A 41391-nucleotide genomic window follows, 5' to 3' on the forward strand; every position below is an offset into this window, starting at 1 on the left:
AAGTCCGGCGGCTCCGGCTCCTATTATCACTACTTTCATTTTAATTCCTTTTTTCAACTGGTGTTTGCCTCTAAAAACTTAAACAGTTTTTCGGCATTTTCAATATAAATTCCATTTTCAAGGACTTTTCTGTCTGCCTCGGGAAGCCTTGACACAACAATATCCGTTTCAGCTACAACGGTTTTTCCATCTTTTTTATAAACAACAATTTTATCATTTAAATCTTTAACCCAGTAGCCTTCCACTTCCTTTGAATCACTTTTGTTATTCGGTGAAACATTTACAACCTTTTCCTTTAAATTGTCACCTTCCTTAGTGCCTATTTCCACTCCCACGATATAAGCAGCCAAAAATCCAATTATAAAAACCACTAAACAAAAAATATATGCTCGTTTGCTCATAATAAATCACTCCTTGCATATATTTTTTACATATTTTGTATTTTTTATACGATTTTTTATATCATATGAATTTTTTTCATAAGTTTAGCGATCATTGCCCCTTTTGGCATGGATAAAAGTTCATCCTCTGTTACTGTTTTCGTAATTACCAGCATTAGAGCATATATAACCACTGCAACCATTATAGCAATTATTGTACTTATAGCATTAATTTTAATTAAACCATTAAATAACTTATATATTCCAAAACAGCCTGCTCCCATAACTCCTGCACAAATAAAAGGCTTAACAAAGGTTTCAAACATGTTTTGTCTGTAATTTAAATACTTTTTAATTGACATGGCATTTAACACAGAAACAGTTGCTCCAAACAAAATATCACCAATAACCACCCCATAAATATTTAATTTAAACACAATTAAAAGACAAGGCAAAATAATTAAATGTAAGCCTAAAGAAATGGCTGAGTTTTTAATTGGCACCTTAAGTTTGTCTATTCCCTGAAGTATTGCATTGCTAATGGTAGACAGTGAAAATGCTATTACTGTGAAAATACTAAACACCATCATAGGTGCTGCACCGTCTCCGCTGCTTCCAAACAAGAGCTTATTAATAGGCACTCCCAACACCGACAATCCCATACCACATGGGAAGGCAATTATCATGGAGAATTTAAGTGCCATATCTATTTTATTTTTTACTACGGACTTATCCCCTGCAACATATGAACGAACCAGTGAAGGAACTATTGCAGTGGATAATGCCGATGCAATGGCAATAGGCATTGTTGTAAGGGTTCTGTAAATTCCCGTATAATTTCCATATACCGCACTTCGCTGTGCCTCAGTGCTTTCAGGCGAAATACTATACATTATATTCTGGAATATAGGATTGTCCAAAAGGTTTCCTATATTATATATTGTTGTACTTATAAGTACCGGTGTAATGGTAAAAACAATCACCTTTGTTATGGTACCGTAGCTGTCCACGGACTTGGTTATATCTTTTCTGATATTTGAATTAATGCTTCCAAAATGACGGTACAAAATAATAATCATTATAATAAGTGCAGTAACAGCACCACATAATGTACCTAAGGTACCACCGGCAGCAGAATATGAAGCCCTAAATGTTTCAGATTCATCAGCCATTTTCGACAATGAATATCCATATGCACCTAATTCATAGGCTGCAATAACACTTACAACAGCATTTACAATCTGTTCAAAAATCTGTGATACTGAGGTTGGTATCATATTTCCCATTCCCTGGAAATACCCTCTTAAAACACCTAAAACACAGGCTACCGTAAGAGTAGGTGCCAATATTCTAAGAGGAATTGCAACCTGAGGTAATTTGTATATTTTAACGGAAATCCAGTCAGCACCAAAAAACGCCAGCATTCCAAATATAACACCTATTGTGATACCGTAAATTAAAGCACCTTTAAACACCTTGTGGGCGTTTTTGTACTGCTTTTTTTCTAACTTTTCTGAAACTATTTTAGACACTGCAAGAGGCATACTCTGGGATGACAGCAAAATAAGAACATTGTATATCTCAAATGCCGTGCCGTAATATCCCATTCCGCTTTCCCCTAAAATTCTGTTAAGGGGTATTCTGTAAATAAGACCTATTACTCTTACTAATATTCCTGCAAATGCTAAAATGCTTCCCTGAATTATAAAACTGTTACTTTTTGATTTGTTACTCATTTATTTATCCTTATTCTATTTGATGACAACATTATCTGCATATTCATTCTGAACTATCTGCACCCATGTTTTTCCTGTATTTAAAACAATCTCTTTTCCTGTTTCATCAAAGTATTTTGTTTGTCCGGACATTTGCTTGTCCTTTTTCCATGTAATTTTTTCTGCTTTTCCGTTGGTAATAAACCAGCCTTTTCCTGAACCGTTTAATGTAATATTAAGACTCTTATTGTCAGGATATAATGTGGAATCCACAAATTGAATTATTATATTTGAGCAATGAAGCTGTTTATTGTTCTGGTCATCAATATGTTTTTCTCCATACTGATATCTGTAATACTGACCATTTTTAAACTTGTACCACGGCTTATTTATAACATATCCCATTTCCACGGTTTTAGCTGTTTTCTTACTGTTAAGGTCTACCTTCTCACCAAAATTTGCAAATTTAAAATGACCCTTGTAGCCTTTTTTGTATTCTTTTCTGTATTTAAGAGCTTTTATTGCGTTATTTAAATTCTTTCCTGATGTAAAAGCATTGTGAGGTGCCACTCTGTCTGTGGTACGGTAAAAATAATTTTCCGCATTAAGGGCGCCTACATTGTCTATTTTGTCACTTTTTAAAAATCCCAAAGCATACTGTGACTGACCATAATGGCTGTAAATAGCATCCCACTCTAAAGCAAAAGCACAGTAGTAAATACGACAGCTTCTAACTGAACCCATCTTTTTTAATTTATCATAATTTTGAAAAATTCCCATAATTCGGGTAATTCCACCTTCTACCGGTGCTTCATAGCAAACATCTGCATTGCTTATTCCTGAGTGTGGCATGGCGTTTATAATGTTGTTATACATTAATGCCACAGGTCTTCTTTTTGCTGTTTTATCCTTTACATATTCTCCCGTTAAAAAACTTGGAGTTTTACCTACATAAGGATCTGCCGTTGTGGTTTCAACAGTTTGTACAGTGGTCTCTTCTGTTTCTGTCACTTCTGTTTTTTCTACTTTTTTGTTAGGTATAACAAACATGGCAAGCAGTGCCACTCCGCCTACTGCCACCGTAATTATACCTGCAATAACCAAAGTTACTATTAATTTTTTATTTTTGTTCATTTTAAATCTCCCTTGTAATCCCTAAATTATTAAGAATAATATTCTGTTTGTTTTCCATATCCTCTCTCTCATCTTCCTTAATATGGTCATAACCGAATAAGTGTAGCATACTATGAGCCGTAAGAAAAGCAATTTCTCTTACTTTTGAGTGATTATACTCATAAGCCTGACTTATAACCCTGTCGTAGGATATTACAATATCTCCCAGCATTAATTCCCCTGAATCCGGATTGAAATAGTTAATATCGTCTTCAACATTGGTAAAATCAGCAGGAGAATCATAGTCAATTAACGGGAACGATAAAACATCCGTTTCTTTATCAATATCTCTTTGAGCTTTATTTATTTCCTTAATGCTGTCATTGTCCACAATGGTAACATTAACCTCACATTCAAAGGGGCATTTCACAAAGTCAATTGCTTCTTCCACTACCTTTTTTATTATTGTATTGTAATCAATATCAATATTTTTACCATATTCATTTTCTATAAAAACTGACATATCTATTTTTTACCCTTTCCTTTGTTTTCGTATTCCTCGTAAGCCTTTACAATTTTTTGTACCAGAGGATGTCTTACAACATCATTATTGTCAAGAAATGAAAATCCAATATCGTCTACATTTTTAAGTACCCTGAGGGCAACTTCAAGACCCGAAACCGTGTCCCTTGGCAAATCCTTCTGGGTTCTGTCTCCTGTTACAATTACCTTTGAGCCAAATCCAATACGGGTAAGGAACATTTTCATCTGGGCCGGAGTTGTATTTTGTGCTTCGTCTAAAATAATAAAAGCGTTATCTAAAGTACGGCCACGCATATAGGCAAGAGGTGCCACCTCAATAATTCCCTTTTCGCTATTACTGATAAAGCTTTCTGCTCCCATTATCTGATAAAGTGCATCATATAAAGGTCTTAAATAAGGATCTACTTTGCTTTGCAAATCTCCCGGTAAAAATCCAAGATTTTCTCCCGCCTCAATAGCCGGTCTTGTAAGAATAATCTTGTTTACCTCATTGTTTTTTAAGGCGTTTATTGCCATTGCCATTGCAAGATAAGTTTTACCGGTTCCTGCCGGGCCAATGCCAAACACTATCATTTTCTTTCTTATCTGGTCTACATAGGATTTTTGTCCTAATGTTTTTGGTTTAACAGGCTTTCCCATAACCGTTCTGCAAATAATATCATCATCTAATTCCAGCATTACAGACTCTTTTTCGTCAAAGCTTAAAGATAAGGCGTAGTCAACATTCTGTTCTGTTATCTCATTGCCCCGCTTTGACAGTTCCATTAATTGTTCAAATACATGACGGGCTCTCTTAGCTGCCACTTCCCCTCCAATAATTTTAAGCTGTCCGTCTCTTGAAATTATGGTAACATGTAATGTTTTTTCGATTTTCTTTATATTGTAATCAAACTGTCCGAAAACATTCTTTTCATGTTCCATTGGAATATCTATTATATTTTCTATTACGCTCATATTTTTCCCTTCATGATTTTTCTTAATCAGATTTTGTGGTTTCTTTATTATTCTCTGATTCAATCTCATTTATTTTTTCGCTTTCAATATAAGAAACCTTTCCTAAAGGTTCTAAACACTTAATCGTCCCCGAAAAAACATAATGATTTTTTTTCTTGTCTATTTTAACATTTTTTTCTAATATTTTGTACCCTTTTTGCTCTAATATGGACATTTTGTAATTGAATCTATCATATAGTTTTTTCTTAGCTTCTTCTTTTGTGTAATTTCTCTTCTCTTTTTCAAACTTTGTAACCACATATTTTTCCATCCCAAAGGGCAAATAGAAATTTCCAAATGCTTTAAAATTTCTTTCCGATTTTACAACAGTTTCATTTTTGTCATTTTCTTTTATATTCCACGTGTATCCCGCTACTAAAGGTGCATAGTAAGTCCTTTTATGCTTAATATTTTTAACAAAATATGTATCGGAAATTTTATCATTATAAGAGAGATTAGTTATTCCCACAACATCACCATCTGCATTACATAATTTTGTAAATATTTTTTCCCCGGATTCATTAAAAACATCTACAATACCGGATATCAGAACATCTCCTTTTTTTACTTTATCACCGGCTTTTACCACTCCTTTTCCTTTTCTCACTAAAATGGACTTTATGGTGCAGTCCCTGTTAGCAATCAGGTCATAAGTTTTGTCTTCTTTTGCGGAAATTTCAGTGATATAGTTTTCTTTTATATGGACAATAAGATTTGTTCCCTTTACTTCTGCGCAAACCCAGCTTATGTCATTGTATTTTCTTCTTATTTCTTTCTCTATTTCATCACTGTTTATCCGGTTCTTTCTCATTCCTTCTTTTATATCCATCTTTTTTAAAAACCTCATAATCTGAGTTGATGTATAACTGTAATTTCCCTCCACATCAATATTCCAGATAAAGTGAGAATTAATAATTAATAACAATGTAAAAACTGCCAAAATAAATGTCACTGACTTTATCACAGGCAGCCTTGTAATATATGTATATGTTCCTTTCTCTTTCATATCCAGTATCTTTATTCCCATTTTTTCAGCAATATCAAGGACTTTGTTTTTATCTTTATAATTAAATGTTATTTCCGTAATTCCATCTTTTGAATGTATATCCCTTAATTTTATTTTCCCTGTATTATTTATAAATCTGTAAATGTGATTTTCATTAATTTTTATAACTATGTAGTGGAATTTTTTTCCTTCAAAACATGAAAAAAACAAATTAACAAAAGAGAACTTCATTTACACACCCGCCTATTACCATGGTATCACTGTTATAATAACTTATGATGAGTTTTTCTCCCATAACACGGATATTATATTTTTTGCATATTACTTCAATTTCTTCTTCACTGATATTTTTAATTCTTTTATAATTTTCAACTATAACTTCCCGTCTTCCGGTAATTTGGCATAAACATTCATTATTAATTACATCCCTTGGAATATCATATTCATTATCAACGTTAAACATATATTATCCCCCCAATATATACTATGAAATCTTTATGCTGTTAGAACATAGAAAAAAAGTGCGTTGCAGTCGTGATGTAAATCACTGTCGCAACAGCACTTTTTTTATAATTAATTATATTTGCGCTTTCTAGCTGCTTCTGATTTTTTCTTACGCTTTACGCTTGGCTTTTCGTAATGTTCTCTCTTACGAATCTCCTGCTGGATACCAGCTTTAGCGCAATTTCTCTTGAATCGACGTAATGCACTGTCGATTGATTCGTTTTCTTTAACGATAACGCTTGACATTCTCTTCCTGACCTCCCTTCAGTTATAGATTCCTAAAACTGTAGGTATTTGTGCCTAAACACTTAAAATATTATACCATATTTTTCTTTACAGTCAATAGCTTTTTCACGATATTCCAGGTTAAAGCCCGAAAAGTATCTATCCAATCTGTGCTTCAAGAATTTCCTTTGCCTTAGCTAAGACTTCATCTGCACCTGCCGGGTTCTTTCCACCTGCCTGTGCCATGTTTGGACGACCACCGCCGCCACCTCCTACGAGTTTGGCAATTTCTTTTATCATATTTCCTGCATGGGCACCCTTTGATATAGCATCGTCATCTGCCATAACAATTACGTTAGCCTTGTCGCCTGTAGTTGACACTAAAACAACAACTCCGCCGCCCATCTTATCCTTAAGCTGGTCGCCAAGATTTCTTAATCCATTCATGTCAACGTCAGCAACCTTTGTTGCTAAAAGTTTAACACCCTTTACTTCAACAACCTGACTCATAACATCACCAACTGATGCGTTTGCCATTTTTGCCTTTAACTTTTCATTTTCAGAAGATAAAGCCTTAATTTCTTCATTTAATGTTTCGATTCTCTTAACCAAATTGTTTGGTTCTGTCTTAGCTACCTTTGCAGCTTCGTGAAGTTTCTTTTCCACATCTGCATAGTGCTTCATAAGACCTGTTCCTGTTAAAGCCTCAATACGTCTTACACCTGCTGAAATTCCTGATTCAGATATAATCTTAAAATATGAAATTGTGCTTGTATTTGATACATGAGTACCACCACAAAGTTCAATAGAATAGTCTCCCATAGATACTACTCTTACTTTGTCACCATACTTTTCACCAAATAATGCCATTGCTCCTGTCTTTTTGGCATCTTCAAGACTCATTTCTTCAGTAACTACATCAAGTCCATTTTCAATCTGTTCATTAACTAAGGCTTCAACCTTTTCAATTTCCTCCGGTGTCATAGCCTGAAAATGAGTAAAGTCAAATCTAAGTCTCTCAGCATCAACATATGAACCTGCCTGTTCAACATGATTTCCTAAAACAAGCTTTAATGCCTTCTGAAGTAAGTGGGTTGCACTATGATTCTTAGCTATTGCATTTCTGTTTGCACTGTCAACCTTTAAAGTTACCTTATCGCCTACCTGAATCATACCTTCACTAACATAACCTACATGTCCTACCATGGTGCCGTGAAGCTTAATTGTATCAACAACAACAAATGTTCCTTCGTTTGTTTTAATGATACCTTTGTCACCTACCTGACCACCCATTGTAGCATAGAAAGGTGTCTGTTCCACAACAATAGTACCTTTGTCGCCATCAGCTAATGCCTGTACAACTTCTTTTTCTGTTGTAAGAGCAGTAATAACTGAATCTTCAATTAATTTATCATAACCTACAAACTGTGTTGAAAGTGATGTATCAAGACTTTCGTATACTGTCTCGTCAGCACCCATGTAGTTAGTAGTTTTTCTTGCCTTTCTGGCTGTTTCTCTCTGAACTTCCATTGCCTTCTTAAAGCCGTCTTCGTCCACATCAAATCCTTTTTCCTCAAGAATTTCCTGTGTAAGGTCAAGTGGGAATCCATAAGTATCATATAACTTAAATGCATTTTCACCGGACAAAGTTTTTTCATTCTTTGCCTTCATTTCTTCTTCCATGTCGGCTAAAATGCTAAGTCCTGTATCAATAGTCTTATCAAATTTGTTTTCTTCCTCTGTAAGAACCTTGAAAATCATGCTCTTCTTTTCTTCAAGTTCAGGATAACCGTCTTTTGAGCTTTCAATAACTGTTTCTGAAAGTTTTGCCAAAAACTGTCCCTTAACTCCTAACAATCTTCCATGTCTTGCAGCACGTCTGATAAGTCTTCTTAAAACGTATCCACGTCCTTCATTTGAAGGCATAATTCCGTCTGAAATCATAAATGTTGCTGAACGGATATGGTCTGTTATAATTCTGATGGACACATCCCATTTATATTCCTTCTTGTATTCTTTCCCGGTAATTTCACAAACCTTATCTCTAAGTGCTTTAATTGTATCAACATCAAAAATTGAGTCTACATCCTGAACAACTGTTGCCAGTCTTTCAAGTCCCATTCCTGTATCAATATTTTTATTCTTTAATGTTGTATAATTTCCCTTGCCGTCATTTTCAAACTGCGTAAATACATTGTTCCAGATTTCAATAAATCTGTCACAATCGCATCCGACAGTACATCCCGGCTTTCCACATCCATATTTTTCTCCACGGTCATAGTAAATTTCAGAACATGGACCACAAGGACCTGCTCCATGCTCCCAGAAATTATCCTCTTTTCCAAACTTAAATATTCTATCCTTTGAAATTCCGATTTCTTTATTCCAAATATCAAAGGCTTCATCATCATCTAAATATACAGAAGGATATAATCTGTCAGGCTCTAAGCCAACTACCTCTGTCAGGAACTCCCATGACCAGTGAATAGCTTCTGTTTTGAAATAATCACCAAAAGAGAAGTTACCAAGCATTTCAAAAAATGTACCGTGTCTCGCAGTTTTTCCAATATTTTCAATATCACCTGTTCTTATACACTTCTGGCATGTAGCCATTCTTCTCTTTGGTGGAATCTCCTGTCCTGTAAAATAAGGCTTAAGTGGAGCCATTCCTGCATTTATAAGTAAAAGACTGTTATCGTTGTGAGGAACTAATGAATAGCTTCCTCTTACAAAATGATCCTTTGACTTAAAAAAATCCAAATACATTTTTCTAAGTTCATTTAATCCATATTTCTTCATTTTTATGCCTCCGGTTATATTAATATAATTAATCTGCTTTTATCTGGTGGAAAGCTTTCTTACCTTTTTTAATAAGTAAAACCCCATCTTCATTAAATTCTGAAGTAGTAAATGATGTTTCAATGGCATTAACCTTTTCTCCGTTGACGGAAACACCACCCTGCTGTACAAGTCTTCTCGCTTCACCTCTTGATTTTGCAAGTCCTGTATCTACTAACAGTGTAAGAATATCTTTTCCGGCATCTATTTCATCTTTTGAATATGTTGTAGTTGGAATATTACCTGAAATACCACCGTTGGCAAATATCTTTCTTGATGCATCCTGTGCCTTCTTTGCTTCTTCTTCACCATGAACTAAATTTGTAAGCTCATATGCTAGAATTTCTTTTGCCTTATTTAATTCACTTCCCTGCCACTTTTCCATTTCTTCTATTTCTTCTAACGGAACAAATGTAAGCATCTTTAAGCACTTAATAACATCTGCATCATCTACATTTCTCCAATACTGATAGAACTCATATGGTGAAGTTTTTTCAGGATCAAGCCATACTGCACCGCTAACTGTTTTACCCATCTTCTTTCCTTCTGAATTAAGAAGTAGTGTAATAGTCATGGCTGAGGCATCTTTTCCTAACTTACGTCTGATAAGTTCCGTACCACCAAGCATGTTGCTCCATTGGTCATCTCCACCGAACTGTAAATTGCAGCCGTAATCCTGATACAATCTGTAAAAGTCATAACTCTGCATAATCATATAGTTAAATTCAAGGAAAGTAAGTCCTTTTTCCATTCTCTGCTTATAACATTCTGCAGTAAGCATTCTGTTTACGCTAAAATGTGCTCCAACATCTCTTAAAACATCAATGTAATTTAAGTCCAATAACCAGTCAGCGTTATTAACCATTAATGCTTTTCCGTCAGAAAAGTCTATAAATCTGCTCATCTGCTTTTTAAAGCATTCAATATTATGATCGATAGTCTCCTTAGTCATCATTTTACGCATATCTGTTTTTCCTGAAGGATCACCAATCATGGCTGTTCCGCCACCTAACAATGCTATAGGTTTGTTTCCTGCCATCTGAAGTCTCTTCATAAGGCAAAGAGCCATAAAATGTCCAACATGCAAACTATCTGCTGTAGGGTCAAAACCTATATAGAAAACAGCCTCTCCTTTATTAATTAAATCTTTAATTAATTCCTCGTCTGTCACCTGCGCAATAAGACCACGAGCCTTTAATTCTTCGTAAGTATTCATAATCGAACAAATTCCTTTCCTCTTTTTATTATTGCTCATAAACTCAATGTATAATTTTAGCATATGGAAATAATTATTTCAAGGAAATAACTCCCGTTAATCCCTATATTAACTAATAATTTCCTGATATTTGCGAGTTTTGGCACTGATTTTTTGTATTAAAGGCTATTATAAAGTAATAAATGCGTAGAAATCAATGTATTGGTGGGAGAAAAACTGCTTTAAAAGACATTACATTATGTTCTTTTGTAGTAGCGAACCCATTTATATGGACCTGTTCCTTTATAATACTTTTTTCTACTATTAATATAATAAAAAAACTTTACTTTAAAAAAATACGCTTTTCCATTTTTAAACTTTTTCCCTGAGTGTTTAAATTCATAACTCTTTACTTTTTTCTTCCATGTGGACAATTTGATTATCCTTGAATTTGCAAATTTCAAATTAGATGAATACATTACCTCAATACCATCTATTTTATTCCAATCCTTATTGTTAAAATATAATCTTACCTTCCCTTTAGCATTTTTAACATTGATTAATCGTACTTTTATTTTTCGCCATTTTAATGTAAGTTCTGTGTTTTTCCTGATAACAGTCACCTTATTTTTTCCCTTGTACCATCCACAAAAAACATATCCGTCATTTTTAAGAAAAGGATAGGATTTAATCATTTTCTCATAATTTTTAGGTAACACTAATTCTTTTTTATTTTTTTCTATAATCTCATATTTTTTACCATTATTATAAACTACAATTTTTATGTTTCTTTGTTTTATTTTTGCGGTCGTTGCTTCTTTGTCAGGCTTCAGGGGTTGTACAATAGTACATTGTGTTTCTGTTATGATACCTGTTTCATCTACTGATATGTTTTCAGTTACATTAGAGGTTATTTCTTCTGTTAAGTATGAGGTTATCTCCTCTGATAAATCTGACGTTGTTTCACCGGATGTACTTTCATTTTTACTTTCTGTTTCTTCCTGCGATACTGTTTCTGTATAATTAGATGTGGTTTCAATTTTACCACAGCTTTCTTCACTTTCATTTCTAATTGCACCAACGCAATTTCCGTTAATTATTGTCATTACAACCCACATGCTAAAAATAACCAAAGTTATCATACATTTTTTCTTCTTCATTTCCTCTTGTGCCTCACTTTTTATTTGTTATTTCTATTAACCATTACAATGGTTATAACTGTTAAAGCAATAAAAACTATTGCTCCTAATGCTAGTCCTCCAAATATCAATATCTGCTTTATGTAACTTTCTTTTATTATTGTAATTTTTCCACCTTTAGTTATATTTCCCGCCAAATCACTACAGGAAATCTTGGCATTTAAAGGATTTTTACCAATATCACCTTCAAAAACCGAATTTGTGGATGTTGATTCATCATCATTTTTCTTCAAGTCATAAGACTTATCACCTATCAAAATTTTCACGGAATTTTCGTCCATATTATCGTCACGTATTTTTAATTTGATTTTTCCACTGGAAGTACCTTCAAACATCACTATTTCCGGTGGTGTTTTATCAATGATAATCATCTTATTTAAGCTATTGCTTTCGTTAGTTCTTGCAATTAATGTTCCATTTTGTCCTGCAATAGAAGTTGAATTAATCTGTATGTTATAATTTCCTTCATTAAAGTTGTCTTTTTTTATAACATACCTATATTCGTACCTGTATTTTGGATTATCACTCTTGTCTAATTTTTTGAAAGTATACATATTAGAATCAAGAGTTTTAGTGGATATGCTATCTATTATCACGACGCTACTTTTACTTATCTCGTTCTTGTTATATTCATATATAACTATGTCATTTAAATCCTTTATGGGATTGTCGAACAAGTCTTCCTTTTCCGCTACATATAAAGACCCATCTCTATTTACCGTAAATGCCCCTGTTACCTTTCCTTTAGATATAACATAAGGGCGTTTTCCATCTGATTTTAAAGTATTTTTCTTTGGTGAATTTCCTGCATAGTCTGTAACATATATAGACAGCGTATAGTACCCATCATCCTTCAAATCATCAATTGAATATTCAATTCTGTTTCCGTCAACCGTCGATTTTAAATCGATTTCAGATTTCTTTTTTCCATCATCTGATAGTTTATATAAACTTACTGCATGTTTTCCTATTTTTGTTTCATCTGAAAGAATTATATTAAGTGGATATGGAACCTTCTCACCATTTTTCAAGCCTTTTCCGGTGCCGTTTTCAAATCCCTTAATAACTACTTTGGGACTTTTTTTATCAATAATAACAACACATGATTTAACTGTTTCCGACTTGTTTCCTGCCTTATCTGTGGACTGGACTTCTACAATATTTTTCCCTTCACCTAATTTAATATTGCCTCTATGGGTATTGCCACTTCCACTCCATGATACGGTAGCATTTTTTCCATTTATTTTTACAGTTGTTTTACCTGAATCAAAATTCTTTTCCTTAATAGTTACCGGTATTGAAACATCGTGATTAATGTATTTTGTTTTATTATCTGTAAATTTATTGTCAATTTTTATTGTCGGTTTTGTACCATCAATTATTAAAACTTTCCTAAGCGTTAATTTATCGTTTCCGGATTCCACTGTTATAGCTCCCTCATTATCCCCTGCAATATTTAGTTCAAAATATGCAATATGTGGAATGTAATTATCAGCTAATTTTTCTTTATTCTTTGAAATTATCTGTACAGGATATACTATCTTTTCTCCCCACTTAAGAAATATCTCATTTTCTGATATTATTTTCTTCTGACTTCTATACAAGACCTTTATTAAATATTTTTTCTCCGGAACCCTTATTTCCTCTACGCTATTATCAGGTAAAATATATGGCTTTGTTTTACCATATACCTCTCCATCTATATTTACCTCCCTGTCTTTCCCACCTAAACCAACATATATCTTATTATCTGATTTTTTTATGTATGAAAACTCCTTATATATATTATAATAAGTTCCTTTATTGTAGATAATGTCTATTGCTAATGTATAACTACCTGACTGCTTCAAATTACATTTATACTTTAAAATAATTGTATTTTTGTTAATTCTATATTTTCTGATATTTGATATTTTTAAATTGTGAATTCGATTTTTTCTATCATAATAATAAAATTCAGCCACATCCACTTCTTCTAAGTTTGTTGCAGTCACTGTAATCCGCACATTTCTGTCTTCCTTATTTCTTGAATCAATTACCATTTTAGGTCTTGCTGCGCTTACCTGTGTAACATCTGAAAATACCAAGAGAAGTATACACACTACACCCAACTGCATAATTGTCTTTATAAATTTTTTAACATCTAAATGCATATTATTCCCTCCCCTTTAAATAAACTCTGATGTATTAATGTAAACAATATTTTTAACAAGTACAAAATTAGAATTAAATTTTGCATTTTTAGCCACTTCCATAGATGCTGATTTTTCCATTACTCTTCCTGTAAGCCCTGTTCTTCCCGACTTTCCTGTCTTATTTTTACCTGTCATTCCTGTTTTTCCAAGGCTTCCTGTGTCATTTAATCCACCTTCTAAAATATCCTGGCCATAATTTTTATGCTGATCGCTGCCACTTCTTTTTCTCATCTCTTCAACCTGTTTCTGTGTCAAAGTTCCATTCAGATCCTGAATAACTTCTTTAATACGAAGTTTGAAGAACAAAATAATACTTGTTATTAAAGAAATGGCTGCTAAAGTAAAAAATACATATGTTAATATTCTTAAAACGTCATTTATGTTCATATTATTTATCCTCCATTGTTTTCTTTGCTATCTGCTGATATATGTTTGAGAAGTATGTCTCAGCCTTAACCCTTTTCTCATTAATGCTTTCTTCCGATGAACTATCTACGTTCTTCTTATTAGCATCATTTTTTAAATATCCATACGCATCTATACAATATTCCTCTATCTGATTTCGTACGTCATTATCTGATATAGTAGAATACTGTGTTCTTTGTTCATACACTATGTCCCCTACTATAAGATACAGGTTAACTTTTCTCATATATGAATCTTCTTCGTCTATTGCCTTTACCATTTCATTCCAATACTTAACCAGATCTTCTTCTGTGATTGAACTTCCATTATCACTAAGCCCACTTGAAGATTTTTTAAATGCCTTAATTACCTTGCTTATTTCGCATATTCTGTTTTTAAACTGAACATTTTTCTTATCGTAATTATCTGTCACTTTTTTATATCTCAAAGCAGCTTCCTCATTACGACTTTTTATTACATTGTCATCCATTTTGCCTTCACTAAACATGTAATAATCCATATACAGATCCCCTGCTCTGAAATATATGTCATTTCTATACTCTTCGTCTAATTTTTCCACATCTGATTCATTAATAATTTTGTCAAGCTGATTAAACATTTCATTTTCAGTCTGATTATATTTCTCTTTTTCCTGTTCAGTTAATGTTCCATCATTCACCCTCTTTAAGCAATCACCTGACAAACTAAGAATATTTTCTTCAAACACGTCCAAATAGTTAGTAACCAACTCGTTTAATGATTTATTACCCGGTGCAATTCCGTATTTATCAATTGCTTCATATAATTTGTCAGGATTTCCACCATTTGATGACTCTGCACCATATACACGTATAGTGTCAGAAATGGTCTGATTCAATGTAGTTCTATATCCTATAAGTGTTCCTGTTCCTGCCAGCGCCATTATTAATGTAAATGCAGATGTCAAAATAAACTTATTAAGCTTTGACTTTTGTTTTTTTCTATATGGTTCTCCTAATTCATCTAAATGATTAAGTGCATATAACACTTCCATACATGACTGAAATCTTTCATCCGGATTTAACTGAGTACACTTTTGAATAATGTATTCCAATCCAACAGATAACTGCGGATTTACATCCCTGATAGGCAATATTTCATAGGGTGGCTCACAGGGATTTTTCCCCGTTACAAGATGGTAAAGTGTTACTCCCAGTCCGTATACATCTGTTCTGGCATCTGTCTGTCCCATTCCTCCAAACTGTTCCGGTGCAGCATATCCCTTGGTTCCAAGACTTACAGTATCCGATGAATTCTGTTCCTTATATTCTCTTGCAATACCAAAATCGTATAATTTAATATTTCCATCAGGTTTAAGCATAACATTAGCCGGCTTCATATCACGATAAATAATAGGTGGCTTCCTTGTATGCAGATAATCTAAAACTTCTGCTAATTGGATTCCCCATTCAATAACAGCTGCCTCCGGCTGTGCACCTTTCTTTTTTAATATCTTGTCAAGAGGTTCACCTTCTATGTAATCCATAACAATATAAATTGTCTGTCCGTTTTCTATAATATCCACTATTCTCGGAAGATTTGGATGGTCTAACCTTTTCATGAGATTAGCCTCCGACAAAAGACTTTGAACTACTATCTGATTTTCACTGTTTGTTCCTTTTCTCTTAATTTCCTTTACTGCCCACTGTTTATTTAACCGGTTATCCATTGCCAGATATACAACGGACATACCTCCTCTTCCTACTTCCTTTAATATTTCATACTTTCCCTCAATTACCTCTCCTATTCTCGACATATTGCTCCTCCTAAATTACCTTTAACAACATTGCAGTAATGTTATCTTTTTCTTTTCTTCCTTTGTTCAATTCTACAAGGTCTACAAGACTCTTTTTCATAATTGCTTCATTTGTCATAAGATTAGAAGCTAACAGTCCATATATTTCACTATCTGTTATTTTGTGTCTGAATCCATCACTGCATAATAAATATTCATCCCCTACAGATACCTTTCCCTCTGTAAATTCAGGTACAACAACACTTGATGCTCCAATGCACTGTAGTAAAACATTTTGTCTTGGGTCTTTTTTCCCTTCTTCCGGAGTAATAAGTCCCAATTTTGTATCCCTTTGAACAACAGTCTGATCCTCCGTCAGCTGTTCTATAGTGTCACTTAGTTTATAAACTCTGCTATCTCCCACCTGAACAATCAGGAGATTATTTTCCACCACAAGAAGTGCCGTCAGCGTAGTTCCTAATTGCAAATGATTATTTTCACCATATTCATTAATAATTTCATTTTGTTCTTTTATAATGTTTTCCCAGTCTGTTTTTACTTTTTCATTTTCATAACCGGATTCAATAATTTTAGGCAAGGAATTTTCAAACCATTCTGACATAGTTCTTATTATTGTTGCACTTGCCAATTCTCCCTTTTTCAGTCCTCCCATACCATCACACACCACTAAAAAAGCCGCCTGTCCTGATGGTGTATCAGCAATTTTCAAACATAAACTATCCTGATTTTGTTTTTTGAAAATCCCCACATCAGAATGTACTGCCGCCATAAATTTCATTTTTAATTCATTACTGCCTTCTGTTAATAATGACGTTTCATTAAATATGGAATCTTCTTTTTCATACAATAAAGTTGTTTCACAATCTTCCACATTTAAAACTTCCGTCTCACACATCTCGTTTTCTATTAGTAATGTGGTGTTTCGTTCTACGTTTTCATATTGTAAGTTGTTTTTCATTGTTTTCTCCTTTTCATTTACATATTTTATGTGTATTAATATATTGTATGTAATAATATTATAAATATATTTACTTGTCAATAAGTAATCTGTAATTAATATGATACAGTCAAAAAAAGAGCCTATTACCCATTCCAGTAATAGACTCTTTTTTATTTAGCTATTAATTTATTTACCTTTTACAATTATATTACCCCAGTCGAAATCAACTTTTATATATCCCGGAGTTACAACATTTAATATCTTTTCATAAAGATAATTATGTCCTGAATATGTAATCATTTTCTTTTGCTGATATAAAACATTTGCCACGGAATATATTGACATTGTCTTAATATCACTGTAAACATACTTACCATTATTTAACTTAGTATATACTCTAACAGATATTTTACTGCTAAGCATTCCTATACCGGAATCTCCATAAAGCATTGTCATGGTGTAACTTGTTGTGTTTGCATCATCTGAAAGCTTAAACGGATTCTTACCTTCATCTGTAGATTTAGCTACTGTTACATACTGGTTCTGACTTCCAACGACCATATCACTTTCTGATATTCTGTCTGTTAAACCATATATAAGTCCTACCTCAGATGCTTCCTTGTCATCGTCCTTAATAGAATAAATTGTTCTAAATCCCTCAAGAGTTGAACTAATCTGGTATCCGTTAATTGACAACTTCATATTTGTTGAAACAGGAGCTTCTGTAGTTGGCTGCTGAGTTGGTGCCTCTGTTGTTTCTTCGACACCCTGACCTTCTCCATCTTCAATAATAATATTATCAAAGTATGAGCTGTAATTTCCTGCATTTCCGCCATATGCTAATGCAACACCTACAATGCTCTTCCCTACAAGACTATCACTGCCAAATGTAAATGAACAATCACTCCAGCTTCCTACATTTCCTTTGGTTGAAGATGAGCCCATTGAAACTCCATTTGAAGCAAATCCTCTTGCACTTACGTAACTTCCGTCATCTAACAATAAATCAACATATGTATTTCTGCCTCCGTTATTTACTGCATACATAGAATATGAAAGCTTCATTCCCTTTTTAATTTTAATGGCAGTTTCAGAAATCTGATGAATATATGATGAATTATTTCCATTTCCGTTACCACTAAATGCTGCTAAATAATCACCTGTCTTTGCTGTATTATTCTTTACTATAGATGCATTACCACTGGCATTGCTTGATGAAAGAACCTTATTGTTCTTAAAACATGGGTCAACCGGATAATTGCCATTATACTTGGAATCAACACATGTTACATATTTACTTTCAAAACTGTTTCTATAATAAATCGGTCCGTTAGAATGTGCCACAGGGACCTTGCTTACGGTACTTCTCTGACCTTTCATCATCTTAATAGCTTCATTTACCACTCTCAGCTGGAAGTCAGATGAAAGCCAGTATCCGTCACAGCTTGCAGTTACAAAGTACTGATTTGTTGGAATATCAAAATAATCACTTGCATTCTTTGCAATGGCAGTTCCTTCATCATATTCATCAAACATAGCCACATAGAATGCATCAAGACCTCTTTGCTTTAACTTATATGCCTGATTCCAGAATGTCTGACCTGCATTTCTTGCAATCATGTTAGGCTTTCCATTTTGCCATAATGTCCATGAAAATCCTGAGAACACAACAGGATAATAATCCATATTATTATTTTTACAATATGTAATATCCGGATCTAAGTAGTTAGCGTAAATTGAATCAACACTTCCTTCATCTGCTCCTAATGCACCAACATACCATGGTGAAATCATATCTGCCTGATTATAAATATCTATATACTGGCTCTGACTTCTCCATTCTCTTGGAACACCAATTATTACATAACAACCTCTGCTATGGAAGAATCTAATGATTTCTTCGTAGTCAGCACGTCTGCTAGGTCTTGTATTTTCAGCATTGCTGAATCCAAATCCCCATACACATACAACAGGCTTTCCGTCTACTGTAGCATATGCGTTAGAGTTTAACATTTCAAGAGACTGCTCAATATTGTACACCCAGTCAAACTTCATATCCTTAACATATGAACTAATTGAAGTTGTATCGCTTGAATCAGTAATCTGGCTGCCACCACTTATGTCATACATAACATACATAAGTCTGTTGTTAGCTTCAGCAGCATTCTGAATTTTCTTAAGCTGTGTTGCTTCCTGGGTAGCTGTAATTGTTCTACCTGTAAGACCACCAACGAAACGCTGTATTGCAGCTCCGTCTATTCCATACTGATTCATCCATTTAAAGTGAGTATCAATAACATCCTTTGTATTTGAATCAAATAACTTTGTTGACTTTCCGTTTCCTAAATTAGAAAAACCTGTTTGTGCCAATGAGCTTTCGGCATATTCAGTTACATCCGGGAAATAATCTATTGAAATCTTTCCCGGTCTTGGCCAGTTAGTTCCATCAGCATCTGCATCACCATATGCATAATGCTGCCATGAATTATACTGTCCACCGGTTCCAAACCATCCCTGATATCCTGCAAAGGATTTTCCTTTGAACTCTGAATTTGCAGTTCCCCCGGTTCTCTTTCCAAGAGGTTCTGCGTCAGGGTTTACTGACTGCTTAGTTAATTTAATGCTAGAGATGGTTGTACCTGAATTTCCTCTTCCCCAAATTCTAAAGTCGCATCCTCCGTTTTGTGCTTTTTTGAATGATGCATCATCTATACATACCGTTGTTGTAACCCATGTAAGTGAATTTGACTTATTTATGGTAGCCTGCTTATAATTACTGCCTGTTGCATTATACTGAACCTGGAAAAAGTCATTTCCTTCATCATAGTATGTAACCTCCACAAACAAATCATTATCACTTTGTGTTATTGCATTATTTTCAACCTTAAAATATGCATATTTATTGTTTGGTATAAGTCTTCCTGATTTACCTTCCTTTGAAACTTTATAGGTATAAGCTTCAGCACTTGTGTTTGAATCATCAACAAATGCCAAATTCTGACCTACATAATTTCCCGATGTAAAATCTCCTGATGCTGACACATCAGTTGCTTTAACTTCTGTAGTTACTAATGTCTGTGCCATTCCCGGCATAGTAAATAACATAGCTAAAGACAAAATAATCGAAAAAATTCTTCTCATATCTTTTTCCTCCATAATTTTTTAATAAGTTAAACGTTCAACCTCTTTATTTATTAATATTAACATTTATATATTTAATAGACAAGCATGTTTTAGGAAAAAGTCACAATTATTTTGTCATTTATACGTTTTTTACAGCACAATGCATATAACTCCCCTACTTTGGTCATTAGTAATCTTCTCAATTGTTCCCTGCATTCTTGACTGGGTTTCCTCTGTTAAATTATTTATTTTCGTCATTATTCCTTCATCTACAATCTGACCTATGGATTTTCCAAAAATATTTGTTTCCCAGATATTATCTTCGCTTTCTTTGTTATTAATAAAGTCAATTAAATCCTTTGCCTGCTCCTCACTCCCTATAATAGGAGATATTTCCGTTAAAATATTTGCTTTAACAAAATGTATCGAAGGCGCAGTTGCCTTGATTTTTACCCCATATTTATTGCCACTTCTGATAAGCTCCGGATTTTCAAGAACAATTTCTTCCTTATCCGGTGTGACAATGCCGTATCCGGTATTTCTCACTTTGCTTATTGCCTCATTGACCTTAATGTAATTGCTTCTCTGGGAAGCCATCTCCCTTACCATTTTTATAAGTTGGAGCTGATTCTCAATTTTGGTTCCTGTCATGTTTGTCAGCATATCGTAATAATATTTTTCATCTATATCATAATTAAATACCAGTTTTCCATTAGAAAGTTCAACTGAAGCCATTTGTGCCCCTTTAATATACTCTCCGTCAGGCTGAAGCTTTAACTTCTTAATATCCTTTATTTTAATAATTTTTGAAAGTACATCTTTAGAGAAATTCACAATATACTTCATAAGTTCATTTTCAAAATCCATAATTTCCAGCCATTTCGGTACATTGTAAACAATCTCCGTTATAGGAAATTCAAACAAAATATTTTCCAGTATGTTATTTACATCCATTTCATTCAATCTAAGGCAGTTTATGGCCAATGTGGACACGTTATATTTTGCTGCAATTTCTGCCGTTAAAGCCTGACATTCATTAGATGTAGGGTCTAAGGAATTTACCAAAATTATAAAAGGCTTATTTATACTCATTAATTCCTTTACCGTTTTATCCAAAGCCCTGTTATACGCCTCCGGCTCTATGTCGGTAAAGCTTCCGTCACACGTTATGACAACACCTATTGTTGAATGTTCTGAAATAACCTTTTCTGTCCCAATTTCAGCCGCCTTGGAAAAAGGAATATCGTAATCAAACCATGGTGTCTTTACCATCCGCTCTTTGTCATCTTCCATATGTCCCGTGGCTCCATCTACCATAAATCCCACACAATCAATAAGCCTTACCTTTACATCTGCTTTCCCACCGATTTTAATGGCAACAGCATTGTTAGGAATAAATTTAGGCTCTGTAGTCATAATTGTTTTTCCTGAAGACGACTGGGGAAGTTCATCCATTGTTCTTTTTACCTCATTATCATCTTCAATATTTGGAACAATTGCCACATCTATAAAATTCTTAATAAAAGTTGACTTTCCTGTTCTCACCGGCCCTACAACACCTATGTAAATCTCTCCATTTGTTCGTTTTTCTATGTCTTTATATACGTTAAAATCCATAAAAAATCCTCCTTGCATATATTAATACTAAAATATACGCAAAGAGGATTGTTTTTATTACATAAGAGGTGCTAAAAGTCTTAAAACTTTTCCACACGCCTTATATAATACCGGCCTGTTTCTGCACTCTATAAGAGATACCTTTTTAGAGTCCTTTAACATTTGCTGGTAATCTTCTTCAATATCTAAAATTGTCTTGTTTTTATAAATAAAACATCCGTTTTCAAAATGTAGAAACAAACTTCTGTAATCAAGATTTATGGTTCCTACTGTAGCCTTTTCATCATCACTGATAAACATTTTGGCGTGGGTAAATCCCGGAGTATACTCATATATTTCAACTCCCGCTTCAATTAACTCACTGTAATAGGTTCTTGCTAAGCAAAATGCATATGCCTTATCAGGTATTCCCGGCATTACAATTTTTACATCAACCCCACGCTTTGCAGCAAATTTAAGGGATGACATCATAACATTATCAATTACAAGGTATGGAGTTACAATATGTAAATATCTGTTTGCAGTATTTATTATGTGCAAATACACTGACTCTCCAACATGTTCCTTCCCAAATGGATCATCTCCATAGCCAATAACATAACCGTTATTTGGGAATTTATAAGGAATATCAATGTCTAAATATCTGTCAAAATTTCCTATGGTCTTTTCAGTTACATTCCACATTTGCAAAAACATAAGGGTAAAGCTTTTAGCAGCATCCCCTCTGAGCATAACTGCCGTATCCTTCCAGTAACCGAATCGTTCCACTATATTCATATATTCATCAGCTAAATTTATGCCCCCTGTAAATGCCACCTTGCCGTCAATAACCAAAACCTTACGGTGATCCCTGTTATTTTGCTGGGTGGTAAAAAACGGTCTTGCTGGAGCAAAGGTTTTAGACTTAATGCCTTTTCTTCTTAACTTCTTAAAATATCCTACAGGAAGCTTTGTAAGGGAACATAACCCATCATACATTACACGGACTTCAACCCCCTGCTGTACTTTCTTTTCAAGGACTCTTAAAATGGAATTCCAAACTCTTCCTTCCTCAATAATAAAGTACTCCATAAATATAAAATCCTGTGCTTCCTCTAACTGCTCAATTAATGCCTTATACTTGGCTTCACCACAGTTAAAATATGTAACTTCCGTATTTCTATATACCGGGCATCCTGTGTTGTCGTATACATATTTAGCAATCATGGACACCTGTTTATCCTGAATCTGCAAATCATTGTATATATTCTGGTCAGGAATTAAATATCTGTCTGACCTTACGTCAATATGTTCAAGTTTTTTCTTAAGCAAAATTGACCCCGGCTGTAGCATAAAATAAAGATACATCAATATCCCAAATGCCGGAACAATCATAATGAATATAACCCAGATAAGCTTCATGGTAGGGTCTGATTTATCATTTACAATATATATAACTACAAGAATCTGTAAAATTGTAATGCAATAGGACATTCCTTTACTTAAAGAAGCATTGTATGCCAAAGCCATAAACACTCCTACCTGCAATGCCACCATAAGACCGAATATGAAAATACGGCTAAAGAGAAATGCCGCAAGTCCTTTTTTTCCTTTGTGCTCAGGTTTATTTATTTTCCTATGTTCCATAAAACCTCCATAGTTATAATTGTTATAAATTCAGGTTAAATAAATATGATTTAAGTATCATAAGACTTATTCATCCCACTGCAAATCCCTATATTCGTTTGTCTGCTCTCTTTCCATTAATTCCCACATTCCGTCAATAGCAGTTTTTCCCTCAAACAAAACCTGATTAACCGCCTCAATAATAGGAACGCTGACATTATATTTTCTTGCAAGCTCTAATGCCGCCTTAGCTGATACAGCACCCTCTACTACCATTTTTACTTCTTTTACAGCCTCATCAAGGGTATAGCCTTTACCAATAAGCACACCGGCTCTTCTGTTTCTTGAATGTTTACTGTTACATGTAACAATTAAATCCCCGATTCCTGAAAGTCCGTAAAAAGTCTTGGCATTACCCCCCATTTCAACGCCTAATTGGGTGATTTCCTTTATTCCACGGGTAATAAGGGCAGCTTCCGTATTATCTCCAAAACCCAATCCATCAATAATTCCCGCAGCTAAAGCTATAACGTTTTTAAGGGAACCGCCTAATTCTATGCTTTTTCTGTCAGGGCTTATATAGGTTCTAAAAACCTTATTGGCAAACAGATTCTGAACTTTCAAGGCAACTTTGAATTTTTTAGCCCCAACAACCACTACTGTAGGTATGTTTCTTGCCACTTCCTCTGCGTGACTTGGCCCTGATAAAACCACAGCCTCTACTCCCGGAATTTCCTGTTCAATAATTTCCGTCATTGTGTCAAAGGTTTCATTTTCTATACCCTTTGCCACATCAACAACTATCTGACCTTCATCTACATAGGGTTTTAACAGTTTTGAAGTGCTTCTTACATAGGAGGATGCCACTGCCATAACAATCATTTCCTTGTCCTTTGCAGCCTCTTCCATGCTGTTTGTAATATGAATTGCTTCGGGAATCTTAATTCCCGGAAGGCATATTTTATTTTCCCTGTCATTTGTAAGCTCGTCTACTTCTTTTTGAAGAAATGACCACAAAGTAACATCATTTCCATTTTCATATAAAACCTTTGCTAAAGCGATAGCCCATCCGCCACCGCCAAGTACTGCAACTTTAGCCATTGCTTTCCTCCTTTTTATGACCGATTTTTCTCTCAGTTCCATTTAAAAGACGCTTAATATTTTCTTTATGTCTTATAAAAGAAAGAGCAGTCATAATGAAAACTAAAATATAAGCTTCTATTTTATCATTGCTATGGAGGTTATGTACCATTCCCAACTGTCCCCATACAATCATTTCAATAAAAAATCCCGTCATCATGCAAAGAGAACTAAATGATACATATTTTGTGAGATAAAGGGCTATAAAGAATGTCAAAAAGCCCATTATAACAAACTTCCAGTCAAAAAATGATATTGCAAAAATCACTCCTGATGATGCCGCTATTCCCTTTCCCCCTTTAAAATTCATATAAAAAGGAAAATTGTGTCCCAGAACTACTCCAAGTCCCGTATATAAAGCAATAACCATCATACTGTCACTACATACTTTTCCAAACATAAATGATGTAAGGATAATGGCAAAAACAGCCTTTAGGGCATCCCCAAAATATGTTATAAATCCATATTTTTTACCTAAAGTTCTCATGGTATTGGTAGTTCCTGAATTACCACTGCCATAATCCCTTATATCTATATTATGCATTTTCCCAATGATAAATCCCGTCTGAAACAAACCGAAAACATATCCTATTATAATACAAAGTGCCTTTTGTAAAACCATTACTTTTCCTTCCTTTCCCTGATAATAAATCTAAGAGGAGTTCCCTTAAATCCAAATGCTTCACGAATCTTATTTTCAATATATCTTGTGTAAGAAAAGTGCATTAATTCTTTGTCATTTACAAAAATAACAAATGTAGGTGGTTTTACCGCAACCTGAGTAATATAAAACAGTTTTAATCTCTTACCCTTATCTGATGGTGGTTGCTGCATAGCAACTGCCTCTGCCATAATTTCATTAAGTATTCCTGTTTCAACTCTCATTGAATGATTTTCAATTACAAAATCAATCATGTCAAAAAGTTTGTATAATCTCTGTCCTGTTAAAGCTGAAATAAACATAATTTCCGCATATGGCATAAAAGATAAAATTTGTCTTACTTTATTACTATATTCATAAACCGTTTTGTCATTCTTTTCTATGGCATCCCATTTATTTACTGCAATAATGACACCTTTACCGTTTTCATGGGCAATACCTGCTATTTTAGCATCCTGCTCCGTTACTCCTTCAATGGCATCAATTACAATAACCACCACATCGGCACGTTCCACTGCAGTAACGGTTCTTATAATACTGTATTTTTCAATTTCTTCCTTTACCTTTGATTTTCTTCTAAGTCCTGCCGTATCTATAAATACATATTCCCTTCCGTTCCATTTAACGTCTGTATCAATGGCATCTCTTGTGGTTCCTGCAATATTAGAAACAATTACCCTGCTTTCTCCTGTAAGTTTGTTGATAATAGAGGACTTTCCTACATTTGGTTTTCCCACTATGGCAATTCGAGGTCTGTCATCATCCTCTGCCTCTAGCTTAAGAGATGCAAAATGCTCAGTAACCTTATCTAACATATCACCAAGTCCGCTTCTCTGGGCTGCTGAAATTGCTATAGGCTCCCCGATTCCCAAGTTATAAAACTCAAAAACATCTGCCATCATTTTATTGTAATTATCCACTTTATTTACTACAAGAATAACCGGTTTTCTGCTTCTTCTAAGCATATCTGCCACTTTTGCATCAGCATCAATAAGTCCCTGTTTTACATCTGTCATAAAAATTATAACGTCTGCAGTATCTATGGCAATCTGCGCCTGTTCTCTCATTTGTGACAATATAATATCACTGCTGTCCGGCTCAATTCCTCCTGTATCAATTAATGTAAACTGATTGTTAAGCCAGTCAATATCTGCATATATTCTATCTCTTGTTACTCCCGGAGTATCCTTTACTATTGAAATCATCTGACCTGCTAATGCATTAAATAATGTAGATTTTCCTACATTTGGTCTTCCAACTATAGCTACTATAGGTTTATTCATATATACACCTCTCTGTTTATCATTTATCTATACTTAAAAATGCAGCAAGATTTCCTCTTCTGCCTTGTGTTGCCCTGTGGGAAAACATCATTTCCATGTTGTGACATGTACAAATATCCGGCATATGTATGTTTTCTTCGTATACACCACATTCCTTAAATATTATATAATTACATTCCCACAAATCCAACTGATATTTACCATTACCTTTATTAATTAAAATATCTTTTTCCCTACCCTTAAAAGCAGTTTCAAATTCAGTTGCCACATCTTCACTTACTTCGTAGCAGTCTCTGCATATTGAAGGTCCGATGCAGGCTATTACATCCTTAGGATTGGTTCCGTAAGTTTCTTTCATTAAATCCAAAGTAACCTTTCCTATTTTTCCTACAGTTCCTCTCCATCCTGAATGACTAAGCCCTATGGCTTTATTTTTAGTATCTACCATATACAAAGGAACACAGTCTGCAAAATATGTTGCCAATACAATTCCCTTTTCATTGGTTATCATTCCATCTACATCATCATAATCCCGTTCCCTGTAAATACCTTTGCCACAATCTTTTTTTGACACTATTTTTACATTTGTTGTGTGAGTTTGCTTACTTGCCACGATATTTTCAGGATTAAATCCAATGGCATTTGCAATAATTTCATGGTTCTTTACAACATTTTCCGGCAAATCATTTCTTCCAAAGCCTAAATTCATGGTAGAAAGAACTCCCTCGCTTACCCCTCCAAGTCTGGTTGAAAATCCGTTTTTAAGCCACTTAATATCAGCAAGAGCCCTGTAAGATATATAAGGAACATTATCTTTAAAGTTAATCCTTGTACTATTTCTGTTTTCTTTATTTAAAATAACTATATTTTTCATTTATACCTCATCTATTAAAATGAATTAAAACTGTTAAAAATATACTCAATATTATCACCCTGAATACTTATTACATCAAAACTGCACTGGGTGTCTGAATATACCGGATTACAGGTAATAAACCACATTGCCGAATTATATATTTTATTCATTTTTGTCTTATTTACTGCCTCTTTTGCATATCCGTATTCAGTATTTTTTCTGTATTTTACCTCAATAAACCGCAATATATCTTCTTTTATGGCTATAATATCAATCTCACCCTTAGGGCATCTGAAATTTTTAACAATAACCGTAAAGCCATTATTTTTAAGATATTCTACTGCCTTTTCCTCATACAGACTGCCAATATTACGTTTGTTCATGTATCCCCTTTATGTTATATAAAATTATGTATGAATGACCTTCTGTGAATTGGACATGGACCATATTTCTTCAGGGCTTCTATATGCTTTGCAGAGCCATATCCCTTATTAGATGCGAAATCATATTCCGGATATATTTTGTCATATTCCACCATCATTGCATCTCTTGTAACCTTTGCAATAATACTTGCAGCCCCTATGGAAATGCTTTTGGCATCTCCTTTTATAATAGGAACCTGTTTAATATTAACCAAAGGGATATTTACTGCATCATTTAACAAAATATCAGGCTGCACATCTAAAGTTGCAATGGCTTTTCTCATAGCCTCATATGTTGCCTGCAAAATGTTTACTTTATCTATATACTGTGGACTTACCAAAGCCGTTTTGGCACTTACTGCCTTTTCCATTATTATCTGAAATAATTCCTCTCTTTTGGATGCCGTAAGCTTTTTGGAATCATTAATATACAAAATATCACAATCCTTTGGCAATATAACCGCTCCGGCAACTACCGGACCCGCAAGAGGACCTCTTCCCACCTCATCAATTCCACAAATATAATTATAATCACTATACTTATTTTCAAAAAATTTCAGATTTTCGGTTCTGGCAACTTCCTTATTATAAGCCTCTATTTCTTTTTCTGCCTTAAGTACCAGCTTTTTAACACCGCTTCTTTCATCAGTATTATAATGCTTTATAAATTCACTTAGGGCTGTTACATCTGTGTTTTTAAGTATCTCTTTTATCTCGTTAATACTTTGCATTTTATTCCTCTAATTCAAGCAGTCAATAGTTATTCTGCCTAACTTTCCACTTCTAAAATCATCCATAATCATAGATGATGTTTTATCAAGATCAGGTTTGTTACCCTTTAACTTGCATCCTCTGACTTCCGCTACCTGATACATTACCTGTAAAGGGTCTTCATCTCCCACTATACCATATCTGTTAAGGAATGCCTCCGGATATGTTTTTGAGACTTCCTTGATAAGCTGATAAGCCAGTTCTGCCATATCAAGATTATTATCATTCATTGAACCGATAAAAGCAAGGTGCAATCCAATTTTCTGGTCATCAAACTTAGGCCACAACACTCCCGGTGTGTCTAACAGTTCTAAGTTCTTACCAAGCCTAATCCACTGCTTTCCCTTGGTCACTCCCGGCTTGTTTCCTGTTTTGGCACAATTTTTACCTGCATATGCATTAATAAATGTAGATTTTCCCACATTAGGTATTCCAACTACCATAGCCCTTACAGGTCTGTTTTTTATACCTTTTCTTTTATCCCGTTCTATTTTTTCTTTACATACAGTTAAAACCGCATTGTTTATATCTTTAATTCCCTGTTTATTTTTTGAATTAATTTTTAAGGCAATAATTCCCTTATCCTTGAAATACTGTATCCATTTATTGTTCTGTGCTTCATCAGCTAAATCTGATTTGTTAAGCAAAACAAGTCTTGCCTTATTTTTTCCCAAATTATCTATGTCAGGATTTCTACTGCTAATGGGAATTCTTGCATCTAATAATTCTATAACTAAATCTATAAGTTTTATATCTTCTTTCATCTGGCGCATAGCCTTAGTCATATGCCCCGGATACCACTGATAATCCATTACAATCTCCCTGTTTTAAATGACGAAAAAAGGAACGAGTAAAACCCGCTCCTTTTGAAAGTAGTCATTATTATTTAACTAATTCTTTAACCTTAGCAGCTTTACCAACTCTGCTTCTGATGTAGTTAAGTTTAGCTCTTCTAACTTTACCTCTTCTAACAACTTCGATGTTAGCGATTGATGGTGAGTAAAGTGGCCATGTTCTTTCAACACCGATACCATTTGAGTTCTTTCTTACAGTAAATGTTGCTCTGTTGCTTCCACCCTGTTTCTTAATAACAAGACCTTCAAAAACCTGAATTCTTTCACGGTTTCCTTCCACGATCTTAGCGTGAACCTTAATAGTATCACCTACGTTAAAATCTGTAACTTCCTTAATCTGAGCTGCTTCAATTTCTTTGATTAATTCCTGCATAATATCCTCCTCATTTATTCCGATGTTCTTAATACCAGACCGGTAACAGAGGACCATCTTTTATTACTTTTATACAGCATTTGTTATCTTAACATAACTTGTCTTTTTTTGCAAGTATTATTTTTCCATGGTTCTTATGAATTTGCGGTCTTCCTTATCCAGTTTAGCCTTTTCCATTAAGTCCGGCCTTCTTTCCATTGTTCTTAGAATGGATTGATTTCTTCTCCACCTGTCAACCTTTCCATGGTCTCCTGACAAAAGAATAGGCGGAACATCCTTTTCCATAAACTTTGCCGGCCTTGTATACTGAGGATACTCCAGCAGATTATCATTAAAAGATTCAAATTCCGCTGAAACTTCATTGTTAAGCACTCCGGGAACTAATCTTGATATGGCATCAATCATAACCATAGACGGAAGCTCCCCTCCCGTAAGTACATAATCTCCAATGGACACGTTATCTGTAACTATCATCTCCAGCACCCGCTCATCAATTCCTTCATAATGACCGCATAGAAAAACAATATCCTTTTCCTTTGCGAATTCTTCAGCCATACCCTGGTTAAAAACCTTTCCCTGAGGTGTCATGTAAAGAACTCTTGGAGCGTAGCCAATTTTTTCCACCACAGACTCGTAACTTCTATATACAGGCCCCGGCTGCATAACCATTCCGGCACCGCCACCATATGGATAATCGTCTACCTGACCATATTTATTTCCTGCAAAATCTCTTATGTTAATTGCATTTACGCTAATAAGATTATTCTGAATTGCCCTTCCGGTAATACTTGTATTTACCCCCTGTTCAATCATCTCAGGAAACAATGTCAAAACGTGAAAATTCATTAATCTAATAATCCTTTCATTATATGAACTTTTATAACCTTGTTTTCAATATTTTTTTCCAACACACACTCATCTATGGCCGGAAGCAACACTTCTTTTCCTTCATGGGTTTTGACAACATATACGTCGTTTGCCCCTGTTTGCATTACATCCACTAACTCTCCGAAATCTTCCCCTTCATCAGTAATGATTTTACATCCTACCATATCTGCTATAAAATATTCCCCTTCTTCAAGAGGTACTGCATTTTCCCTTGTTACAAGTAAATCCATTCCTTTATAGGGAATAACCTGGTCTACGTTGTCAAATTGTTTAAAGCGCAAAATAACCATGTTTTTAAAATATTTTACCCCTGTAACCTGTAATTCCATATATCCTTTTTTTGTATCTAAAACTACATCCTTTAAGTAGTCAAATCTTCTTACGTCATCTGTTGTAGGATAAACTTTTACTTCACCATGAACACCATGGGTAGATGTTATAACTCCAACTCTTAAATATTTTTCCATCTTTTCCTCGCCTTGATATAATGCATGTATTTTTTTAAAATCACCTATAGAAATAACAAGGCTGGAAATAATCTCCAGCCTTGTTGCACTTGCATTAAAGTAATACTTTATTCTGCTATTTCTACTTTAACTTTCTTGTCATATTTAGAAGATGCAGCCTTTACTACTGAACGAATAGCCTTTGCAATTCTTCCCTGCTTTCCAATTACCTTGCCCATATCATCTGAAGCAACATGTAACTGTATAACAATTTCCCTTTCATTTTCTGTCTGGGTTACTACAACTTCATCAGGAGAGTCAACAAGTGCTTTTGCAATTGTTTCTACCAATTCTTTCATGAATCTGCCCTCCGATTAATTATTTTTCAATTCCGGCCTGCTTTAAAAGCTTTCCAACTGTTTCTGTTGGCTGTGCTCCGTTAGCTAACCATTTCTTTGCAGCTTCTTCATTTACAGTAACTAAGCTTGGTTCCTGATTTGGATCATATGTTCCGATTTCTTCAACGAATCTTCCATCTCTAGGTGATCTTGAATCAGCAACAACTATTCTGTAAACAGGATTTCTCTTCTTTCCCATTCTCTTTAATCTAATTTTTACTGCCATTTTTTTACCTCCATAAATTTTATCTGATAATTAGTCAATTATATCTAAAAGCCAAAAGGCATTTTAAATCCACCTCGTTTTTTCCTGCCCCCCATCATTCCAGGCATATTCTTCATCATTTTTCTTGCCTGTTCAAACTGCTTAACCAGTTTGTTTACTTCACTAATGTCTACACCTGCTCCATTGGCAATACGTCTTTTTCTTGACGGATTAATCAGGTCAGGATTTCCTCTTTCTTCTTTAGTCATTGAAAAAATAATAGCTTCTATTTTTCCCAACTGTTTCTCATCAGGAAGCATGTCGTCCTTAATCTGACCGCCTACCCCGGGAATCATATTAATAAGTGATGACAAACCACCCATGTTCTTAATCTGTCCCATATATTCAAGATAATCATCAAATGTAAACTGTGCCTTTCTAAGCCTTTGTTCCATTTCTTTTGCTTTATCCTTATCTATAGCCTGTTCAGCCTTTTCAATAAGTGATAACACATCACCCATACCAAGGATTCTTGAAGCCATTCTGTCGGGATGAAACTGTTCTAAATCTGAAAGTTTCTCTCCCATACCTATATAAAGAATCGGCTTTCCGGTAACTGCCTTAATTGATAATGCCGCACCACCTCTTGTATCACCGTCTAACTTAGTAACGATAATACCGTCAATACCGATTTTTTCATTAAACTCCTTAGCTACATTTACAGCATCCTGTCCTGTCATGGCATCTACAACTAATACAGTCTGTGTAATATCAATATTGTCTCTTATTTCCACAAGTTCATTCATCATGTCCTCATCAACATGTAAACGTCCTGCCGTATCTAAAATAACTACATTATTGCCATTCTTTTTGGCATGTTCAATACTTGCCTTTGCAATATTAAGAGGCTTTTGTTTGTCTCCCATGGCAAATACAGGAACCTGCTGTTTCTCACCGTTAATTTTTAACTGGTCAATAGCTGCAGGACGGTAAACATCACAGGCAACTAACAGCGGTCTTTTACCTTTAGCCTTTAACTTGCCGGCTATCTTGGCAGTGGTTGTAGTTTTACCCGCACCCTGAAGACCCATCATCATAATAACCGTTATCTGGTTATCAGGAAGAAGCTTAAGCTCCGTAGTTTCAGAACCCATAAGTGCTGTCAGCTCTTCGTTAACAATCTTAATAACCATCTGTCCCGGTGTAAGAGAACTCATAACATCCTGTCCTACAGCTCTCTCCTGAACCTTTTTAATAAAGTCCTTTACTACCTTAAAGCTTACATCTGCTTCTAATAAAGCAATTTTTACTTCTTTTAAGGCAGCCTTTACATCATCTTCCGTGAGACGGCCTTTACTTCTTAAATTTTTAAATATATTCTGTAACTTATCGGATAAGCTTTCAAATGCCAAAGCCATACCTCCTAATAATTATCTAATATTTCCTGAGCTATCATTTTTATTTCAGAAATATTTTTCTGATTTATATCACTGTCTGCTAACTGACAGATTCTTCTCACATCTTCCTTAGTCTTGGAAAATCTCTCTACAAGGTGTAGCTTTTCCTCGTAACCGTTTAATATCCTGTCACAGCGTTTCACCATGTCGTGAACTCCCTGCCTTGAAATTCCCCTTTCCTGGGCAATCTCTCCAAGACTATAGTCATTTAATATAAAATCCTCATATATTTCCTTTTGATGTTCCGTAAGAAGTTCGCCATAAAAATCATATAACATAGAACTTTTATATACATCTTTCATCGTAAACATACCTTTCTATATGATTTGATTTTACCACCTAGAGTATAATACAGTAAAAAGCAAAAGGTGTCAAGTATTTTTTCTTGACACCTTTGTTTTTGTTTTATTTTATAAATTTGGAGCTTCTTCCTTTGGATTATAACCTGTTTTTTTCAAGGCTTCAAGAATCTGTTCCTTATGGTCATGTCCAAAGCATTCCAATGTAACCTTTAATTCAACAGCTGCATTTCTGTTTACTGAAACAAACTGATTATGCTCTAACTTAATTACATTACCTTGCTGCTTTGCAATTTCATTTGCCACCTTAACCAATTCGCCCGGCTTGTCAGGAAGCAATACGGAAACACTAAATACTCTTCCACGCTGGATTAATCCATGCTGAAGGGTAGATGACATTGTGATTATGTCCATGTTACCACCACTTATGATTGAAACAACCTTTTTGTCCTTAAATTTCAGATGTTTAAGAGCTGCTACCGTAAGAAGTCCCGAATTTTCAGCAACTAACTTATGATTTTCAACCATATCTAAAAATGCATCTATTAATTCTTCATCCTTAATTGTAATAATTTCATCAATATTTTTCTGGATATAAGGAAAGATAATCTCTCCCGGTGTTTTTACCGCAGTACCGTCAGCAATGGTATTGGCACTATCTAATGTAACAACATGTCCTGCTTCAAGACTTGCCTTCATACAGGCTGCATGTTCAGGTTCCACACCAATAACCTTAATTCTCGGATTAAGCATTTTAGCCAATGTGCTTACACCTGTTGCTAATCCGCCTCCTCCTATTGGAACCAAAATACAGTCAACTGTTGGAAGTTCTTTAAATATTTCCATGGCAATTGTTCCCTGACCTGTTGCCACATCCAAATCGTCAAATGGTGGAATAAATGTATATCCTTGCTTTGATGCAAGATTTAAAGCATATTTGCAGGCATCATCGTATACATCACCATATAAAACCACGTCTGCACCATAGTTTTTGGTTCTGTTCACTTTCATAAGTGGAGTTACCGTAGGCATTACAATGGTAGCCTTAGCTCCATATATTTTTGCTGCGTAAGCTACACCCTGGGCATGATTTCCTGCTGATGCAGTAATAAGACCCCTCTCTCTTTCTTCTTCAGAAAGAGTGCTGATTTTATAATACGCACCTCTTACCTTGTAAGCCCCTGTAAACTGCATGTTTTCAGGTTTAATATACACATGGTTACCTGTCTGTTCACTGAAATAATCACTGTAAATTAAGTTTGTATTAATAGTTACTTTTTTTACTATTTCACTAGCTTCCTCAAATTTTCTTAAAGTTAATTTTTTCTCCATAACAATACCTCTATCTGACTAAATTACTCCTGTACGTTAAATAATGCTTCCACAAAATCGTGTGCATCAAATTTCTGTAAATCATCAATCTGTTCTCCCACACCTATATATTTTACAGGTATGCCAAGTTCCGCCTGAATGGCAATGGCTATTCCACCCTTAGCAGTTCCATCCATTTTTGTAAGAATAACACCGGTAATGTCAGCACATTCCTTAAACTGCTTAGCCTGTACTAAGGCATTTTGTCCTGTTGTGGCATCAAGAACTATGAAGTTTTCCCTATGGCATCCACCATATTCTTTTTCAATGATTCTGTCTAACTTCTTTAATTCTTCCATAAGATTTTTCTTATTATGAAGTCTTCCTGCTGTATCGCACAAAAGAATATCTGCACCTTTATTTTTAGTTGATGATATGGCATCAAACAAGACAGAACCCGGATCCGAGCCTTCCTTTCCTGAAACAATGTCAACTCCTGCCCTGTCAGCCCATTCTTTTAACTGTTCTGCAGCAGCCGCCCTAAACGTATCAGCGGCAGCCAAAACTACCTTTTTGTTATTTTTCTTAAACTGACTTGCCAGTTTTCCAATGGAAGTGGTTTTTCCCACCCCGTTTACACCAATCATTAAAATTACGGAACGCTGATTTTCAAAATCGTATGCATTTTCCCCTATATCCATTTGCTCTTCTATGTTTTTTATAAGCAAATCCTTACATTCCATAGGCTCCTTAATTTTTAATTCTTTTACCTGTTCCTTTAATGTATCAAGAATTTCTTCTGTAGTATTCACTCCAATATCACTCATAATAAGAGTTTCCTCTAACTCTTCATAAAAGTCATCATCTATATTGGAAAATCCCGTAAAAATGGAATTTAATCCTGACACAATATTGTTTCTGGTTTTTGTAAGTCCTGAAACTAATTTTTCAAAAAACTTTCCTGCCATATTTAATACGCTTTTTGCGTCTCCTTTCTGTTATTTTGTTAAATCCTTCTCTAACAAATCTACAGATACTAATGCAGAAATACCCTTTTCCTGCATTGTTATACCATATAATCTGTCGGCTGAATTCATAGTTCCACGTCTGTGAGTTATAACAATAAACTGAGTATTTTTTGTAAGTTTATGTAAATACTCTGCAAACCTTACAACATTAGAGCCATCAAGAGCTGCTTCTATTTCATCTAAAAGACAAAACGGTGAAGGCTTCAGGTTCTGAATGGCAAACAACAGACTTATGGCTGTAAGTGCCTTTTCTCCACCTGATAACTGCATCATATTCTGGAGTTTCTTTCCAGGTGGCTGGGAAATAATATTAATTCCTGCCTCTAGAATATCCTCTGCTTCCGTCAGCTCAATTGTGCCTTTTCCACCACCGAACAACTCCTTAAATACTTTATCAAATTCAATCTTAATCTCCTCAAATTTCTCCTTGAACTGCTTTCTCATTCCCACTTCAAGTTCATCAATTATTTTAAGAAGATTTTCCTTAGCTTCCATAAGGTCGTCATGCTGGGTTTTCATAAACTGATAACGCTCATTTACTTCCTTAAACTCTTCAATGGCATTAATGTTTACATCACCTAATGATTTCATTTCTTTTCTTATGTTGGCTATATTATCTCTTATCTCTGATTTATCACTGTAATCAGGATTCTTCATTTCACAGGCTTTTCTGTATGTGATTTCATATTCATTCCACATATAAGCCTCTTTGTTTTCAGATTTTTCCTCTAATGCCTCTTTCTGGCTACTTAGTCTGTAAACTTCTTTATCTAAAGCTGAAATTCTCTCTGAAAGCTGTTCACGTTTTTCAAAAAATTCCTTGTGTTCACGGCTTTGCTTATCCTTTTCATCTTTAGCCTTTTGAATTTCTTCCTTTAAGAGTTCAACCTGCTTACGGCTCTTCTCAGTTTCTTTAGTAAGATTATCAATAGCTTCTGTTCTGGCACTTATTTCATTGTTGTTTTCCTTAGAATTATTTTTAATATCTTCTATTTCCTGCTTAAAGCCTTCAATAACCTTACCTGCATTACTGATTTTCTCAACAATAAATTCGTGCTTTTGCTTATAGTTTGCAATTTCAATATTTATTTCTTCTAAAAGACCATTTTGCTGAGCCAATTCTTCTTTTAGAGAATTAAGTTTCTTTGTATTCTCTACAACTTCCTTTTCTAACAGGTTACTTCTGTCCTCTGTTCCCGTCAGCTCATCATTAAGAGATACACTGTTTTTATTGATGTCGCTTATCTGAACAGCAATATCATCGCTTTCACTGGTATAATCCTTATATTCCCTTGCTATGCTGTCCTTCTTATCTTTTGCCTGCTTTAAATTAATCTCAATGGTATTTTTAATAATAAGCTGTTCCTGTAAACCTGCTGTAATTTTATTTACTTCCTCTGAAACAACACTTATTTCACCTCTGTTATCTGTTAAAGCCTTATCCAGACCTGTTTTTTCTTCTTTTAATGTAACAAGCTTCTTTTGAATTTCGTCTATTTCACGTCTTCGTCCCAGAAGATTACTGTTGTTTTTAAAGGCACCACCGGAAATTGAACCACCTACATTCAGGTATTCACCTTCAAGGGTAACAATTCTAACAGTGTAACGGTATTTTCTCTCAATGGAAATGGCATGGTCAATGGTGTCCACCACCATAACTCTTCCAAGAAGGTATTTAGCTACCCCTTCGTATTCTTTCTTAATATCCACTAAGTCACTGGCAAGCCCCAACACTCCCTTTTCCTCTAATGCATCAGGAGCATTGAAATTAGTTTTGTTGCTCATACTGCTAAGAGGCAGGAAAGTGGCACGTCCATATTTGTTCTTTTTAAGATACTCAATGGTGTCCTTAGCCGTGGTTTCCGTATCAGTGACAATATTTTGAATATTTCCACCTAATGCTGTTTCTATAGCCACTTCATACTTTTTGTCAACCTTAATAATGTCTGCTACAACACCAATAATCCCTTTACGGCCTTCCTTTAATTCCATTACCTTCTTTATGCTGCTTCCATATCCCTCATAACGTTCGGTAATGTTCTTTAAAGTTTCAAGATTTGATTTTAATTTATGATACTTCTCATTGTTTTCCGACAATTCCTTTGAAAGTCTGCTGTTTTCCACTCTCAAATCTGCCAAATCATTGTTATATTTATTTAAAGTATCATTTATTTTCTTTATGTCACTTTTAACGTTTTCAAGCTGCTGTTCTAACTCCTTAATAACGTTGTCCTGACCATCTCTCTGACTTTTAAATTCAATAAGTTTCTGGTTAAGTTGTGATTTTCTTATGTTAATCTGCTCTAACAAGGTATCACATCTTTGTATTTTTGTTTTAATTAAAGCCTTGGCGTTAAGAAGTTCAATTATTTCTCCTTTGTCCTTCTCAATTTTTTCCTCTAATTCCTTTATTCCCTGACCTTTTTCCTCAATCTGTTCATTTATTTCAGTTTGGGAAGCAATGACTTCCTTTAACTTACCCTCATTTTCCGTCTTTTCCCTTTGTGCATTTTCTAATTCAATGCCCTGCTGTTTAATTTCCTCATTAACGGAATCTATTCTCTGATTAATGTAGGATTCGTTATTTTTTGCTGAATTAATCTGCTCCCTGATAACATTAATCTGTCCCTCGAACTTTTCAATATTCAATATAGTTTCATTAAATGAAGCCTTTTTGGTTTCAATTGTATTGTCAATTTCTTCAATAATTTTCTCAAGTTTAGTGTAATCCGCCTTGATTTTTTCAAACTCATCAGATGCCACCTGCATGTCGCTTGATGCGATTTTAATTTTTTCATCAAGCTGTGTTAATCTGTTTTTAATCTCATTGTATTCAATTAAAAACATGTTTACATCGTTTACTTTTAAATCATCTTTCAATAAAAGATATCTTTTAGCCTTTTCACATTGCTTTTCTAAAGGAACCACCTGTCTTTCCAGTTCTCCTAAAATATCTGAAACTCTTACAAGATTCTGGTTCTGGTCGTCAAGTTTTCTTAAAGCTTCATTTTTTCTTCTTTTAAACTTAACAATTCCTGCAGCTTCGTCGAAAAGTTCTCTTCTTTCCTCCGGCTTACCACTTAATATTTTGTCAATCTGTCCCTGACCTATAATGGAATAACCTTCTTTTCCAATACCTGTGTCATAAAACAACTCATTGATATCCTTTAATCTCACCTGCGTTCCGTTTATCATATATTCGCTTTCACCGGAGCGGAATAATCTTCTTGAAACTGTAACTTCGTCGTAATCTATATTTAATTTATGATCTGCGTTATCAAATGTTATGGCAACATATGCATATCCCATAGGTTTACGGTTTTCTGTTCCTGCGAATATAACATCTTCCATTTTCGAGCTTCTAAGCTGTTTTGTTTTCTGCTCACCTAATACCCATCTTACGGCATCTGCAACATTACTTTTTCCTGAACCGTTTGGCCCTACAATTCCTGTAATCCCATTGTGAAATTCAAAATTTATTTTATTTGCAAAAGACTTAAATCCGTGTATTTCAATGCTTTTTAAATACATGTTGTTCCCTCTTATCTAAATTTTTTCAAGGCACTGTACGCCGCCTGCTGTTCAGCCGCCTTTTTGGTATGACCCATGCCACTGCCAATTACTTTGTCATCAAGCATCGCAGCCACCTCATAGGTTTTATTATGATCAGGCCCAGTTTCACCTGTTATTTCATATGAAAGCTTACCAACCTTTGCAATATTAATTCTTTCCTGCAAAATTGTTTTACTGTCATAAAATAATCTTTTATTTTCAATATCATTTAAAGCAAATTTAATTATAAAATCTCTGGCATTATCTATTCCACCATCTAAAAATATGCTTCCTATAAGGGCTTCAAAGGCATCTGAAACAATGGAATTTCTCTTTCTTCCACCTGTTTCTTCCTCACCTTTTCCCAAATAAATAAATTCCTCAAGACCAATTTCCCTTGCATCATTTGCCAAAGTAGGTTCACACACAAGGCTTGCTCTTAGCTTCGTCATATTCCCTTCCGGCATATCCGGCATGGTTTTAAATAAAAACTCACTAGACACCAATTCTAAAACGGCATCACCTAAAAACTCAAGCCTCTCGTTGTCCTTTATTCCCTTACTTCTATGTTCGTTAGCAAAAGATGTATGGGTTAATGCGTTAAGCAGCAGGTCTTTATCCTTAAAAACATATTCTATTTTTGTTTCTAATAAGGCGTAATCACTATTCATATATATCCTCTTAAATTATTGCGTTTTTTAAGCCCTATTTCTAGGGCTTATTTTTCAAGTTCTTTCTTAATTTTTTCGTAAGCATCACCAACTGTAACTATTGACTGTGCTTCATCTGTAGGAACCTGAATACCGAATTCTTCTTCAATTCCCATTACTATTTCCAGCACATCTAATGAATCTGCTCCTAAATCATCAACAAATTTACTGTCAGCTGTTATTGTTGCAGGGTCTAAATCTAAAACATCAGCCACTGCCTTTATTAATCTTTCTAATTCCATTATACTCTCCTTTTCAATCTATTTATTTTCTAAATTTAATTTCTCTTTAAATTTATTATTTAAATCCATTTCTTTAAATGTTCCACATTGCAGAATTGAATTTTTGATTTCTATTGCTTTTGAACTTCCATGAGTTTTTACTAAAAGTCCTTTAAGACCTAAAAGAGGTGCTCCGCCGTATTCCTCAATGGAAAATGATTTAAGTGTCTTCTTCAAATCTTTCTTAATAAGAAGAGCTCCTATTTTTGTTTTAAGACTTGCCATTAAGGTTCCTTTAATCTTGCTTAAAAGTACCGATGCCACGCCTTCATACAATTTCAAAATACAGTTTCCCACAAAAGCATCGCAGACAATTACATCTGCTTTTCCTTCAGGAATATCCCTGGCTTCAATATTTCCCACAAAATTAATATCTTTAATTTCCTTTAAAAGAGGGTATGTTTCCTTAACTAAGGCATTCCCCTTTTCCTCTTCAGCACCAATATTAACAATGGCAACTTTAGGATTCTTAATACCTACAATATTTTCCATGTACACGGAACCCATCTTGGCAAACTGTACTAAATGAGATGGTCTCGCATCAACATTCGCCCCACAATCTATAAGAAGTGAAACACCCTTCTTTGTAGGAATAAGTGGTGCAAGAGGTGGTCTTTCTACCCCTTTTAATCTTCCAATAATAACATGTCCGCCTACAAGGTTAGCTCCTGTACTTCCGGCAGATACCATGGCATCTGCTTCACCTTTTTTAACCATGTACATACATTTTACAAGGGATGAATCCTTCTTGCTTCTAATAGCAGCAACAGGTGGTTCCCCTGTTTCAATAACTTCAGTTGCATTTATAATTTCCAAAAGATTACTGTCGTAATCGTACTTTGTAAGTTCTTTTTCAATATCTTCTTTTCTGCCTACAAGTTTTATATTAATGTTTTTATTTTCATTAGCTGCTAAAACAGCACCTTTAACAATCTCTCCCGGAGCATTGTCTCCACCCATACAATCTAAGGCTACAATAGCTTTCGACATTCCAAATCCTCCTTTTTTGCATAAGGATAATATACTAAAAATACGTTATAAAATCAAGAAAAAGTGGCTGTCGCT

Annotated in this window: 38 protein-coding genes; all 38 read right to left on the minus strand. The window is 34.5% G+C overall.

The window, feature by feature from the left end; genetic code table 11:
• Positions 1-53: 53 nt before the first annotated feature.
• Positions 54-401, minus strand: coding sequence for a hypothetical protein (locus tag Q5O30_RS07195; RefSeq protein WP_021953079.1), 348 nt, complete (start codon positions 399-401; stop codon positions 54-56).
• A gap of 56 nt (positions 402-457) precedes the next feature.
• Complete coding sequence (locus tag Q5O30_RS07200) at positions 458-2116, minus strand: polysaccharide biosynthesis protein (RefSeq protein WP_021953080.1); 1659 nt, start codon at positions 2114-2116, stop codon at positions 458-460.
• A gap of 15 nt (positions 2117-2131) precedes the next feature.
• On the minus strand, positions 2132-3229 hold the full coding sequence (locus tag Q5O30_RS07205) for a DUF3048 domain-containing protein (RefSeq protein WP_021953081.1): 1098 nt from the start codon (positions 3227-3229) through the stop codon (positions 2132-2134).
• A 1-nt stretch (position 3230) separates the two neighbouring features.
• On the minus strand, positions 3231-3731 hold the full coding sequence (ybeY, locus tag Q5O30_RS07210) for an rRNA maturation RNase YbeY (RefSeq protein ID WP_021953082.1): 501 nt from the start codon (positions 3729-3731) through the stop codon (positions 3231-3233).
• A 2-nt stretch (positions 3732-3733) separates the two neighbouring features.
• Complete coding sequence (locus Q5O30_RS07215; protein ID WP_186840437.1) at positions 3734-4705, minus strand: PhoH family protein; 972 nt, start codon at positions 4703-4705, stop codon at positions 3734-3736.
• A gap of 22 nt (positions 4706-4727) precedes the next feature.
• Positions 4728-5981 (minus strand): sporulation protein YqfD, encoded by a 1254-nt coding sequence (locus Q5O30_RS07220; RefSeq protein ID WP_021953084.1) that lies wholly within the window; start codon positions 5979-5981, stop codon positions 4728-4730.
• Positions 5962-6213 (minus strand): YabP/YqfC family sporulation protein, encoded by a 252-nt coding sequence (locus Q5O30_RS07225; protein WP_021953085.1) that lies wholly within the window; start codon positions 6211-6213, stop codon positions 5962-5964. Before Q5O30_RS07225 ends, Q5O30_RS07220 begins: the two co-directional genes overlap by 20 nt.
• A 110-nt stretch (positions 6214-6323) precedes the next feature.
• A complete protein-coding gene (rpsU, locus tag Q5O30_RS07230) occupies positions 6324-6500 on the minus strand; it encodes a 30S ribosomal protein S21 (protein ID WP_005362674.1) in 177 nt (58 codons plus the stop codon).
• 138 nt (positions 6501-6638) lie between these two features.
• Positions 6639-9278, minus strand: a complete 2640-nt coding sequence (gene alaS / locus Q5O30_RS07235) for an alanine--tRNA ligase (RefSeq protein ID WP_021953086.1) — start codon at positions 9276-9278, stop codon at positions 6639-6641.
• 28 nt (positions 9279-9306) lie between these two features.
• Complete coding sequence (gene tyrS, locus Q5O30_RS07240) at positions 9307-10533, minus strand: tyrosine--tRNA ligase (protein WP_021953087.1); 1227 nt, start codon at positions 10531-10533, stop codon at positions 9307-9309.
• A gap of 236 nt (positions 10534-10769) precedes the next feature.
• Positions 10770-11672, minus strand: a complete 903-nt coding sequence (locus Q5O30_RS07245) for a hypothetical protein (protein ID WP_021953088.1) — start codon at positions 11670-11672, stop codon at positions 10770-10772.
• 20 nt (positions 11673-11692) lie between these two features.
• Positions 11693-13864, minus strand: a complete 2172-nt coding sequence (locus Q5O30_RS07250) for a hypothetical protein (protein ID WP_021953089.1) — start codon at positions 13862-13864, stop codon at positions 11693-11695.
• Between the two features lie 15 nt (positions 13865-13879).
• Positions 13880-14293 (minus strand): hypothetical protein, encoded by a 414-nt coding sequence (locus tag Q5O30_RS07255; protein ID WP_021953090.1) that lies wholly within the window; start codon positions 14291-14293, stop codon positions 13880-13882.
• Between the two features lies 1 nt (position 14294).
• On the minus strand, positions 14295-16106 hold the full coding sequence (locus tag Q5O30_RS07260) for a serine/threonine-protein kinase (RefSeq protein WP_021953091.1): 1812 nt from the start codon (positions 16104-16106) through the stop codon (positions 14295-14297).
• A 10-nt stretch (positions 16107-16116) separates the two neighbouring features.
• Positions 16117-17064, minus strand: a complete 948-nt coding sequence (locus Q5O30_RS07265) for a PP2C family serine/threonine-protein phosphatase (protein WP_021953092.1) — start codon at positions 17062-17064, stop codon at positions 16117-16119.
• 168 nt (positions 17065-17232) lie between these two features.
• On the minus strand, positions 17233-20187 hold the full coding sequence (locus tag Q5O30_RS07270; RefSeq protein WP_021953093.1) for a glycoside hydrolase family 71/99-like protein: 2955 nt from the start codon (positions 20185-20187) through the stop codon (positions 17233-17235).
• Between the two features lie 132 nt (positions 20188-20319).
• Positions 20320-21786 (minus strand): stage IV sporulation protein A, encoded by a 1467-nt coding sequence (gene spoIVA, locus Q5O30_RS07275; protein ID WP_021953094.1) that lies wholly within the window; start codon positions 21784-21786, stop codon positions 20320-20322.
• Positions 21787-21843: 57 nt separating this feature from the next.
• Entirely contained in the window at positions 21844-23412 is a 1569-nt protein-coding gene (gene cls, locus Q5O30_RS07280) for a cardiolipin synthase (RefSeq protein WP_021953095.1), read from the minus strand.
• A gap of 66 nt (positions 23413-23478) precedes the next feature.
• On the minus strand, positions 23479-24492 hold the full coding sequence (locus tag Q5O30_RS07285) for an NAD(P)H-dependent glycerol-3-phosphate dehydrogenase (RefSeq protein ID WP_021953096.1): 1014 nt from the start codon (positions 24490-24492) through the stop codon (positions 23479-23481).
• Positions 24485-25153, minus strand: a complete 669-nt coding sequence (gene plsY, locus Q5O30_RS07290; RefSeq protein WP_021953097.1) for a glycerol-3-phosphate 1-O-acyltransferase PlsY — start codon at positions 25151-25153, stop codon at positions 24485-24487. The genes Q5O30_RS07285 and plsY overlap by 8 nt, the downstream gene beginning before the upstream one ends.
• On the minus strand, positions 25153-26475 hold the full coding sequence (gene der, locus Q5O30_RS07295) for a ribosome biogenesis GTPase Der (RefSeq protein WP_021953098.1): 1323 nt from the start codon (positions 26473-26475) through the stop codon (positions 25153-25155). The genes plsY and der overlap by 1 nt, the downstream gene beginning before the upstream one ends.
• 19 nt (positions 26476-26494) lie before the next feature.
• Complete coding sequence (gene pgeF, locus Q5O30_RS07300) at positions 26495-27349, minus strand: peptidoglycan editing factor PgeF (protein ID WP_021953099.1); 855 nt, start codon at positions 27347-27349, stop codon at positions 26495-26497.
• A gap of 14 nt (positions 27350-27363) precedes the next feature.
• A complete protein-coding gene (locus tag Q5O30_RS07305) occupies positions 27364-27714 on the minus strand; it encodes a YraN family protein (protein WP_021953100.1) in 351 nt (116 codons plus the stop codon).
• 14 nt (positions 27715-27728) lie between these two features.
• Positions 27729-28484, minus strand: a complete 756-nt coding sequence (locus tag Q5O30_RS07310; RefSeq protein WP_021953101.1) for a ribonuclease HII — start codon at positions 28482-28484, stop codon at positions 27729-27731.
• Positions 28485-28493: 9 nt separating this feature from the next.
• On the minus strand, positions 28494-29336 hold the full coding sequence (gene ylqF / locus Q5O30_RS07315) for a ribosome biogenesis GTPase YlqF (protein WP_021953102.1): 843 nt from the start codon (positions 29334-29336) through the stop codon (positions 28494-28496).
• Between the two features lie 70 nt (positions 29337-29406).
• Complete coding sequence (gene rplS, locus Q5O30_RS07320; protein WP_021953103.1) at positions 29407-29751, minus strand: 50S ribosomal protein L19; 345 nt, start codon at positions 29749-29751, stop codon at positions 29407-29409.
• 117 nt (positions 29752-29868) lie between these two features.
• Positions 29869-30597: a tRNA (guanosine(37)-N1)-methyltransferase TrmD gene (gene trmD, locus Q5O30_RS07325; protein ID WP_021953104.1), complete on the minus strand. Its 729-nt coding sequence runs from the start codon at positions 30595-30597 to the stop codon at positions 29869-29871.
• Positions 30597-31106 carry a ribosome maturation factor RimM gene (gene rimM, locus Q5O30_RS07330; RefSeq protein WP_021953105.1) on the minus strand — a complete coding sequence of 170 codons (510 nt, stop codon included), beginning with the start codon at positions 31104-31106 and terminating at the stop codon, positions 30597-30599. The genes trmD and rimM overlap by 1 nt, the downstream gene beginning before the upstream one ends.
• A gap of 107 nt (positions 31107-31213) precedes the next feature.
• The gene (locus tag Q5O30_RS07335) at positions 31214-31444 is read right to left on the minus strand and encodes a KH domain-containing protein (protein ID WP_021953106.1); all 231 of its coding nucleotides are present in this window, start codon (positions 31442-31444) and stop codon (positions 31214-31216) included.
• Positions 31445-31463: 19 nt separating this feature from the next.
• Positions 31464-31709: a 30S ribosomal protein S16 gene (gene rpsP, locus Q5O30_RS07340; protein ID WP_021953107.1), complete on the minus strand. Its 246-nt coding sequence runs from the start codon at positions 31707-31709 to the stop codon at positions 31464-31466.
• A gap of 44 nt (positions 31710-31753) precedes the next feature.
• A complete protein-coding gene (gene ffh, locus Q5O30_RS07345; RefSeq protein WP_021953108.1) occupies positions 31754-33100 on the minus strand; it encodes a signal recognition particle protein in 1347 nt (448 codons plus the stop codon).
• An 11-nt stretch (positions 33101-33111) separates the two neighbouring features.
• On the minus strand, positions 33112-33447 hold the full coding sequence (ylxM, locus tag Q5O30_RS07350; protein WP_021953109.1) for a YlxM family DNA-binding protein: 336 nt from the start codon (positions 33445-33447) through the stop codon (positions 33112-33114).
• Between the two features lie 108 nt (positions 33448-33555).
• Positions 33556-34776 (minus strand): threonine ammonia-lyase, encoded by a 1221-nt coding sequence (ilvA, locus tag Q5O30_RS07355; RefSeq protein ID WP_021953110.1) that lies wholly within the window; start codon positions 34774-34776, stop codon positions 33556-33558.
• 23 nt (positions 34777-34799) lie between these two features.
• The gene (gene ftsY / locus Q5O30_RS07360) at positions 34800-35723 is read right to left on the minus strand and encodes a signal recognition particle-docking protein FtsY (RefSeq protein ID WP_021953111.1); all 924 of its coding nucleotides are present in this window, start codon (positions 35721-35723) and stop codon (positions 34800-34802) included.
• A gap of 30 nt (positions 35724-35753) precedes the next feature.
• Positions 35754-39314, minus strand: coding sequence for a chromosome segregation protein SMC (smc, locus tag Q5O30_RS07365; RefSeq protein WP_021953112.1), 3561 nt, complete (start codon positions 39312-39314; stop codon positions 35754-35756).
• An 11-nt stretch (positions 39315-39325) separates the two neighbouring features.
• Positions 39326-40006 carry a ribonuclease III gene (gene rnc, locus Q5O30_RS07370; RefSeq protein WP_021953113.1) on the minus strand — a complete coding sequence of 227 codons (681 nt, stop codon included), beginning with the start codon at positions 40004-40006 and terminating at the stop codon, positions 39326-39328.
• 47 nt (positions 40007-40053) lie between these two features.
• The gene (acpP, locus tag Q5O30_RS07375; protein ID WP_021953114.1) at positions 40054-40287 is read right to left on the minus strand and encodes an acyl carrier protein; all 234 of its coding nucleotides are present in this window, start codon (positions 40285-40287) and stop codon (positions 40054-40056) included.
• Positions 40288-40305: 18 nt separating this feature from the next.
• Entirely contained in the window at positions 40306-41316 is a 1011-nt protein-coding gene (plsX, locus tag Q5O30_RS07380) for a phosphate acyltransferase PlsX (protein WP_021953115.1), read from the minus strand.
• Between the last annotated feature and the right edge of the window lie 75 nt (positions 41317-41391).

The organism is Eubacterium sp. CAG:161, from assembly GCF_000432355.1.
Taxonomy (GTDB): domain Bacteria; phylum Bacillota; class Clostridia; order Lachnospirales; family Lachnospiraceae; genus Eubacterium_G; species Eubacterium_G segne.

What these genes read in the sequence shown, in the direction of transcription:
- Q5O30_RS07195 (WP_021953079.1), bottom strand. Translation starts at nt 401, where the DNA reads ATGAGCAAACGAGCATATATTTTTTGTTTAGTGGTTTTTATAATTGGA.
- Q5O30_RS07200 (WP_021953080.1), bottom strand. Translation starts at nt 2,116, where the DNA reads ATGAGTAACAAATCAAAAAGTAACAGTTTTATAATTCAGGGAAGCATT.
- Q5O30_RS07205 (WP_021953081.1), bottom strand. Translation starts at nt 3,229, where the DNA reads ATGAACAAAAATAAAAAATTAATAGTAACTTTGGTTATTGCAGGTATA.
- ybeY (WP_021953082.1), bottom strand. Translation starts at nt 3,731, where the DNA reads ATGTCAGTTTTTATAGAAAATGAATATGGTAAAAATATTGATATTGAT.
- Q5O30_RS07215 (WP_186840437.1), bottom strand. Translation starts at nt 4,705, where the DNA reads ATGAGCGTAATAGAAAATATAATAGATATTCCAATGGAACATGAAAAG.
- Q5O30_RS07220 (WP_021953084.1), bottom strand. Translation starts at nt 5,981, where the DNA reads ATGAAGTTCTCTTTTGTTAATTTGTTTTTTTCATGTTTTGAAGGAAAA.
- Q5O30_RS07225 (WP_021953085.1), bottom strand. Translation starts at nt 6,213, where the DNA reads ATGTTTAACGTTGATAATGAATATGATATTCCAAGGGATGTAATTAAT.
- rpsU (WP_005362674.1), bottom strand. Translation starts at nt 6,500, where the DNA reads ATGTCAAGCGTTATCGTTAAAGAAAACGAATCAATCGACAGTGCATTA.
- alaS (WP_021953086.1), bottom strand. Translation starts at nt 9,278, where the DNA reads ATGAAGAAATATGGATTAAATGAACTTAGAAAAATGTATTTGGATTTT.
- tyrS (WP_021953087.1), bottom strand. Translation starts at nt 10,533, where the DNA reads ATGAATACTTACGAAGAATTAAAGGCTCGTGGTCTTATTGCGCAGGTG.
- Q5O30_RS07245 (WP_021953088.1), bottom strand. Translation starts at nt 11,672, where the DNA reads ATGAAGAAGAAAAAATGTATGATAACTTTGGTTATTTTTAGCATGTGG.
- Q5O30_RS07250 (WP_021953089.1), bottom strand. Translation starts at nt 13,864, where the DNA reads ATGCATTTAGATGTTAAAAAATTTATAAAGACAATTATGCAGTTGGGT.
- Q5O30_RS07255 (WP_021953090.1), bottom strand. Translation starts at nt 14,293, where the DNA reads ATGAACATAAATGACGTTTTAAGAATATTAACATATGTATTTTTTACT.
- Q5O30_RS07260 (WP_021953091.1), bottom strand. Translation starts at nt 16,106, where the DNA reads ATGTCGAGAATAGGAGAGGTAATTGAGGGAAAGTATGAAATATTAAAG.
- Q5O30_RS07265 (WP_021953092.1), bottom strand. Translation starts at nt 17,064, where the DNA reads ATGAAAAACAACTTACAATATGAAAACGTAGAACGAAACACCACATTA.
- Q5O30_RS07270 (WP_021953093.1), bottom strand. Translation starts at nt 20,187, where the DNA reads ATGAGAAGAATTTTTTCGATTATTTTGTCTTTAGCTATGTTATTTACT.
- spoIVA (WP_021953094.1), bottom strand. Translation starts at nt 21,786, where the DNA reads ATGGATTTTAACGTATATAAAGACATAGAAAAACGAACAAATGGAGAG.
- cls (WP_021953095.1), bottom strand. Translation starts at nt 23,412, where the DNA reads ATGGAACATAGGAAAATAAATAAACCTGAGCACAAAGGAAAAAAAGGA.
- Q5O30_RS07285 (WP_021953096.1), bottom strand. Translation starts at nt 24,492, where the DNA reads ATGGCTAAAGTTGCAGTACTTGGCGGTGGCGGATGGGCTATCGCTTTA.
- plsY (WP_021953097.1), bottom strand. Translation starts at nt 25,153, where the DNA reads ATGGTTTTACAAAAGGCACTTTGTATTATAATAGGATATGTTTTCGGT.
- der (WP_021953098.1), bottom strand. Translation starts at nt 26,475, where the DNA reads ATGAATAAACCTATAGTAGCTATAGTTGGAAGACCAAATGTAGGAAAA.
- pgeF (WP_021953099.1), bottom strand. Translation starts at nt 27,349, where the DNA reads ATGAAAAATATAGTTATTTTAAATAAAGAAAACAGAAATAGTACAAGG.
- Q5O30_RS07305 (WP_021953100.1), bottom strand. Translation starts at nt 27,714, where the DNA reads ATGAACAAACGTAATATTGGCAGTCTGTATGAGGAAAAGGCAGTAGAA.
- Q5O30_RS07310 (WP_021953101.1), bottom strand. Translation starts at nt 28,484, where the DNA reads ATGCAAAGTATTAACGAGATAAAAGAGATACTTAAAAACACAGATGTA.
- ylqF (WP_021953102.1), bottom strand. Translation starts at nt 29,336, where the DNA reads ATGGATTATCAGTGGTATCCGGGGCATATGACTAAGGCTATGCGCCAG.
- rplS (WP_021953103.1), bottom strand. Translation starts at nt 29,751, where the DNA reads ATGCAGGAATTAATCAAAGAAATTGAAGCAGCTCAGATTAAGGAAGTT.
- trmD (WP_021953104.1), bottom strand. Translation starts at nt 30,597, where the DNA reads ATGAATTTTCACGTTTTGACATTGTTTCCTGAGATGATTGAACAGGGG.
- rimM (WP_021953105.1), bottom strand. Translation starts at nt 31,106, where the DNA reads ATGGAAAAATATTTAAGAGTTGGAGTTATAACATCTACCCATGGTGTT.
- Q5O30_RS07335 (WP_021953106.1), bottom strand. Translation starts at nt 31,444, where the DNA reads ATGAAAGAATTGGTAGAAACAATTGCAAAAGCACTTGTTGACTCTCCT.
- rpsP (WP_021953107.1), bottom strand. Translation starts at nt 31,709, where the DNA reads ATGGCAGTAAAAATTAGATTAAAGAGAATGGGAAAGAAGAGAAATCCT.
- ylxM (WP_021953109.1), bottom strand. Translation starts at nt 33,447, where the DNA reads ATGAAAGATGTATATAAAAGTTCTATGTTATATGATTTTTATGGCGAA.
- ilvA (WP_021953110.1), bottom strand. Translation starts at nt 34,776, where the DNA reads ATGGAGAAAAAATTAACTTTAAGAAAATTTGAGGAAGCTAGTGAAATA.
- ftsY (WP_021953111.1), bottom strand. Translation starts at nt 35,723, where the DNA reads ATGGCAGGAAAGTTTTTTGAAAAATTAGTTTCAGGACTTACAAAAACC.
- smc (WP_021953112.1), bottom strand. Translation starts at nt 39,314, where the DNA reads ATGTATTTAAAAAGCATTGAAATACACGGATTTAAGTCTTTTGCAAAT.
- rnc (WP_021953113.1), bottom strand. Translation starts at nt 40,006, where the DNA reads ATGAATAGTGATTACGCCTTATTAGAAACAAAAATAGAATATGTTTTT.
- acpP (WP_021953114.1), bottom strand. Translation starts at nt 40,287, where the DNA reads ATGGAATTAGAAAGATTAATAAAGGCAGTGGCTGATGTTTTAGATTTA.
- plsX (WP_021953115.1), bottom strand. Translation starts at nt 41,316, where the DNA reads ATGTCGAAAGCTATTGTAGCCTTAGATTGTATGGGTGGAGACAATGCT.